Genomic DNA, 57,671 nt, shown 5'->3' with positions numbered 1-57,671 from the left:
CACACCAGTCACGCCTTGAGGTTCTAATGCTAACAAACTTAACAAATCGGTAACAGAACTTACCCCGCCAGAGGCAATTATCGGAATAGAAATTACTGCTGCAAGTTCTCGCAAAGCTTCTAAATTTGGGCCGATAAGTGTACCGTCACGGTGGATATCTGTGTAAATGATGGCGGCTGCACCCAATTCTTGCATTTGTACAGCTAGTTGGGTTGCTAAAACTTCTGAGGTTTCTAACCAACCGCGAGTTGCTACGCGGCCGTTACGGGCATCAATGCCAATAATAATCTGTCCAGGAAATTCTTCACACAGTTGTTGCACTAACTGGGGTTGTTCTACGGCGATGGTACCGAGAATTGCCCACTGGATGCCTAGATTGAATACTTGTTGCACGCTGGTGCGATCGCGCAATCCTCCACCAATTTCAATCGGCACTGACACTGCATGAGCGATCGCTTCAATTGCCCCCAAGTTTACTACTTTACCTGCTTTAGCACCATCTAAATCAACTATATGTAATCTGGTAGCACCTTGATCTACCCACTGTTTGGCAACATCAGCAGGATTATCGCTAAAAACTTGCGAGCGATCGTAGTCTCCTTGATACAGTCGCACACAGCGCCCTTCTAGTAAATCAATCGCTGGAATTACATCCATTTACTTCTTCCTCATAACTCAATACAATTAAAGCTCTAGCGATCGCTGGAGTTTCTAGTTTTCCTTGTTGATTTTTAATTGCCTTACAGCTTGCCCAAAACCTAGCACAAGCAAGATGTTAGAAAGGGTCAAAAATACTTCTGCACCTCCGTGCAACCAATCTACATCTGCCAAAGATTTGCCATAATGCAATACAGCATAAATTCCGGCTGGGATGGTGATGGCAACAAAGACGAGAGTACCGTAAAATCCATACAGCGCTAAACGCGGCATTTGCGGAGTGCGGCTGAGAAACCACAAGAAACCCAAATAGGGAAACAGTGAAAGTGCAAACAGGGTTTCTTTAGAAATCATTGCTCTAATTTAATAGGTTTTGGTTCAACAGTGTCAGAAGATTTGGTAGAACGCCAAATCAAATACGCTGCTGCCCAAAGCGTAAAATTACCAACTAAGGTCATGGTAGCTTGAAGCGTTACCAACCATTCTAGAGATTCGGCGTTGTCGAAATAATGCCAGGTACAGGCACACATGGCGCTAACTAAAGCTGGTAACATGGCAAGGGATAATCCCCACCAATTGCGATTACCAGTAAGTTCGCCGTAAGTCCAAATTAACCAAATGGCGACAATCCACTCTATAACGCTAGAAATATGAATAATCCAGGTGGGAATCGATAGGGCTTGCATAAGAAAGTTAGGAGTTGGGAGAGACGCGATTAATCGCGTCTGTACAAGAGTTAGGAGTTAGGAGTAGTGGTGTCAAGATGATATTTAGCTGGAATTTTATATTTGTTTAAACAAAATCTTTGCTTGTTCTTTTAGAATTTTAAAGATTCCGAGTTCAGATGCTCAACGTCCGAGTTCAGAGGCTCAACTTCCGAGTTCAGAGGCTCAACTTCCGAGTTCAAAGGCTCAACTTCCGAGTTCAGAGGCTCAACTTCCGAGTTCAAAGGCTCAACTTCCGAGTTCAGAGGCTCAACGTCCGAGTTTAGAGGTTCAACGTCCGAGTTCAGAGGCTCAACTTCCGAGTTCAGAGGCTCAACGTCCGAGTTCAGAGGCTCAACTTCCGAGTTCAAAGGCTCAACGTCCGAGTTTAGAGGTTCAACGTCCGAGTTCAGAGGTTCAACTTCCGAGTTCAGAGGGGGTTCTAACTATTTTCTGCACTATTCAAAGTAGAACTTAGGATTGAGTTTATCATCTGTATCGGGGACAAAAATTCATTTAATAATAACTATTAATCCAAAATCCAAAATATAAAATCCAAAATGGTCAAGATGCGGGCATTATTGTCTGGATATTACGGTAAAGGTAATGGTGGTGACGAAGCTTTGTTGGCAACGCTTTTGCAAATGTTACCATCTCATGTAACCCCTGTGGTACTTTCGGGTAATCCAGAGGAAACGCGCGATCGCTACAATGTAGAAACTTGCGATCGCATGGCTCCTTTACCTGTACTGCAAGCTTTACGCTCAAGTGATGCCTTGATTTGGGGCGGCGGGAGTCTCATTCAGGATGTTACTAGTACCATCAGCCCATTTTATTATGGCGGACTGATGGCATTGGCACAGAAAATGGGTTTGAAAACTGTAGCTTGGGCGCAGGGGATTGGCCCGTTAGTGCGTCCGCAAACTCGTTGGTTGGCACGGCAAACCTTTGGTAATTGTACCAAAATTAGTGTCCGCGATCGCGCCAGTGCTGCTTTATTATCTGATTGGCAAATTCCTTGTATTATAGCTCCTGACCCGGTTTGGGCATTGGAGTCGAAACCAGTACCGGGACTTTGGGATTTACCTGCGCCGAGAGTTGCACTAACGTTGCGATCGCATCCCCAACTTACAGAAACACGCCTAGCAAATTTAACTCGTGCTTTGGTTGACTTCCAAAAAGCTACGCAAACTTTTATTTTATTATTACCATTTCAAAAAAGTGAAGATTTAAGTATTGCCGAAGCTATTCAACCACACCTTAAAGATGTTAGCAAGATTTTATGTCTGGAAGATCCGCAACTTTTGAAAGGTGTGTTTCGCGGCGTGGAAATGGCAATTGGGATGCGCCTACACAGCTTGATTATGGCAGCTGCGGAAGGTTGTCGCTGCTTTGCTCTCAGTTACGATCCTAAAGTAAACCGTCTCATGGAAGACTTGGAAATGCCTGGATGGGATTTAGCTAGTTTACCAGATGACCCCAATTTGATTAGTCTGACTTGGATGGAGCATTACGCTAATGGCGATCCATTATCACCAGACCAAATACAATCTTTAGTAGATAGAGCATTAATGCACCGCGAGTTGTTGAGCGACGCTCTATGTAATAAGTAAAATTAAACAATGTAGAGCTAATAAAATGCAAAAATTATATAACTTATACCCTGTACAAAATAATCATGTTGTGTATCTACGTAAATACCTCTTTTCCGGTTTTTATTAATTATTATTTTGCCGGCAAGGAAATAATTTTAAAAATTTTATGAAAGAGTTATAAATATCTCAGCATTTATTATCTAGATGCACTTTAGCGATATTATTTACCAAATGCAAAAAGAATTATAATGATAAGCTTTGGTTTTTGGAACCTAATTATAGTAATTTTAGTTGCTTTAGTTCTCAAAAATAATTGGCGATTAGATGAAGAAAAAGCAGCCTGGAAAAATTCTTTATTCTTAAAATCTTCAGTGATGCAACGGTTGATACGATTTTTTAGTCAACCAATTATTAACTTCCTCCTCCAGGCAGGTGTTGTATTAGTCGTTACAAGATTCCTCTGTTATACAGGTTGGCTACTTTATTTCCTAAACCAGCCAAATCCACCTTTATGGGATTTTCAGTGGTATTATGTGGCGAGTAAATTGGCTCATCAGCATGTGAGTCCTTTTAATGTCGAGATTTTTAATCAGACTTTCTGTACCATAACTACGGTGTGTGGCTTTCTTCCACCGTTTGTCTATCCACCTAATATTATTCCTATCATCTGGTTTCTCGGTTATTTTTCGATGAATACTGCATTTAAAATCTCGATTTTAATGCATATATTAGCAATCGGTTTGGCCTTATGGGGAGCGAATATATTACTAGAGTCTAAATCACGATCTTTCAGAACTATTTGCACAATTTCGGTTGCCTTGATTTATGGCGTAGTTCGCGATCTTCAAGTTGGTAATGTTGCAATTTTTATTGTAGTTCTTATCTTATGGATGTTTATCTTCGCTAGAAAAAATCAGGATATTCTAGCAGGATTTTGCTTGGGAATTGCCCTTTTTAAACCAACATTAGCTGCATTATTCGTTCTGTATTTTCTACTGAAAAGACGGTTCTCTCTAGTTTTTGTATCTGTTATTACAGTAACTTGTTTAGCATTTTTAGGTCTAGCCTTGACAGGTAATTCTTTAACACAATTCGTGTCGGATGCATTTCGTGGATTTTCCCTCTGGCAAAACGATCCCGCAGTTAGCCCTTATATATCGATCAGTCGTCTCGATTTGATGGTTGTGGGGCCAAGATTACTTCCCAATAATCCATTCTTTGCCAAGCTTTTGTCAAACTTAATTGTTTTGATACTTCTTGGCTTGGCGGGTTGGTATTGGTATCTACAGCAATCTCTCACCGACTGGTCAAAAAAAATATATTTAACAGAAATGGCAATAGTTTCTTGCTTGAGTATTGGCATCACCTATTCGCAAGAAACTAGTTCTGTGATGTTAATACCTGCTGTTGTTTTTTTGCTAAATGATTTGCTATATCAGATCAGAAATTGTAAATTTTCTAGGAGAAGAATGTCTGTTTGGTTAGCAGGGGTTTGCTGTCTTGCAGTGCAAACAGCAGTTATTCATGGCTGGCTTATCCACTCTCTAGCAAACCGATGGAACGTGAAAGCAGGGGAATTGCCATACATTATGAAAATAACTATCTTCGCCCTACCAAGTTATGCGGTTTTAGGAATCACTCTAAGTATTTTAGTCTTAGCAATTACTTCCCTTCGTCAAAAACAGGTGATAAAATTTGAACCTTTGAATCGAGTTGAGATATAATTCGTAATTCGTAATTCATAGTTGCTAGGACTTAGGAATTACGAATTAGTAATTATTTGCTCATATTGATACTAAAGTTTAAAATCAGATTTATCTTTTACCGCTAACAATACCTGACCATTGAACTTTTTTCTCTTTCTCCCGGCGGTAAGAAAAGAAATGCTCTGGAGTTTGGAAAGTACAATGAGGTGCGATCGCAATTTGTTCTGCACTAATCCCCATATTTTCCAGTTGTAAGCTATTCACTCGCCGGACATCTAACCTTACCTTTCCTGGATTGGGGTCTTCCAGTAAGGGTGAATCTGGTAATTCATGTAATGCTTGAACAATTTTTTCTTCGTCGTTATATGGTACGATGCTAGCCCCAATTTCGGCAGCCACTTCGATAGAGACTTGATAAACCTCACCAGTGATCGCTGGCCCCATCGCAATGCGTAAATCATCTAATTTACTGCCTTGAGATTGTAATCGAGCGATCGCTAAGGGGACAATTTTCTTAGCAGTTCCTCGCCAGCCTGCGTGTAATGCCGCTACCTGTCCAGTTTGTACATCCCCAATCAACACGGGTGTACAATCTGCACTAGCTACCCAAACGGCTTGGAGAGGCTGTTCGCTAACTAAACCATCCGCCGATGCTAAATCCTCCCCAGCAGTGCTTAAGAAGCTCTCGACTTGTTGGGGGGTGAGAATAGTATTGCCATGAACCTGCTTTAAGCGATAGACTGATGCCTCTGGTTGCAATACTTCTGTGATAACTTGTGGCGATCGCGGCCAAAACTGCTGGGTAAAGAAGCCGTGATGCCAACGTTCCAGAATACTACAAGTTAGATAGGGCAGTCCTTCCCAATTGCGCCAGTGCCAAGTGTGCATCTTAAACCAAACCTAAACAGAAACCACTCATCAGCCAATCAATGCTAACTTGAACAACGGAATTTGGGTTAATTGCTGTGGGATTTAATTTGCAAAACTTGGAAGCAGCCTTGAAGGCAGGGCGTAAGTATACATATTTACCATTTTCCCTCCACTTTTTTGAAAGCGTCTCTTCAACAAATCAAACCCTCTGGAACTTACTCAACCAAGGGGCTGTTTCAGGAACAGTCGTAATCGCAACTGTTCAATCTGCTGGGCGGGGACAATGGGGACGCCAATGGATTTCTCCGGTTGGCGGATTATATATTTCTGTAGCGATTTCTTTCGACCACAAAATAGAGGCTACTGACAGCTATCAGCTAACTTTCGCTACTGCTTGGGGAATTGCGTCTCAATTGCGCCAATGCGGTGTTGATGTTGGGATAAAATGGCCCAACGATTTAGTTTTAAATGGTCGCAAACTAGGCGGCATTTTGACAGAAACCAAAGTAAACAAAGGACAAATTACTCAAGCAGTAATTGGTGTTGGTATTAACTGGACAAACTCAGTACCAGAAACTGGAATCAATCTGGAATCGTGGCAAGCTTCTCAAGATTTCAGACCAATTACTTGTCTGGAAATGCTCACCTCTAAAGTCTTGCTAGGAATAGAATCCGGTATCGAGTGTCTTTGCCAAGAAGGAGTAAAGGTACTCTTGTCTCGCTATTTAGATTTGCTTATAAATATGGGCGATCGCGTCTACATCAATAATCTTTCAGGTACAGTAGTTGGGGTGACATCGCAAGGAAATTTACGAGTTGATTTAGAAACACATGATACAAAGGAACTAATTACACCGGAAATTTATATTGAACCCGGTACAATCAGTTTGGGGTACCATAAATCTTCCGTTTAAATTTGAGGTTTGTTCAAATTTCGCTCTTTGGGCAAGACAAACCACTAGCATCATCTCTTTAGGCTAATTACACACAACTGAGAGAACAAATGACGCAGCGCAAAAATTCTGCCCCTCATCGTTTGCATTACTTATGGCAGCAAGGTCTAACAAAAAAACGTTTTGCTTCAACACTACCAGCTCAGAGCCTCTGTTGGCTGAGTAGCGTCAGCCTCCTTAGCGGCGGCTTTGTGTTTGCCCAAACGGAAACACAAATAGACAACATAGTTCCCACAGTTGAAAGTTCCCAGCCAACAGCAGTTACAAATCCAGTTAACACTTCGGCTTCTCTTCGAGACGCTACGCGTAGCTTGCTTCCCCGCAGGGGTACGCTCAGTGTTAAAAAGCAGGCTGTTACGCCCGAAGCCGCTCAAGCACAACCGGAATTTTCCCAACGGCGAACCAGACTCAGAAAGAGATTAGGCAAGCCAGAGGTTGCTCAATCAAAAGAGCCAGTTAGGCAGTCTACACCCAAAATCGAAGCTGTCCAACCTGTTGTGATTATCAGACAGTCAAAACCCAAGGTAGAAGCATCCCAAGTTACTCCGGCACGGGTAAGACAGGAAAAACCCAATACCTCTTTCCGCTCTTTACCTGAAAAACTTCCAGAAGTTGCTCAACCATCAAATAACTCCAACAGCCCTGTCAGTGCAACGGCAGAAAAAACCAAGGATTATAATAACGCCTATATTGATCCTAATAGTTATGACAGTGGTGCTACAGCTACTTATCAAGCACCAAATTCTGTAATTGTCACAGAACGCTCCAGTGGTTGTCGAGCCATTTTGCCTTCAGGGCAAAGTCTATTAGGCGGCGTTTGCGCCAAAGTACCGCAAAGGAGTGTAGCTGATTCTAATAGTAAACCAGCACCTACTTGGCTTAGAAGAAGTCAAAATGCACAATTAGCAGTAGTTCCACCTGTGCGGCAGATTGCATCTTCTACTGGCAATACCAGCAGATGGCGTACTACTCCAACTCAAACTGGTTCTAGCGGTGTCAGCAAGAGCGAATTTAGCCCTAATCGGTTTATACCAAGTCCTAGCGAGTTCAGCCCCACGAGAGTAAGTGCAACTCCCATTGCACCGAGCGGCGGAACTTTACCTCCACCAATGGCAGATGGTAACATTGCACCCCGCCCTAGCACCGTAGCTTATGACTTCTCACTGGCATCAGTATTGCCGCAAATCCCCTACGTAGGGAGAGTTGCCTATAGTGGTATGGGAATGATGTATCCCTTGTCTATACCCGCTCCTATTACTTCTTTGTTTGGTTGGCGAATTCATCCAATCACAGGTAATCAACGCTTTCATGCTGGTACAGACTTAGGTGCGCCTACCGGTACGCCTGTTTTGGCCGCTGCTGCTGGTCAAGTGGAAACTGCTAATTGGGTCGGTGGTTACGGTTTAACCGTTATTCTAAATCACAAATCTGCTGAACAAACTCTCTACGGTCACATGTCACAAATCCTTGTTCAACCCGGTCAATGGGTACAACCTGGAACTGTTATCGGGCTAGTTGGCAGCACCGGGAACTCCACAGGCCCTCACCTGCACTTTGAAGTCCGTCATCTGACACCGAACGGGTGGGTTGCTACTGACCCAGGCGTGGAATTACAAAGCGCCCTCAGCCAGTTAGTGCGAGGCTTACAAACTGCTCAGGTAAGTCAGGAACCAGGTAGTTGAAACTGGGGATTGGGGAGTGGGGAGTGGGAGATGAGGGGAATGAGGGGGATGAGGAAGAAACCAATGCCCAACGCCCAATGCCCCATTCTTAATACTCTACTCCCCATTCCCACAATTACAAATACCCGTGTTCTGCTAGGAATGCGGGTGTAATGCCATCCATACTAGTTTCATCAGTGGTGGTCTTTGAGTTTCCAGGGTAAAGGAATTTTTCGACGTATTTGCCGAGAATATCCCCTTCTAGATTCACCCAACTCCCAGGGAGCAAATAGCGAAGATTTGTCTCGGTGTATGTGAGGGGAATTACTGCCACCTTGAATTGAGAGAGTTCTGGCTGATATGCGGCTACTGTGAGACTGATGCCATTGACAGCTATGCTACCTTTGGGGACAATATACCGTGCGATCGCCTCGGATGCAATAAAGGTCATCTCCCAAGAACTAGCCGTTTGTTCTGCCACTAGTAATCGACCGATGCCGTCTACATGACCCATCACAAAATGACCGCCAACTTTACTCCCCACCTTTAGCGACGCTTCTAAATTTACATATCTCTGTTGCGTTTGCTCACCTCCCAACGTCGTGCGGCGTAGCGTTTCTGGTGAAGCCGTGGCAATAAAGCCATCTTTTAAAACTTTTTCAACTGTCAAGCAAACACCATCTACTGCAACACTGTCACCATAAGCCAAATCTTGCATAATTACTTCACACGAATGACTTACACAAGTAATTTGCCAAGAATCCCCCCCTAAGGGTTCCATCGTTCCTAATGCCTGGATTAATCCTGTAAACACGGCTTTTTTGTCAAACTAACTCTAGTTATTGCCTATTTTTGCTTGAAATCAATTGGTAATTCTCACAGAAATCTCCAACATCCAAGTATATTTTCTGACTTTTTTTCGTATAGGAATATTAACACATTAGCATCCTTCACAGGGCATACTTGGGTAAGAACGTTATTGTCTAAGAAGACCAATTTGACTTACTCTGGTTTTCACCACAAGTTCGGAGTTTAATAGAAGCAATTATAGAGAACGAATGCTTATGTTTATTACTGTCGCTCAACCGCCTAAAAAGGGGTACTATTTGTTACACAGCATCCAAGGCTCTCAAAGCATTGTAGAGGCTTAGGCAATGATTGAAATGAAAGTCGCTGGCATAGCATTAGATGCCATAACCCGCAGCCCGATCGTCCTTTTGAAAGATTCTTCAGATCGGCGGGCTTTGCCAATTTACATTGGTCAGGAACAGGCTAGGGCAATTATGGGTGCGCTGGAGAATCAGAAGCCTCCCAGACCCTTAACCCACGACCTGATTGTGAATCTTCTAGAGACTTGGAATATGACTCTAGAAAAGGTGATCATTCATTCCCTGCAAAAGGATACATTTTATGCAGCTTTAATCGTCCAGCAAGGCGAGGTCAAAAAAGAAATTGATGCGCGTCCTAGCGATGCGATCGCCATTGCCCTCCGTACAAATACCCCCATTTGGGTAATGGAAGAAGTGATTGCCGATGCTTCTATCCCTGTTGATCGTGATGCAGATGAAGCCGAACAGCAAGCCTTCCGTGAATTTATTTCCAATCTCCGTCCTGAAGATTTGATTAAGCGCTTTGGTAATGGCGACAGCTAAAAAAGTTATGAGTTATGAGTTATGAGTTAGCAGTTATGAATTATAAGTGATTTTGCTTCAACTCCTAACTCATAAGCAAAAAAAGCTAGGAGTTAAGAGTTATGAATTACTTCCTTTCCTAACTTTTAACTCCTAAGACCAATTCTCCAAAATGAGGCAACTGATGTAAATCAGGAAAGTCTTGCTGCTTCTAAGTTTTTTAATTGCGAATTGCGAATTGCGAATTGCGAATTGGTATAACTCCCTAACTCCTAACCTTTGTTAAAGATGCAATACCGACGCTTTGGGAAAACGAATCTGTGCCTCTCGGTTTTTTCTCTGGGAACAATGCGCTACCTGGCTGATTTTGAAAATGCTCACCAGACTATCGAACAAGCCTTAGCACTAGGAATTAATCATCTAGAAACCGCCAGAGGTTACGGCAAAAGTGAGGAGTATCTTGGTAGGGCGTTAAAAGCTGGGTTGTCAGTACCCCGAACGAAGCTTTATATCACTACCAAAATCTCAGCCACAGCAGATGCTGACACCATGCGTCGGTGCATCAACGAATCCCTAGAACGATTACAGCTAGATTATTTAGATTGCTTAGGCGTTCATGGCTTGAACACCTGGCAACATTTAGAGTGGGTGCAAGCCAAAAATAGCTGTATGCAAGCCGTAGAAGAAGCTGTTGCTGATGGACGAATCCGACACGTTGGTTTTTCTAGCCACGGGTCATTAGAAGTAATTCAAGCTGCAATAAATACAGATTGTTTTGAATTTGTCAATCTGCATTATTACTATTTTTTCCAACGGCACGCACCAGCGATTCAACTAGCTGCCGAAAAGGACATGGGCATTTTCATTATTTCCCCTGCTGATAAGGGCGGACGCCTCTACACACCACCCCAAACACTAAAAGACCTGTGTTATCCGTATTCACCCTTAGAGCTAAACTATCGCTTTTTACTTGCCGATAACCGTATTACTACTATGAGTATAGGGCCAGCAAACCCAGATGAATTAAGAGAACCTTTGCGAATGGCTGACGATGATGGAGAGTTAACATCAGCCGAAAATTCTGCTTTTGAACGGTTAGAAAATCACCAAAAAGTTGCTTTAGAAACTGATAAGTGTAGTCAATGTTATGCTTGTTTGCCCTGCCCAGAAAATATCAATATTCCAGAGGTGTTGCGGTTACGAAATCTTGCAGTGGCATACGATATGACTGACTATGGCCAATATCGTTACGGAATGTTTGAAAATGCCGGTCACTGGTTCCCTGGCATGAAAGCCAACCGTTGTACAGAATGCGGTGATTGTTTACCTCGGTGTCCAGAAAAATTAGATATTCCAGCTTTGTTAGAAGATGCTCACCAAAAATTAAGTGGGAAAGCAGGTAGGAGATTGTGGGGTTGAGGAAGAGGTAAGGGGGCTATATCCTTTCGATGATTCTGAAGAAAATTAACCCCAGATTTGTTATAACATCTGAAAAAGGTTATTTCTCCCACAGGTAAACATCCTTTCTGGTTTTCTGGTTGACTTTGTTAGATCGCATCTCGGCTTTGGTGCTGGGCGATCGCGCCCTCTGGAGCTATATATATAACGACGTATAACGGCACAAGTGAGCGGCGTCGAGTAGACTAGAACGTAGCGCGAAGCATCTGTTCCGTCCGCTCCACTGCGTTGTTAGCTGGCTTGTCGCAACGGGCTAGTTCAAAAAACTCTCATATTGATCATGATCACCGATCCAAATCCAATAATAATCGTCGCCCTTTTTCAAAGCTAATGCTCGATACCCACCACTGACACGGGCAGACCAAAGGTTTTTACCAACTTTTTTGAAATGCAACGAGGGATGAAGTGAATTTTCCTGCCAGAGTTGATAAGCTTTCCGCGCTTGCTCTTGCATCTCAGCTTACAACTCGGCATACGCTTTCCAAAAATCAGCAGTCGCAAAGGACTTCATCCAGATCCCTCACGTTGTTTGCTGCAATGTCCTCCTCTGCTTGAGCAATGAGACGATCTAATTTTCCTGATGCCAAGTCCACTTCGATTTTCCGATCCCACATCTCATCGAGATATTCTTGAAGCCATTTTGCCACATTGCGAACTTCATCCTCTGATAATTGCTTGATTGCTGATTCAACTTCTAGGCGAGTGTTCATCGGGTACTCCACATACTAAAAGTAGACATATATGCCCACTAATTATAGCTTAGAGGTCAACTAAAATGGTACAAAGTTAACACCCTAGTGCGTTAGCCTACGGAATAACACACCCTACAAAACTAGTTTTTAGGTTTCAACTTCGGGGTTTTCAGCCAACATTCTGATAAAAATGTAAAATTAATAAAGATTTAATAGAGTCAGGAAGCTCCGCCCAAGCTGGGCTATCTCGCGGCAATAAAGATGAAGATTAAAAAAAAAGAAATATCCTCCGCCAATCACTAACGGTTTTCCGCTACAGTGGACGGGCTGTAAGCCTAGTATGGACTACTAGCCGATCGCTTACTATTCTTCTGGCGAGTTTAACAATAGTTGCTGGTCTTTTACCGGCGGCGATATCCTACATTAGTAAGTTAATTGTGGATGCAGTGGTACTTGCCTCTCAAGTTAACTCACACAATGGTTTTGTCAATATTTATCCTTCCCTATATTATGTAGGATTAGAAGCGATCGCTGTAATTTTACTAGCAGGCAGCCAACGGGGAATCACCATTTGTCAGTCGTTATTACGGGCGCTAATGGGTCAGCGAGTGAATGTACTCATCTTAGAAAAGGCGCTGACACTCGATCTTAGGCAGTTTGAAGACTCAGAATTTTATGACAAATTGACTAATGCGCGACGAGAAGCATCAGTTCGTCCCCTTTCTTTAGTAAACCGCACCTTTGGGTTAGTGCAAAATGCTCTTTCCCTGTTCACCTACGGTATTTTGTTAGTAAATTTCTCAGGTTGGGCGGTGGTGGTGCTGATTTTGGCAGCTATGCCTGTATTTATTTCCGAAACAAAGTTTGCTGGAGAAGGCTTTCGCTTGTTTAGTTGGCGTGCGCCAGAAACTCGTCAACAGAACTACTTAGAAAATCTGCTAGCAAGAGAAGATTTTGTCACAGAAGTTAAACTCTACCAGCTAGGAGAGATGCTGCTAGGGCGTTACCGCAATCTGTTTGAGCAACTTTATGGGGAAGACCGCGATTTGACTCTCCGGCGAGGATTTTGGGGGTATCTCCTGGGTTTAGTCAGTACTGGTGCTTTTTACCTGGCTTATGCTTGGATTGTCCTGGAAACAGTGCTAGGTAAGATTTCCTTGGGAGATATGACAATGTATCTCACTGTGTTTCGCCAAGGACAGTCTACTTTCTCCAATGCCCTCACTTCTATTGGAGGGATGTATGAAGACAACCTATATCTCTCAAATCTCTACGATTTCCTGGAGGAGGAAGTACCAAAATCTTGGGGTAAAGCAACCATTGGTTTAAATTCCCAAGATGGCATCCGTTTTGAGAACGTATCATTTACTTATCCAGGGAGTTCCAAACCAGCGTTGACAAATATTTCGCTGCATTTGAAACCCAGAGAGAAACTGGCAATTGTCGGTGAAAACGGTTCCGGTAAGACTACCTTAATCAAACTACTTACCCGACTCTACACCCCTGACTCTGGGCGAATTTTCTTAGATGGCTTGGATTTGCAAGAATGGGATGTGGATGTGCTGCGGCGTCGGATAGGTGTGATTTTTCAAAACTTTGTCCGCTATCAGTTCACTGTAGGGGAAAATATTGGCGTTGGAGATGTAGAACATCTCGAAAACAAAACTCGTTGGCGAACTGCTGCTGAAAAAGGCATGTCCCAATCTTTTATCGACCAATTACCCCAAAGCTTCCAGACTCAACTTGGTCGTTGGTTTAAGGGAGGACAGGAACTTTCTGGGGGACAGTGGCAAAAAATTGCTCTCTCTCGTGCTTTTATGCGATCGCAAGCAGATATCTTGGTGTTAGATGAACCAACATCAGCAATAGATGCCCAAGCTGAGTTTGAGATTTTCAATCATTTTCGCGCTATTACTAAAAATCAGATGGTACTTTTGATTTCCCATCGCTTCTCAACAGTACGGATGGCTGACAAAATCCTAGTTATAGAAAATGGGGAAGTTATAGAACAAGGAACTCACGAAGAACTGTTACAGCTAGGAGGACGTTATGCTAAGTTGTTTCTGTTACAAGCAGCCGGTTATCAATAGGATGTGAGCTACTTTGTGAATTTAGATAGCGATGACTAGGTTGGGCTGCGCCTACGCTTATTTTGTAGAAAGCACATAACACCTCTAATCTAACCACGTTAAACTGTTCAGTAAACATGGGTCACTAGACCTCTGTATCGTTAAACATTGGATAAAATTATGCAAATAACAAAACAGCGATACTATACTCCAGAGGAATATTTAGAGCTAGAAGAAGCTGCTGAGTACAAAAGTGAATACATTGATGGGCAAATAATTCCTATGGCGGGTGGAACAGTAAATCACAATCAAATAGCACTCAACTTAAGTACTGAGTTAAATTTCGCTTTTAAAAAGCAGAACTACCGGGTTTTTATGGGTGATGTTCGTCTATGGATACTCGAAAAGCGTACCTATACCTATCCAGATGTGATGATTCTGGCAGATGAACCAGAGTTTTTTAACAACCGAAAGGATATAATTCTGAATCCCCAGGTTATTGTTGAGGTTTTATCAAAATCTACCAAAGGCTACGATAGCGAAGATAAATTTCAGGGTTACCGAACTATTTCTACTTTCCAAGAATATCTATTAATTGATCAAACTCGAATTCATGTAGATCAATTTTCCAAAACTGGGAAAAAGCAATGGACGCTTCGTGAATATGATGAAGAAGATGAAGCGATCGCACTTGTAACCGTACCCTTTGAGATTTCCTTACAGGATTTATATAACAAAGTTAAGTTTGAGCCTGTGGAGTCAGAAGGGGAAAGTGCTGATGGCGAAAAATTAAAATAAGGGAAATGGGTTATTTCTCTTTGCTAGAGTGAAAAGTATCAAGACTGCTTATAGTAATATCAGTCATTACCTCTTTGTTGTCTCCGGCTAGCAAAATTATGTTGAAGACGATAAAAATAGATAATTTCCGTAGTTTCCAATCTTTCGAGCTTCAGCAGCTTGGTAGAATCAACCTGCTCGTTGGTAAAAACAATATCGGTAAAACATCAATACTAGAAGCTATTCAACTTTTATGCTCACGCAATAATCTTGAGCCACTACGTCAGACAATGACTAACCGGAGTGAATATTTTTTTGATGATGAACGTAGTGAACGTAGATTAAGGTTAGGTCAAGCTCAAGACCTTGATGTTCGTCATCTTTTTTATGGTCACGAGATTGAACTGGGGAGCAAATTTTCAATAACAGGTACTAATGGCAATATTCAAGAGGAGCTTATTGTATCAATAGAAGTACGCAAAATTTCTTCAAAAGAGCTACCTAGCTCATTGCCTGAGTTTCTAGATGATGAAGTCCCAGATGCATTAAAGGAACTAGATTTCAATATTAAGTGGAATTATGGGCGAGAAGAAAAGCTTTGGAGACTACCGCTATCAGTTAATGGCGGGATTTTTGTAGAAGATTATACTCGGCAATTGCGTAGAGATACTAAAAATTCATCACCAAAAATACAATTTGTCACATCATCTTCTTTAGGAACCGAGAAGATGATTGAACTATTTGATCAGATAGTACTAACGCCTGAAGAAAAACTTGTAGAGCAGGCACTTCATAGAATAGACTCTAAAATTCAACGCATTGCTCCAGTTAGTTCTCGAAAGTCTAGGTATTCCTTAGATTCGCGGGGCGGTTTTTTTGTACTTCTTTCTGATAGTAATCAGCGTGTACCAATTGGCAGTATGGGTGATGGTATTTGGCGTATCTTAGGACTAGCACTAGCTACAGTGTGTGCTAAAGATGGATACTTATTTGTTGATGAGATTGATACCGGACTCCATTTTACGGCGATGTCTGATATGTGGGAACTGATTTGGGATACAGCCAAAAGATTAAATGTGCAAGTTTTCGCAACTACACACAATAGTGATTGTTGGACAAGTTTAGCTAGTATTGCAGAGCAAGAAGATACCACTGAGGATGGTATTAGAATTCACAGAATTGAAAAAGGCAAAGAAACAAGTGTAGTCTTCACGGAACCTCAAATTGTCATTGCTGCTCAAAGAGAAATTGAGGTACGTTAGTAATGACAAAAAGTTATGAACCCAAGAAGCTGTTAGTAGAAGGGCCGGAAGATTTACGAGTCATACCAGAATTAATAGAAAAAAACGGAATTCGTTGGGGTAATAACAAAAGGGAAGCAATTGTATCAATACAAGATTGTGGAGGTTACGAGAATATTGATGCAAACCTTATCTCTACTGAATTACAAGCATCAGGACTCACCAATTTAGGTGTGATAATAGACGCAGATGAAGATTTACCTGCACGTTGGATGAGTATAAGAAACGCTTGCTTGCCAAGTATACCTGACATTCCTAAAGAAATATCAGAGACAGGACTTATCCACGTTACAAAAAACGGAATTAAGTTTGGTATCTGGATTATGCCAGATAACCAAATGAGAGGTATGCTAGAGACGTTTTTAGCTTACATGATTAGAGATGAAGGCGAAACTATTTGGCAATATGCTCAGGAAGTAGCACAAGAAGCAAAAAACAAAGGAGCATCATTCAAAGATTCTTATCTTGATAAAGCTAAAATTTACACTTGGCTAGCATGGCAAGAAGAGCCAGGAAGACAACTTCATCAAGCTATAAAGTATGAATTTCTGAATCCTCAACATTCAAAGACGCAGACATTTTTAATATGGTTTAAAAATCTGTACAACTTATAATATTTTGCTATTTTAAAAAAGCGATATGTTCTCTGCGAAACGCTATGCATAGCTTGCTTCCCCGTAGGAGTAGGGTGGGCTATGCCTACGCCCCTCACCCAATAACTTCGATAAAATCACTATGGTGCTAGTTAACCCTCCCTAAATCTGATGAAAAGCGATCGCTCCCTTACCCAACTCTCCCTTCAACGCCCTGAACTACTCGCGCCAGCAGGTAATTGGGACTGTGCTAAAGCTGCTGTGGAAAATGGGGCAGATGCGATTTACTTCGGTTTGGATCGCTTCAACGCCAGAATGCGGGCACAAAACTTTACTGAGGCAGACTTACCCCAATTGATGGCATTCCTCCACCATCGTGGCGTAAAGGGTTATGTCACTGTCAACACACTAATATTTCCCAAAGAACTAGCAGAAGCACAGCAATATCTCCGCACAATTATTGCAGCAGGTGTGGATGCGGTGATTGTCCAGGATGTAGGAATATGCCGTCTCATCCGTCACCTTTCCCCTGATTTTCCCATCCATGCTTCCACCCAAATGACCATCACCAGTGCGGCTGGAGTGGAATTCGCCAAGTCCCTCGGTTGTCAATTGGTAGTGCTGGCGCGTGAATGTTCTCTTCAGGAAATCAATAAAATACAGCAGCAGATTGCCTTACAAGAAACTTCGCTGCCCTTGGAAGTCTTTGTTCACGGTGCTTTGTGCGTGGCGTATTCTGGTCAGTGTTTGACTAGCGAGGCTTTAGGCGGACGTTCTGCTAATCGAGGTGAATGTGCCCAAGCTTGCCGGATGCCCTACGATTTAATCGCTGATGGCGAAGTTGTAAATTTAAAAGAACGCAAATATTTACTTAGTCCTCAAGACCTAGCAGGGTTAGATGTTCTGCCAGATTTAGTCAAATCAGGAGTAACTTGTCTCAAGATTGAAGGTCGTTTGAAAGCCCCAGAGTATGTTGCTAATGTCACCCGTGTTTATCGGCAAGCTTTGGATGGTGTGATGACGGAATTGGAAAGACCCTTCCCTTGTAGGGAAGAGGGAATAAAAGCTCCCCTCTCCGCTTCGGAGAGGGGCTGGGGGAGAGGTCAATCAGATCGAGAACACTACAACCTAGAAATGGCATTTTCTCGCGGACTCTACACAGGTTGGTTTGGCGGGATTAATAATCAGGAACTAGTTCACGCCCGCTTTGGTAAAAAACGTGGGGTTTATTTAGGTGAAGTTAGCCGCATTCACAACGAACAGGTAACAGTCAAACTGGAAGCGCCTGTAAAACCGGGAGATGGAATTGTATTTGACTGCGGTCATCCAGAGGCGAAGGAAGAAGGCGGTCGGGTTTATGCTGTGGTGTCCAAAGGTAAAGAAACCATGCTGACATTTGGGCGAAATGACTTGAACCTGCGCCGAGTGCATATAGGCGATCGCATTTGGAAAACCAGCGATCCAGAACTCGATAAGCAACTACGTCAAAGTTTTGCTGGCGAGAATCCTCAATTTCAGCGTCCGATTGACTTGGAGGTTTATGGAGAAATCGGTCAGGCGTTGATTGCGATCGCCCGCGATCAACTCGGTAATATTGTCCAAATAGAGTCTGCAATTTCTCTGGTGGAGGCGCACACCAAACCTTTAGATACAGACCGTTTACAAGAACAATTCGGTCGTCTAGGTAACACACCTTTCTGTTTGGGAACGCTAACTAACCACCTCAGTGGTACTTTTATGCTACCCGTAAGTGAATTGAACCGGATGCGGCGGGAAATCGTAGCACAGTTGGAAGAATTGCGAAGTCAACCCAAACGCTGGCAATTACGTTCTGATGTCTCTTTCCAAGACCTACTACCCTCCTCATGTCCCTCATTCCCCACCCTGCAAGAAACTAAAGCTACATCTCCCTCACTCATCGTCTTAGTACGAAACCTCAAGCAACTCCAAGCTGCCCTGAAAGCTGGTATTGAAACCCTATACTGTGAATTTGAAGACCCCCGCGCCTACCGAGAAGGCGTGCAGCTAGTACATAAACAAAGGCAACAATCCCTACTCCCTACAATTTGGGTTGCACCTCCGCGAATTACCAAACCGGGGGAAAATTGGATTTTGCAGCAAGTACGTGCTTCAGAAGCAGATGGCTATCTAATACGCAACTATGACCAATTGCAATTCTTTGCTCAAGACCGTTGTATTGGAGATTTTTCGCTCAACGTTGCTAATCCTTTAACAGCAGACTACTTTCAGCAACACTTTGGTTTAGAAAGGCTGACGGCATCCTACGATCTGAATATTACCCAACTACAAGACCTGCTCGTTAGTTGTCCACCCCAGTGGTTTGAGGTGACAATCCATCAACACATGCCGATGTTTCACATGGAACATTGTGTATTTTGTGCCTTTCTATCGACAGGTACAGACTACACTAACTGTGGACGACCTTGTGAAAAGCAGGAAGTAAAATTGCGCGATCGCGTTGGTAGCGAACATGTCCTCAAAGCAGATGTAGGTTGTCGCAATACTGTATTTAACGGCACTGCTCAAACTGGAGCCGAGTACGTACAGCGCCTCATACAACTGGGATTACGTCAGTTTCGCATCGAGTTTGTCAATGAAACACCAGAACAAGTGAGTAAAACAATACATTTTTATACTCAACTACTGCAAGGCAAGATTACAGGTTCTCAACTCTGGCGCGAGTTGAAACTGCAAAATCAATTGGGTGTAACTCGTGGCCCTATGGGAGTATCTGCATTGCGATAATAATTATTGCAAGCTGCCCTATTCACCACTGCTGGGCAGCTTGTTTAACTATCTCCACAAGCCGCAACACAGTTGGAGATGTCTCGTTTTTTCGCCAAATTATTGCGATGGCTACTTTTTGGCTAGGTTCTTCTAAAGTTTTATAAATTACCCCAATCCGTTGCAGGTTTTGCAAAGATGCTGGCACGATCGCCACACCCATCTCGGCTGCTACTAAGCTGACAATAGTTTGCATCTGGATAGCTTCTTGAGCAACCTTGGGACTAAAGCCTGCTTGCTGGCAGAGACTAATGATTAAGTCGTAAAGTCCTGGTGCTAATATCCTGGGAAATAAAATAAACGGTTCATTGGCAAGGGATGTCAAACACACATTAGATTGATTCGCTAGCAAATGCGCTTCCGGTAGTGCCACCATCAGCGACTCTTGAAAAATCGTTTCGCAACTAAATCTATTTTCTTCAACAGGTGGACGCAATAATCCTACATCCATTCGACCTTCTCGTAACCACTCTAACTGCTGATCTGTAGTCAGTTCATGCAACTCGATGCTCACACCAGGAACGCAACTACGAAAAGTTCGCAGAATAGTTGGCAAAATATTATACGCCGCAGAACTAACAAAGCCGACCACCAACTGTCCAATTTCGCCACGACTGGTTTGCCGCCCAACTTGGATTGCCTGTTGTAATTGCCTCATAATTTGCTGCACTTCATCCAGAAACACTTGCCCCGCTTCTGTTAACTGTACTTTTCGTTTCGTGCGGTAAAACAGTTCAAAACCCAATTCTCCCTCTAGCTGCCGAATTTGTTGACTTAGGGGAGGTTGGGCAATGTGCAATCGTTCCGCCGCCCGTCCAAAGTGCAATTCTTCGGCCAAGGTGAGAAAGTAGCGCAAGTGTCGTAATTCCATCTGTTACCTAAACTCATATCTTTAAAATATTAGTTAAGGTAAAAATATATATTGGACATAATTAAAAATCTTTTTTATTGTGATGATCAGGCGGTGATGAATCGGCAAATCAACACACTATAATTTCACTACTTATGAATAATCTTTCAATACCTAAAAATTCTTGGGATGCTGCTCTTTACCAAGATAAACACGCCTTTGTCTGGCAGTATGGTGAGGACTTACTAAAATTCCTCAACCCTCAGCCAGGAGAATCCATTTTGGATCTTGGCTGTGGTACGGGACAACTCACAGAAAAAATTGCCCAAGCTGGTGCTGAAGTCATGGGAGTTGATTTTGCACCCGCGATGATCGAAAAGGCCAGACAAAATTATCCTCATATCCGTTTTAATGTTGCTGATGCTAGCAACTTTCAAGTAGACAAGCCATTAGATGCTGTGTTTTCCAACGCTGTATTACATTGGGTGAAAGAAGCAGATAGTGCGATCGCTTCCATCCATCAATCCCTAAAACCCGGAGGCCGTTTTGTGGCAGAATTCGGTGGTAAGGGAAATGTGCAAGCGATCGCCACAGCTTTAGAAAGCGCCTTAGAAGCAATTAATATCCCCATACAAGCCCTAAATCCCTGGTACTTCCCTAGTATTGGTGAATACGCCACCTTACTAGAACAGCAAGGCTTTGATGTTATTCATGCCATGCTTTTTGCTCGTCCAACTCCTTTAGCAGAAGGAGAAGCAGGTATGGCAAACTGGATTGGGATGTTCGCTTGCACTTTTTTAGCAGGACTTTCTAGTGAGCAACAAATACAAGTAATTCGCGTCGTTGAGGAATATCTTAAGCCAAGACTGTATCAACAAGGAACTTGGATAGCAGACTATCGAAGAATTCGCATCGTTGCCATTAAACTTTAATTAAAATGTGCGAATTTTTACTATTGCCTTAATTACGAATTACGAATTAGTATCAGCTATGCATATACCTAAATTGTGCGATCGCCCTACAGCCCTTTGGGCATCCTACGGCAGGCGTTGGCGCAGCCAACGCCTGAGATCACTTTCATTATTACTAACCATTAGCCTCACCACTTTACTAGTTCCGCCCTCGCTAGCGCAAACCCCCCCAATCCCATCACCTTCTAATGCGCCTCTGGAACTAGACTTATTGACTAAGCCGAAAGACTATGTAATCACAGCTAACACCATAAATCCAGAACGATTAACCGTTCCTAGTTTATGGTGGGCACAACAAAACTCTGAAAGAAAGCTATTAGATAATTGGATAGCATATCCACCTTCTGAAAAAGAACCTGCAAGAGTAGACTTGATTGTGAATCAGCAAATTTGGAGCTTACTAGACTATGTAGAACGTTACGACTTCGTAAATCGCTTGGGTAGCACTGCACGGAACTTTGGTTACAACGTCCGGGTATTTAATTATCAAAAAGAACCCCTGGGAACCTATACTTGTAACTTTAGTACAAGTCCAGCTTTATGCAGTATTCAAACGACTGTTAAGAACAAGATAGGGTTAGAGCGTTCACTCTAATAATTTAGGGAGAGTAAAAATTTTAGATTTTAGATTTTGGATTAAATTTCAATCTAAAATTGTCAATCCAAAATCTAAAATTGAATTGCCCAATTCCTAATTAAACCTTAATTTTGGCGAATAAAGACTCGTATTGTTTTATTGCTAATGGGGGTAAGGGAAGCAAAAATTCGCTTTTGTCAAAAACTTGGCGTAGGCCTAGCCCGTCGTAGACATCGCTCTGTAAAATGCTCCGTAATGCTTCTTGGATATCGGGAGCGACCAGATTTGTAGAAATTGGCGAATTACTTTTGGTCAACACCGAAATTTGTTTAGCTGTACTTGGTTGCCAACAAAAGTCAATCCATTGATCTGATAAACTACTCTTAGTAGTAATACCTGCGGGACGTACCCACAAGTCTGCCCAGATTGCTGTTCCTGACTGGGGAATAACTGCACCAAGTTGCGGATAACGTCCCAGAATTGGCAATACATCGCTTGACCAACCAACTGCGAGCCAAGTGTCTCCCATAATTAGAGGTTCTAAGTAGTTATTGGAACTGTAGAACTTTACCTGTTGGTTTAATGTCTGTAATTCCTTTTCCAAGTCTGGTACTTGGTCAATATTCTCTGTATTATAAGATTTTCCTAGCTTCTTTAAGACTAAACCAATAACTTCTCGTGGTTGATTGAGTAGCGAAATGTGCTGCTGCAATCCATCTCGCCACAAATCACTCCAATCTTTCGGCGTCCATCCCAATTTCTGCAACTTGTCACGGTTATAAATAATCACTGTGCTACCCCACCGATAAGGCGCACCCCACACCTTCCCTTGAGTATCCAAGTTACCTTGGTCGTTGCGTGTTACCAGTTGTTTCCACCTTTCATCTAAAGCAGACCACTGCTTTAATTGGTTTCCCTGCACCTCTTGGAGTGGTTGAATCAGTTTCTGCTCAATAGCTGCTTTTAGCCAGTAATCTCCCAATGTCACTAGGTCTGCATCAGCTGTTTTTTGACCTTGCATAAAGGGTATAAACCGTCTCCATCCCTTCTCATCAGTGGTTTTTGGTTTCTGCTGCCAATTTTGTAATTGCTGAAATAAACCTTGTATCTGCTCAACTGGAGCAAACTTTAACTGTACCTGTTGCTGCAAACTTTTGTGGAATTGATTAACTACCTGACCAGGTATAGAACCTTTTAATAACTGTACTTTTAGTTGCATCTGCTTGTTTCCACCACAGCCAAAAAGCAGTTGTGAAAGTGCCAGTGTGCTTGTACCTAGCAAAAACGACCGTCGATCCATTGATTTTGGATTTTGAGATTTTTGATTATACCTAATATTAAACAGAGATTCACCAGAGGCTGACTAACTGAAAAACTGTAGTTAGTAAATTAGCGGTATTTTTTGTTGTTAATAACGATAATTTAAACTAATTGACTCAAAATAACGATTTTTCGGCATACATACACCTAAATATTAGTTTTTCTCCATAATTTTCCTTATTAGTACTTATAGTCAAGTTTTACTTAATATTTAGAATTAATGATTTAAATGTCACTTTTGCACCAAAAATTATCAATACTTAAATAATCCATAAGTATAGTTAAGGTTGAGAGTAAATTGAATAACATATAGAAAATGTACGGATGAGGGTATTAAATGGAGCCATTACAGAAGCAAATCCTGACTTTAAGCGAAAAATTGGATGCGCTCTGCCAAGTGATTGGGCAGCTTGACGTTAAAGTAGCTCAAGCTTTCTCAGAGTGTTCTTTAGCGAATACACAAGCAAAGCATAATGAGCAGGAAAATGGCGCAACTGGTGGCTACCAGTTCAAAGGACGTAACAATTTAAATCCAGAAATGGAACACAAGGATGTTTTGATAGATGGCATTTATCTAGATATGCATCGTCAAGGTGGAGATAATATAACACCAGAAATTCAAATACAACGACTGACAGCGCAATTAACAGCAGCATACAATCGCATTGCTGCCTTGGAAGAACAATTACTTAGAGAGAGAATTCATTAAATTTAGCCTGAGTTAAACGAATAACAAAAATGGCTGGAGGTAGAGAAAGCAAGCCTTTAGGTTCAATGTCGAGTGATGGCTTTGTTAGCATATATATAAATATAAGCAACTAATCCACCTATCAAATTGATAAAAAACTTAAACATACTATTATATATATTTACGTAATAGTATGATATATCTACGTATAGGCTTTTAGTCCATACCTCAGCTGATAAAGCAAGATGGCAATTTCTAATTTCAGTTCATCCTCAGTCATGTTTGATGCTTGGAGATGTCATCGGGAATTATGAGGCTCATAAATAAGGGAAAACTCTAATTCATAGTTTATTCTAATTCTTCTGTCATGCTGGGCAAGATTTTTAAACGCACAGAGAAGTAGCATCGGAGGAAACCTCCGTTTATAAGTTTGGTGGGGCGCAGAGTCTTGCCGAATTTAATTCGCTATAAATTAATAAGATGCTGTACTTAGCCGTTCAAGTTGGGCTTCAATGGCTGCCAAAAGCTGGTGTTGCTGCCAATTTTGGCTAAGATGAGCGGCTATGCAAGCTGCTCCAGCACCCATACCTTCTTTCACAAAGCCCTGCTCATAAGCTCTGAGTTGGGGATAACGAGAATCAGCAAAGCTTAGATGAGTTGCTAATAGGGGAGGGGTTCTTCCACTCTGAGTTAAGCTGGCTTTTTCTAAGCTGAGGGCTAAGTCAACTGTAGCGCCAGTAGGATCTTCTGCCACCCAGCGAGTTGTGCCTACAACTACTTCTTCTGGTTGCCATAATAAGGCGTAAGTTTGAGCGATCGCACTGATCAGCGCATAAACCGCCAGCATTTGCGTCCCACCAGCGAGCATTACACCACAACTCCGACTAGCAGCGATCGCCATCCCAGCTACCACCACTTGCATCGGATCGCCCACAGCAGCGACGAGTTGCAAGGGGTTAACTGGGGAAGATGAGGAAGATGAGGACAAAGTAAAATTTTCTCCCCCTGCTCCCTCATCTCCCCCTGCGCCCTGCTCCCTGCTCCCCCTCATCTTCTCCAGCCCAGCTTGCACTAGCGCCCACTTTTGCGCGTGGTTACAAATAGGGTGGCTGCTGTTAACTTTTCCAGCAGCATCTATACCCAAACCAGTCAAGATTGCCAAGGCAGTTGTAGTGCCTCCAACGACGCACTCACCGAGAATTACATACTTATGTTGGTTATTGGCAGCAAGGCGTTCGCCCCAAAGTAGCCCTTGTTTAAACAAGTGATGTACCGTTGTGATTTCCATAGCAGCACCACTACTTAAACACCGAGCAGCCGTACCGCCCAAATCAATTACTGGCACAGCTGGAGGCTGAGGTAAACCAGCATTAAACAAATGAACTGGTATCTTTAGTGACTCAAAGACAGCGCGAGAAATCAGCACAGGTGAAGCCCCTGCCGCTAATGGTGGTAAGGGATATTGGGCTTTATATTCTGGGCCATAGTACAAAAACTCGGCATCGGCACAAGCAGTATATTTCCGATCCTCTGGAGTGCGACCGGCTGCTGAAATCTCCGGAATTAAACCAGTTTCAGTAAATCCTAAAACACAGGCAAATAGGGGCAAACAGCCACGATACCGTCGTAGCCATTCTTCACCCTGTTCTTTTTGAGTATAAATACTAATCATTTGGAAAGTTAAAAGTTAGGAGTTAGGAGTTTAATTCATAACTATTAACTCACAACTCCTCACTATCCTTCATAATCCATGAGCACTTGTACCCAACGTGGTGGAGGGGGAATGGGGTTACCCAAACGATCAAAAAGCAACCATGCTGCCAGGTGTACCACAAAAAGGTAGATAAAGTTGTTGAGTACAATTAAAGCGATCGCTCCCACTTGAATCAAAAACACACTGGGACTCGTCAATAAACTTAAGTTAAAAAATACCCACTCTATGAACTCAGTTACCTGGGTAATTACATAAATCCATAGGTCTTCACCTGACAAAACAGACAGCAACCACAGTCGAAAAAAGACTCCCAAAGTACCCAACAGCGTACCCAAGGTGATGGAAGTAATCCAAGGAACACGACGACGATACCACGTTGCTCCTAAAAGCACGCCCATAAACCCGTAGGGCATGACAAACAGCAAACTGCGGGCTGGCCCCATCAGTACCGTCAGCAGTAACCCGGAGGTGAGTGCTGCCATCCATGCCGCACGCCTGCCCCAACGCAGATAAACTAAAGCGATCGGTACCGGAAAAAATATCCGCAAAACTGGCCCCAAGGGAAAGTAAAAATTTATAAACCAAATTAAGCTAGCGGCACTTGCTAAAAACGCCGTTTCCACCATTCTTAAGGGCGCATCAGCTTTGAGTTGAGGAGGCATTAACTGCTGTTCTTTGTCTAACCAATGATTATGGGGAGTTAGAGGCTCAGGCGATGGATCTTCCTCTGGCTCATCTGGCAAAGAATCTAAAATACTCATATCTGACAAGTTTTTAAACGATCATTCTTTCTAAGGCTGACAAATCGGGAATACAAATAGTGTCTTGATCCCGTTTAATCAAGCCTTTTTTTTCTAGCCTTGTCAAGACTCTTGTCACAGTTTCCCGCGCCAGTCCGCTCAAACTACTCAATTCTCGATGAGGTAAATTGGGGATTTCGGTTCCTGTTTGCCCTTTTTTTCCCTGTCCTTCTGCCAAAAATACCAACGTATCTGCTACCCGTGACTGGCTATCAGATTCCCGCAACCGCAATCGGCGATTTACTTGCCGCAAACGTCGTGCCATTAGTTGCGCCAATCGAACTCCCGCTAAGGGTTCTATCTGAAGTAACTTGACAAAATCCTGAGCAGGCATACTCCCAATTATCGTTGGGGCCAAGGTAATCACATCTGTAGATCGAGGCACTTCATCTAGCGCCGCCATTTCACCAAACAATTCCCCTTTACCAAGAATATTCAGCGTTACCTCTTTTCCCTCCAGATTGTAGGTGCGAATTTTTACCCATCCGTCCAGAATAAAATACACAGAACCGCCCCAGTCATTTTCTAGCAGAATTACCTGATTGGCTGGGTGAGTGCGGGTAACAAGATGGATGAGAGCTGATTCTACAGCAGTTTCTGACAACCCTTGAAAAAAGGGAGCCGAGGTGATCATCCAGGAATTAGCCTGTGCTTGCAAGCTATATCGGTCTTCCATTACGACATCTTTATTCAAGCGGCTATATATACACACAACAAACAGGAGCGCCATTTTCAGCCTAAGCTATCATTGCACAGCTCCCTTTCAAAAAGAAAACTAAACTATGCTACATAAGAAAGCGACAAGAACGTTTTTCTAAATAATCTTTACCTATAAGTTTAAACGGGGTAAAAGTTTTGCAAAAAGTAGTTTATGTCCGACGGTTGTATTGCTTAGGGGCTAGCTGCACTGCAAACTTGATTAGTTCACAATATAGGCAAACAACATTAATGATACTAAAGGGAGTAAATTATTGCTCAGGTATTTTAGCGATTTTCAAAAATAGGCAATTAATGATCTATAAAACTAAGCTTCCACACAAAAGCTGACTGAAGATTGCCACGAGTCGCAGTAATCCATAACATAATGACAGTCACAAGTCCAGGCAGGGGCTTTTGCCACTCAAAACTTCTCTTATGACCGACGTTGCGCGTAGAAAGATCCCATAGGGTACGGTGATTGTAAAGTAATTGTTACATTAGTTGACATATATCTCTAAGTAAGGTGATAAAAGTGACTTCCAGTGCAGACGAAATTCAAAAGCTGATCGCAGACATTGACAACTTACTTGCCAGTGGTGGCAAGCGTATGTCTAGATTTCTGTCTGGTCAGGCGCAAGAGCCTAAAGAGGTTTTAGAACGAATTCGCAACTTCTTGGTGAGGGTAGAAGAAAAAGAAGCATCAAAGAATGGCATCCCAAATCAGTCTTCTAAAGAATCGCGATCGCCTTTATTAACAAAATTTATTGAGCAAGGTTATAATCAGTATCCACTACCCCGGCCCGAACCGAATCAGGAACAGAGTACTATTGGGGCAGGAAAATTAAAAAGTGAATTTTCGAGCTTGATCCAGCCATTGCGATCGGAATTAGAATTGCTCTTGCAAGAGCGAGCCGCTCTTATACAGGAAATTAGGCAGCTAGAGCAAAAACGATTGCAAAATTACTCCTTAGCGCAGCAGTTGACAAACCAGGAGCAGATGATTACCGAGTTTTTACAGGTACTCATGAGTCGTCTTGTGCCAACTTTAACGCCATTGCTAACACAGACGCGGCAGAATTCTACCAGTTCTTCAGGAGCAAATAGTGCAAGCTCAGAACCAGGAATCTCTGCAACTCAACCGTTATTAGAATCACTAGACCCTGCGGAGCGTTTAACTCACCTGGCCAGGGAGTTGGATCAACGTTTATTATCACTAGATGGGACTGTAAATGTAGTATTTGAAGCACTACAGCGTAACATTAATACTTATCACGATTCTCTGTCGCAAGCATTGGCAAGAATGCATAGTCAGGGGATGCAAGGCGAACAGTTGATGGCCAGCTTTCTCAACAATTTGACCCAGCATTTGCAGCAGCAATCCCCTAGTTCCCAACCATCTTTCCTTGAGGTCGAATCTGATACACCAGCATCATTAACTGACCCCGCCGAGATTTCTGCTGGAGTTGCACCCCAACTCTTAGAGCTTATACAGCCAGAAACATCTTCACTCACATTTGATCCTAAGCAACAGAATACTAACATTACAAACGTTACAGAAGATTTAGATGCAGCACTGTTGCAGCTTGGGATAGATTCGTCTCAATCTTCTCAGCAGACCGAATTATCGCAAGATATTTCTGCGTTAATTGGTGATGAAGCAGACCAACTTTACACCAGCTTGTTTGGTACTGGTGATGTTAATAATCCAAGTCTTGAGGTTTCCACAGCCTCAGAATCAACGTTGAACATCGCGGAGGGCGCATTTGTCCCTTCAACTGTGTATTCTGAGGCTGGAACAGCAGATACGGATCTATTCGATCTGGGCAACGTTAACCCAGAAACAACCCAACAGACTCCCGTAGAAACTACAGCATTATCAGATTTACAGGAAGAACTATTTTTTGAAGATGATACAGATATAGAGCTTGTTAGTTTCTCTACTCCACAAGCAGTTTCCGCAATAGACAGCTTGCAGACCCGCAATCAGCCAGCTAGCGCTGATACAATTAATACTCTAACTGAGCTATTGCCTGATACAGGTAATGAGCAGGAACTGCTGGAAGTGTCATTTTTTGAGGATAATGGCACAACTACAGCAGCAGTTACTCCAGAAGTAACGGAAATTGCGGAAATTGCGTTGGCAAAGCCTATTGAAAGTATCGCCAAACCGGAAGTATTAATTAACGATGATCAGCCAGAGCTGTCTTCAGATGACTACATTGCTGCCTCGCCACAAGAAAACTTGCTTTGTGTTGAGTCAAACCAGGCTCCAGCCGTACTTGATATTTCTTTAGATGAAGAACAGTTGCAGCAATTAGATCGGGATTTAGCTAATTTTGATCTACAGCTAAATTCTGAGTCGCAGCCAGCTACCAACTTGGATATTTTCTCAGAATTACTTGATGAAAATCAAGACATAATTCCCATAACTTCTCCTGAGCCGTCAACAGAAAATCTCCAAATAGTAGAAAATACCTCAACTGCTACTTTCTCTAGTTTGGCAGTTCCCCAGGTAGAAACTGAACAAGAAAAGGAAGTCACTACCCCTGTTGAAGAAAGTTCTTTACCTCCAAATTCCAACTCCATCAACAATCCAGAAGTTTCGCTCAATGTTCTACAATCAGTTTGGTATTTAGGAATTGATTTAGGTACAACAGGAATTTCTGCGGCATTATTAAATCGCTCTACTTTTGTTGTACATCCTATCTACTGGTCAGCAGAAAATCCGCCAGGAACAACTTCCTTCCAGGAATCATTTCGTTTACCAACAGAGGTTTATCTGCCTACAGCTTCTGTACCCCACGGAGAAAACGAAAGTATCGAAGTACATGAGCGGACAGTACCTGCGGCTGTTGACCAAGATAAAGTGCCCGATCGCTCCGCCAACACTCCTGCAACACGGACAACAACAGATGCGACGAAAAATAATCTTTACTCGGCACAGTTGAAGCCTTATTTACAAGTAGCCATTCCCTACAAGAGTGAACGGCAGAAATGGGAACCTGTTTTGCAATTAAATGAATTTTCCGCAGGCCCTTTGATTTGGGTTGTGCGATCGCTCTCTAAGCTACTATTAACCCTCAAATCTGAAAAAACTTCTACCACCCCTAGTTTAATGGCTGCTGCTATGGGGATCAGCGAACAAGATTTCCCCAAAATTATCAATAATATTGCTGGTGTAATTTGCACCTGTCCATCTAGTTGGTCGGAACAATACCGCTTTAACGTGCGGTCAGCTTTACTTACCAGTAAACTCGTCCAACATCCGCAGCAAGTCTTTTTTGTAGAAGAAGCGATCGCTAGTTTACTCCCAGAACTCGATGCTGCTAACGGTGAGCAAATAAAATTAAGCCAACATCAAGGTTCTCATCCAGCAAAAACCAGCGAACATCCCATTGTTGGCAATACCCTTGTGATTAACATTGGGGCAACTGCCACAGAAATGCTGCTGGTTAATCTCCCAGAAACATTGCAGCAATTGACATACAATGATTTCATGATCCACAGCTTTGCTTATGCTGGTAAGGGAATTGAACAAGATATAATCTGCCAGTTGCTATTGCCACCGAAATCTCGGCAATCACGCCAAGAAGCACAAAGCGATGCCTGCGGCGAGCTACGCCTACCCAAAACTACCACCAATAATCCTTGGCAATGGCAACCGTCAATTCCTGGTTTAGACCAAATGCGTTGGCAGAGTTTAGGGTTGGAAGAATTAGAATTACCCAGAGTCGGAGAACCAGATATCACCACTCGGATTCGCCTCCAGCAGCGTCTAGAAAGTTCTCTACTGGGACAGGGAGTATTAGATGCCGCACTAGCTCTAAAGCTGATTTTGCAACACCAAGAGTCTTTTACCTTAGAATTAGCCGATCAGCAGTGGATTTTGCAGCGACGAGATTTAGAAAGCCAGGTGTTTATCCCCTTTGTGCGTCGCCTGAACCGAGAACTCAACAAGTTATTGGTAGCTCGTGGCATCCCCACAGAATCCATTAATCAAGCTATCCTGACTGGTGGGGTGGCTTGTATCGGGACGGTGAATCGCTGGCTACGGCAAAAACTCCCCAGCACTAAGATTATTCAAGATTTATATCTCGGCGAGAACGGCGCTCCTAATTGCAGTCGCGTTGCTTATGGTTTGGCGATGCTGCCTTTGCATCCCCAGATATTAGATATACCCAGACAACAATACACTGATTATTTCCTATTTACAGAATTGCTGCGGCTGCTACCAGACCGATCTTTGTCTTTCGGTGAAGTTATCCAGTTATTTGAGGGTCGTGGGATTAATACTCGCACTTGTCAGCAACGCCTGCTGGCTTTTTTAGAAGGTGAACTGCCTTCCGGTTTGATACCTTCAGTTACAGATTCGGCTTGGCTGACTCAAAGTTCGCAAGAAAATCCTGATTATCAGGCGATCGCTACAGCACCACTTTTTGAAAAACAAGGGAGTCTCACATATCGTCCCAATTCCCAACAACTGCTGTCTTTGCGTCGCTATCTAGATGCAATTAAGGCTAGTAATCAGCAATCATTGGAGGAAGCATACTTAGTGAATTTTGCTTTAGAGGTTAATCATTGAGATTAGTAAGTAAGTCGGTGCGAATAAATTGAACTATTTTAAATAATGTAAAATTATTGTCATCGATTTCGTAGTAAGAGCTTCAGCCCTTCTTTTAGGACTAAATTTCTTACTAGAAACCTTTAATTATTTACACCGTTTTACTTACATCACGGATGAACCTATCCCACTAATAAATAATATATGGGCTACAAAGCTTAAGCTTATTGATAATTTAAAACGAAAAATCAAGGTTTTTAAGCACGTTTTACGAAAAGAAGTAAAGATTATTACAAGAGTGGAATAGGTTCATTTGTCTTTCTGAGTCGGTCACATCCTGATGAGCTTTCAACTTTCAACAATGTAATGCTTTGTATGTATATCCATAACACTAGCTTTTTTAGCTTATGGGATGAGACACTGTAATTTTACAAATTCCTACCTTAATTAAAAGATTCTGTAAACTTTAGATTTTCTGTTTTTATATTGCTTAATTTTTATGTATGTTAACACTCAGTAGTACTGACAAAATCAATAAAAATCACTTAATTAATAATTATCTTCATGTCTACACTACTGATTCAAAAAATCCTGTTGTAGATAAGTTAGTCGTTGTGAATCATCTTTATCTTTATTCAGTTAATTGCTCGCAACAGCCTTTCCACCCGTCAACCTTAAGCGTGAGAAAACGATTAATTGACATTGTTGGAGCGATTGTGGGGCTGATAATTACATTTTTTATAGCAATTCCTGTAGCAATTGTTACTTTTATAGATGCTCCAAGCCCAATATTTTATTCCCAAATTCGCTGTGGTTTAAACGGAAAAACTTTCCGCATCTGGAAATTCCGTTCAATGATCGTCGATGCCGATAAACTCAAGCATTTGGTGAAAAACCAAGCCAAAGGTCACATCTTTAAATCTTTTGACGATCCTCGCATTACTCCTGTGGGTAAACTTTTACGGCGTACTAGTTTAGATGAGTTTCCCCAATTTTGGAATGTTCTGTTAGGGGACATGAGTTTAGTTGGTACTCGTCCACCCACTCCTGATGAAGTCAGCAATTACGATCCACATCACTGGGATAGATTACGAGTCAAACCAGGTATTACTGGAGAATGGCAGGCTAATGGGCGTTCCAGCATTACAGACTTTGAAACCATTGTCAAAATGGATATAGAATATCAACGTAAGTGGTCTGTAACTTATGACCTGAGTCTGATTATTAAAACTATTGGGGTAGTCTTGAAAAAGACTGGGGCTTATTAAATTGGGGCATTAATTATTTCTCTCTCATCTCCCTCATCTACCACTTTCTTGTTCTGACTTCTGACTTTTTAATTCTTCAACCCTTAACCCCGCTACCAGTTTCTGTGGGTACGATGTAACGTTGTAAAAACAAAAATAGTAATAATACTGGGGCGATCGCAATTACTGAACCAGCAGCTACTAACCGCCAGTCAAGAGAAAATGTACCTGCTAGCTTTGCGACTCCCAAGGGAAGAGTGTATAAATTTTCGTCTTGGATGACAATTAAAGGCCACAAAAAGTCACTCCAAGCACCAATGAATACAAAAATAGCTAAAGTTACCAATGCTGGGCGAACTGCTGGTAACATAATATGCCACCACAAACCTAACTCCGAACTGCCATCCATTCGAGCGGCTTCTTCTATCTCTTTGGGGACACTCATGAAAGCTTGGCGCAACAGAAAAATGCCAAAGGCAGAAGCTAAACTCGGAAAAATCATCCCTAAATAACTATTTCTCAAACCCAACTGGACTGTCAAAATATAAAGGGGAATCATCACGATTTGGAAGGGAATCATAATCGTAGAGACGATGGCCACAAAAATCCAGTCTCGCCCGACAAATGACAATCTTGCCAACGGATAGGCAGCTAAAGCGCAAAACAGCAGATTTAAGCCTACAGTCAGCACTGACACCAAAGTACTGTTATACAGATATTGTCCAAAAGGTAAAGAGTTCCACACACTAAAGAAGTTATCTAGTGTAGGTGAGGCAGGCAATAACTGTGGCGGCGACTGCAAAATATTTTCTGTAGGCGATTTCAAGGCTGTACTAACTAGCCACAGTAAAGGAAAGAGCATCACCAGTGCGATCGCTCCCAATAGCGCATACATTAGCAGAATTTGCGATCGTGATTTTTTCCAGTTCAGCATTTGATTGATAAAATAAATTATCTTTTGTAAAATATTTTTACACAGTAATTATAAAAATTAGCAAAATAATTGCTAATTTTATTTTAAAATTTAACCCTAATCTACGCTCACAAATCGAGTGCTTAGATAATACTTGGAATTCTGGCTCATGTCTACCTGACTCAATAAACATATAAATATATTTTGATATCTTATGCTACCTCTTACTGTTGGCGATCCGATTCCCTGGTTCATTCTTCCCTCAACTTCAAATCCAGCCTTTCACTTTAATTCAATTGGTGGATACCGTAGCATTTTGTTTTTTTTTGGAAGTTCTAAAAACAACCATATTCGGCAAACTCTTGATGATTTATGTGAGCGACAGCAACAGTTAGCTGCATATAAAGTGCCATTTTTTGGTGTGAGTATAGACCCAGACGACACTTTCCTAGAACAGTTAATACGGAATAAAACTTATTTCAAATTTCTTTGGGATTTTGAACGAAAAGTCAGTTTCCAATATGGGGTTTGTCAACCAAACGATCAGGTAGGCAACCAGGGCAAACGCATCTAAATTACTCTTGATCACAACGAAGGTTAAGAACCAACGAAAAAATCAGGATTTCGCGTTTAATTATTTTTTAAGCCCCAAAGCGATCGCCTAATCTTTTCGCAATAAGCAAGAGTTAATGACATTACTTTTAACTCTATTGATAATAGACCTTACTTATTGACATGATGCGGCCGCCCTGGGTAGGCAACGAGCTGCAATACAAACCAATAATCTTTATTTTGGATGAAAATTTACGAGTTATAAAGGTTTTGCCAATCTTATCTATTACTCAACCTTGGGAGCAAGTATTTGAGTTTCTCAATAGCTTACCTGCAATCTCACAAAATATTCCAGCAGCCAGACAAGCACCTGTTTTATTTATACCCAATGTGCTGAATCAAAGCTTTTGTCAACATTTAATCCACTTGTACGAAGCAGATGGTGGTCAGGATTCTGGCTTCATGCAACAAATCGACGGCAAGACTATTGGAGTCTATGACTATGAATTTAAAAAACGCCGAGACTATTTAATTTCTGATCCTCAACTATTAAAGCAAATCAATGAAATAATTATGCGACGGGTTAAGCCAGAAATTGAGAAGGTGTTCCAGTTTAGCATCACTCGCTTTGAACGCTACCTGGTATCGTGTTACGAATCAACTGATAAAGGCTTTTTTAATCGTCATCGTGATAATACTACCAAAGGTACAGCGCACCGAAGATTTGCTATGTCGCTGAATCTCAATACTGGTGCTTACGAAGGCGGAGAACTAAGATTTCCAGAGTATGGACTCCAGCTTTATAGTCCCAATGTGGGAGAAGGGGTAATTTTTTCTTGCTCTCTACTGCATGAAGCTACTCGTGTCACCAGTGGACGGCGTTTTGTTCTGCTGTCGTTCTTTTACAATGAGCAAGATGCCAGATTACGAGAAGAAAATAGCAAGTACGTTGTACTCGATAATACTGATGGTGATTAAAAGTAAAAAAACTTTGTAAACAGATACATTTTTCTATTCAAAACTATTAGAGATCCTTTTAGCCAATGCTTCATAATAGATAGGAAAAAGTAGGGTGCGTTAAGGATGTGTAACGCACTCTCTCCTGTTGATTTAGAGACGTAAAGTTTTACATATCTATAAATTTTTGGTTGCACAACTAATAACTTTCACACATCAAATCAGCAACGCCGAAAATCGTATCTAACCAAGTAGGTTTATAAGCGATCATCCTACAGTTTTAAGTCAGATTATAGTGGTTAATCTTCAACCGCTACATAAGGTTGTGGTTCCCGCAATCGTTGGGCAATTTGTTCTCGTCGATATTTTGCAAGTTCGCTATAAAGTCTCTTGCGAGAGAGATTCACGCTGCCAACAGGCTCATGTTCTAGCAATGTATGCCACGGGGAAAACAATATACCCTCATCTAAACGTTTACGCTCTTCAAAGTTAAATTTCTGACTAGGAATGCGGACAGTTGCAACTTTAACAAAGGGTGAATCTGCTTCTTGCCATTCTCTAACGTGGTCTTCAATCGGCGTTTTTTCATCATCTACATAAAACTGAATGAAGAAGTCAAAAGACGCTTCTTGACTTTCTTCAGTCAAATATTTGACCATCGTTTCTCGAAGGTAATTTTCTGATTCTGGAAGTGTTTCTGGTGGTTGTTCAGACTGTTGAGATTTGACAGACAATTTTACAATGCGACTACCAAACTTAAAGGGAGCCATGCTCCAATATTGAATCAAAAGCGGATTTCCTACCTTCTGACTACCAATTTTTTGCAAGATAGCAAAAACGTAAGCAAGTTCCTGCATCCGTTCTGGGCTGAGTTGTCCACTACCTGCTTTTGAAAGATCAGCGTAATCACGAACGTCTTTGGCCAAAAAAGTAGGATAATTGTTGAGTATAAAATCTTGAGTTTTTTCTTCATCATCCAGCACTTTTTGCCCGTCCACATTCATCACTTTGATGGCGATACCGCGAACATCAGGCTGGCTATCGGAGTGAAATTTACCACGTTTTTCAGGCGAACCACCACTAGAGAACCGAATCCATGCAGGATAGGTTTGAGGCGTTTTGAACAAACCTACTTTCAGGTCTTCAGGAAGATTGGGTTCAATAATAAACTCTCCCGAAAGCAGTCCATGACTTTTGCTATGAATTTGGCGGAGGTCTGGGCCGGTTTTTTGTTGAGCTTGCAGGCTAGTTGCGATAATCTCGTCGATTGTTGCTTCCTGCTCAGTGGTAGATGACGTTGGGTTAGTCATAAAACATTTGATGATGTGTCTTCATCATCCTGAATCCTTTAGCCTTTCTGAGTCAATCCGGTTTCCGTAGAAACAGCTTGTAGTGGTTTATCCCAAGGTTCATTAGGTATTTCGGACAAATAGGCAAACTCAAAGACAATTCCGATAGTCGGCTTTGTCTGCCACTGCGGTAAACTGAGCAAGCGATCGTAATATCCGCCGCCATAGCCCAGGCGATATCCTTGATAGTCGCAAGCGACACTGGGGACAAGAATCAAATCCACTTCAGCCGGATTTAAGATTGGAGCGTCGGGGTGTGGTTCAGTAATGCCATAAGCGCCGCTTTGGATAGAATCACTCGGTGTCCAAAGATGCCAAGATAGGGATTTTTTATCAATGCAGCGAGGAAATCCCCAACGGTATTTGGTGTTTGCAAATAGTGGACTGAGATCGGGTTCTTGGCGAAAGCTGAAATAAGCGAGGATTGTTTTTGCTTGGGTAAACAAAGTAAAGTTTTGTAAATGAAAGCATAAGCGATCGCTTTTTTCTCTCCACTCTCGACCGGACATTGATTGACGTGTTTTAAGTAGAGTCCGGCGTAGTTCTGCTTTATTTAGTTGATAATTAACTTTGTCCATGAAAATTTATAGCTTCAAACAAATAAGCTGGGCGATGCCCAGCTTATATCAGCCTACACTTACCGATAGATTGTTATACAGCGTGTTGACGATACCACTCAATGGTATTCTTTAACCCTTGCTCAAAGCCCACCTGAGCCGTGAAATTAAAGGCAAGATTTGCCCGTTCAGTATCTAAACAACGGCGGGGTTGACCATTCGGCTTGTCAGTTTGCCAAACAATTTCACCCTTAAACTCCATCAATTCGCAGATTAGAGTTACCAAATCAAGGATGGAGATTTCATAACCCGTTCCCAAGTTAACTGGTTCCGATTCACTATAGAATTGAGTTCCCATAACAATCCCCCGCGCTGCATCTTCTGAATACAGAAATTCACGGGTGGGACTGCCATCACCCCAAACTGGGAGTTGCTTTTCTGCCTTAATTTGGGCTTCGTGAACTTTACGAACTAATGCTGGAATAACGTGAGAACTTCCTGTGTCAAAGTTATCTTCTGGGCCATATAAATTCACTGGCAGTAGATAAATTCCATTAAAACCGTACTGCTGGCGGTAAGATTGCAATTGCACTAAAAGGGCTTTTTTAGCAATTCCGTAGGGGGCGTTGGTTTCCTCTGGGTAGCCATTCCAAAGATCATCTTCTTTGAATGGCACGGGGGTAAATTTAGGATAGGCGCAGATTGTGCCAACACAAACAAACTTTTCTACTCCAGCTTGATAGGCAGCGTGAATTAGCTGCGTTCCCATGATCAAGTTATCGTAGAACAACTCAGCAGGTTTTTCACGGTTCAGACCGATACCCCCAACATGAGCTGCTAGGTGGATAATTACATCTTGCTGGTCAACTGCGCGTTGGCTATTTTCCCAAACACGCAAATCACAATCGCGCGATCGCGTTACTGTAATCTTCTCACGTTCAGCCCCTGCTTTACACAGTTGATCTATCACCTGACGACCTAGAAACCCCGACCCACCAGTGACAAGAATGCGTTTATTTTTTAATTCTAAGGCGGTCATATTTTTATCCTCTGTGGTGCAAATCAGAAGTGCAAAGCGCCCAGTTGCTGACGAATAGTCGCAATATCTAATGGAAATTGCGAACCATTTCCATTGGGTGAAGTGTGACCCAATGCTTGTAAATCTGCTTCTACCATTAAGGAAACTAGTTCTTCAAAGGTTACTGATGTTTTCCAGCCCAACTTCTGGCGTGCTTTGGTAGAATCGCCAATCAACAACTCTACCTCAGATGGACGGAGGTAACGCTCATCAAACTCTACATAATCTTCCCAATTGAGATTTACGTAACTAAATGCCAGTTTCAAAAACTCGCGCACCGAGTGGGTTTCACCAGTAGAAATTACGTAATCGTCTGGCTGGTCTTTCTGCAACATCAACCACATTGCTTTGACGTAATCCTTCGCATAACCCCAATCTCGCTTGGCATCTAGATTACCCATGTAAATCTTTTTCTGCTTACCAGCAACTATACCAGCCACTGCTCTGGTAATTTTGCGAGTTACAAAGGTTTCACCCCGCCGTGGTGACTCATGGTTAAAAAGTATGCCATTACAAGCAAACAAATCATAAGACTCACGATAATTTACAGTTTGCCAGTGGGCGTAAACTTTCGCACAGGCATAGGGGCTGCGGGGATAAAAGGGCGTTGTCTCAGTTTGAGGTACTGCTTGTACTAAACCGTACATTTCTGAAGAACCCGCCTGGTAAAATCGCACCTGAATTCCGGTACGATGTTGATAGTCCCGAATTGCCTCTAACAGACGCAACGTTCCCATTCCGACAGCATCCACCGTATATTCTGGTGAATCAAAGCTTACTCTGACATGGGATTGAGCGCCCAGATTGTAAATCTCTACTGGCTGGACTTCTTCTAAAATGCGTCGCAGCGTCGTACCATCTGTCAAGTCACCATAGTGAAGAAACAACCGCACTCCCTCTTTATGGGGGTCTTCATAAATATGATCGATGCGGTCTGTGTTAAAGGTAGAAGTCCGGCGAATAATGCCATGAACCTCATAACCTTGTTCCAATAAAAATTCACTTAGATATGAACCATCTTGACCAGTAATACCAGTAATCAACGCTCGCTTCTGTTGCGTCATGCTTAATTATCCCTTATTGTCTTTGATTAAAAATTTACAGTCAATCTGATACAACCTAGCAGTTAATTGCTCAATTGCCTAATGGGAAACCTACGAGTTCTTGTTGTTAAGAGACTTTCTCCCTAAATAAATATACTTAATAAAAAGTAATTTAACACGTAAGTTCAACCTAGATATATCAAGATTGTTTAAATATATATATCTTTTCCTATATAGTTCAAGATTTTTTTGTATACGTTCTTTGTTTGTGAAAACTTTATAATGTAATAGGTTTTGTGAAGACTGAAATAAATATTTTAAATTAGACTTTTGCCAAAAATTAGAATAACAGCAAAGTAAACCAAAGATACACAATCAAAGAAGTCTAAGTTAAGTAGAAACGTATAAATTATAGATAACTTTATAAATAAAGAAGAACAATCTTTTAATTTTAGAGAAAAATTGGTATTTAGGGGCATTAAATGCCCCACAGAATTGGCCCTTAATTAGTTACTCAGTATGCCCCGTTATTTTTGGGTAGAATGACCACATCAACAGTTTTCAAGATGATCCATAAATCAAGCCAGAGATTCCTAAACCTAGCATAATGCAGGTCTATTTGGACTCGCCGAGGGTAGGGAATATCATTACGCCCAGACACCTGCCACAAACCTGTAATTCCTGGACGGATTGTTAAAATCTCATCAATGTAAGAACCGTATTTTGATAGTTCTTCTGCTACCAAAGGTCGGGGGCCGACTACACTCATGTCCCCTTTTAAAACGTTCCAGAACTGGGGAAATTCGTCTAAGCTAGTAATTCGCAAAAATCGACCAATTTTGGTAATCCGGGGGTCTTGTTTCAGCTTAAAACTGCTTTCAAATTCTTGTCGCAATTCGGGCGATGTTTCCATCATTTGCATGAGGATTTCGTCCGCATTGCTTACCATTGTTCGGAATTTAATACAATTAAACGTTTTGTAATTTTTCCCTACCCGTTCTTGGACATAAAAAATTGGGCCTTCTGAGCTGAAAGCAATCAGCAAGGCCAAAATTAAGTAGACGGGCAAGAATAAAATTAACACTGACAGCGAAAACACTATATCGAACAGTCGTTTGGCAAACTCTCCGTTTAAACCCTGAAAAGATAAACCTTTTGGTTTAACTTTTGGTGTTTTCGTTTTTTGACCGCGTTTTAAGAAACGCGTAGACGTTCTGGTGTCTTGCCTTACGCCTCGTTTGCCGGAGAGGAGTGAGCTCTGGGCAGTCATCATACTCCTTAATAATCCACACCACACATAGTCCCAATATTAAAGCCAAAATGAGGTGCTTCTGGGGAAAATTGCCAAAAGCCTAAAAAAATAAGACGTTATTCAAGACCATCATTGCAAAAATGGTCTTTTTTCGTTACATTTGTTTACAAAATCTAGATAACGATCTGCAAAAATTTGCGGTGAGAACTGCGCGGCGTGCGATCGCATATACTCAGAACTGAACGAACCCTCACACACTTCAAACTTTTCTACTGCCTCCACCAAAGCCGCCTCTGTTTGCGTCCTAAAGAATATACCTGTCCCTGTATCCGCACCAGAGCGAATATCTCGCACTGTTTCTAAAGCACCCCCTGCACCGTAGGCAATCACTGGCGTGCCACAGGCTTGTGCTTCCACTAGGGCAATACCAAAATCTTCACAAGCTGCATATACAAACGCCTTAGCCCTAGACATATATTTTTTTACCACATTATCAGGTTGCCATCCCAGTATTTGGATATTAGAGTTTGCCATCTCACGAATCTTGTTCATTTCATCTCCTGTACCAATGACTACTAATGGTCGTTTTAGTTGATTAAAAGCTTTGACAATCAACGATATTTGCTTGTAGCTTACTAACCGAGAAACTGTCAGGTAAAAGTCCTCTTTCTCAGACAGAAATGGAAATTCCGCAATATTCACTGGTGGGTAAATGACTGTTGCTTCTCGTCGATAGCAACGCCAAATCCGCCGAGCTGTATGCTGCGAGTTGGCAATGAAGTAATCCACGCGATTGGCACTCAATACATCCCACTGCCGCAAACGATGTAATAAATATCGCGTCACCCACCCAGGGAAACCACTACCCATCTTGCTGTGGCGCAAATAATCAAAAGTCAAGTCCCAGGCATAGCGCATAGGGCTGTGACAGTAGCAAATATGCATCTGTTCCGGAGTGGTAAGGATTCCTTTGGCAACAGCATGGGATGAAGACAGAATTACGTCATAATGTCGCAAATCAAGTTGTTCAATTGCCAAAGGCCACAAAGGCAAGTATTTTTGTATACCGTTGCGGGCAGATGGAAAGTTCTGGAGAAACGTCTTGCCAATTTGACGCTTATATAAATAACTTTCAGGATTACTGGATTCAAAATCGATGAGGGCATACAAATCAGCATCAATGTGATTCAAAATTTCTCGGACAACGAGTTCTGAACCACCGGTGGCTTTGGGTGTCAGCCACTCATGAACCAGAGCATATTTCAAGGGCACAGCTAACTTGAATAAATGGAAACTACAAAGGCCAACTTGATGACGTTAACTGAAAAGTCTTTCCTTGTGATTAATTAACGGGAAGCGGCCCAGATTAGCACATAAGACGCAATTTTACCTTAGAGGTTCCAGATGGATGCTGCAACCTGATAATCTCAGAGTGGGAATGGGGAATGGAAAATGGGAAATACCAATAGTTTTCTTCCCCTGCCTTTGCTGCTTTTCCCCTATTCCCCACTCCCTAGTGCCTTAACGACAACTGATATAAAAATGGTGAATTTATGCGAATTCTAATTATGGGTGGTACTCGGTTCATTGGTGTCTATTTGACTCAATTATTAGTGGAACAAGGACATGAGGTGGTGCTGTTCAATCGGGGAAATCGGCCAGCACCTTCTTTAGAGGGAGTAGGACAAATTATAGGCGATCGCACTGATGCTACTCAATTAAAGGCAAAGTTATCACAAGAAAACTTTGATGTCATTTTTGACAATAACGGGCGAGAACTTACTGATACTCAACCACTAACAGAGATTTTTCAAGACCGAGTGCAACATTTTGTCTATATGAGTTCTGCGGGAGTGTATCTCAAATCTGACCAATTGCCCCATGTAGAAGGCGATTCAGTAGATCCTAAAAGTCGCCACAAGGGTAAACATGAAACAGAAGCTTATCTGACTCAATTGGGATTACCTTTTACTTCCATTCGTCCTACTTATATTTACGGGCCTCGTAATTATAATGAGTTGGAAGGCTGGTTTTTTGACAGAATTGTGCGCGATCGCCCCATTCCCATCCCCGGAAATGGCTTGCATATCACCCAGCTAGGTCATGTAAAAGACTTGGCACTAGCAATGACTAAGGTTTTGGGTAATAAACAAGCCATAGGACAGATTTATAATATATCTGGCGATCGCTTTGTTACTTTTGATGGTTTAGCCCGTGCTAGCGCTATAGCGGCTGGTAAATCACCCGATGCTGTAAAAATCGTTCATTACGACCCGAAAAAGTTTGATTTCGGCAAGCGCAAAGCTTTTCCGATGCGAGTGCAGCATTTCTTTGCTTCGGTGAATAAAGCGCAAACAGAATTAAACTGGCATCCTGAATATGATTTAATTTCTGGGTTACAAGATTCCCTGGAAAATGATTATTTAGCTAATGCAAAAGATAAGGCTGATGTTGATTTTTCTGTAGATGAGGAGATTTTACAAGCTGTGTGAGTAAAGATGTTTAGGGGCACATTGCTGTGTGCTCCTACTGATGCGATCGCATTTTCATAACTCATCAGGGTTAACGCCTAACTCTCGCAGTTGTGCTGCTAATTTGTTAGCACGTTGACTTTCTCGTTCGAGAGGTGTGAAAAGCCAATTCCCGGATGCATCATACCAACGTAGCCACAATCGCTCAATTCGTTGGTAAGAACCTTGCCAAAGTCCTAAGCCCAATTCCAAACCCGGCATCCACACCCGTGGGGTACTTAAGTCCAATTCACTGTAGCGGTCTGCAACTAATTGGAATGCTTGGAGTTTGTCAGTGTAGCGGTCAAACACAATGTAGTAAGGAACTCGCAAAATCCGCTCATAAACTTCCCATTTGGTCGGCGGTTGGCTAATCTCCCGCAAAGTTTGTCCTAAGTCTTCTTTTTCAGTGCCAGGAGAAAGCAATTCTACCACTACAAAAGGAGCAACCCCTTCTTGCCAGATAACATAACTGAGACGCAAGTTTTGCTGTTCGTAGAGACGCGAAACTCCCACAGCAGCAAACCAGTCCGGGCGTTTGTACCACAGTGTATGCCGCAGGTCATAGTAAAGGTTTAAGTCGGTGGCAACAAAAACCTCCTCTGCTGGATAGTTAGGTGGACAGAAGGTTTCGCGCAGAAGTTGGGGTTGAAAAAGGTGAAATTCGTCAGGCAAACCAGAGTCCTCCGGGTATTCACTGGGAAGATCATACATTGTAGGTAGGACTTCTTTGGGGGAGAGAGGCGGGTCTGTTTGGTACATAAGGGAAATCTTGACCGACTAATTTTAAGTTAACGGATCGCGGTAAAGGTTTGGCAAAAATCAAAAGAAAATATTTTTTCTTATACCTGGGAAAGACGCGATTAATTGATTTTTAGTTTTTACGAGAACAGGAATAAAGATTTTCTCTTTTTATTTATTTTCAAGTTCAAGTTAGTAATGCACACTTTTGTGGTTCTACCGCATATTTTATGCTAAAAAAAGCAAATAACGAATTAAACGGAACAAAATTAACTAATAATAAAGCTCAAAATCGAAGCTGGATATTGACAAACCCAACAATGAGAGCTTAGGACTGTACCCCTGATTTAATTAGTTTCCCAATCACTAAACAACAGATATGAATAAAGTGGAGTATCTTATTCTCAAGTCTGCTTTATATTTTCATGAAACTCTCAAAAATGTTGCAAAAGATCACAAAATCTCTCATGCTGAGGTAGCTTATTCAGCAAATTGTCTATTTCAGAATGGAGATATCTTGGCAGAGGTAAACCCTAATGAAGATGAAATTCGAGATTATGTCGCAGTTCATCAAGTTAGATCCGATCTAGATCGATATGAGGGATACCCTTCACCCCTAGCCCCTTTTCCAGAAGGAGGTGAAGACGATAACGATCAAATTTCACTAATCCATAAGTGGCTAATTCCTAACTATCAACCTAGAAGACCAGTAGTATTAACCCTCTCACAAATTGAGGCTTCTTTAGAAGGGAAACTTGGAGCTTTTTACTACTTAACTCCTCAAGGAGGAACTCGTTGGGAATTGATAACTCATCCAGATTGGAATCGTTATTATACGCACCGTCTTGGTTGTAGTCCTGGTGAAATATCTGTATCATAAATAGTAAGTGGCGATCGCCAATTTATAGAAAAATTTCTTAACGTCGATTGTTATGTGTGTGCCATGGTTCATATTTCCGGGACAGAGGTTTGGGATATGCTGGAACCTTGGCAAGCAACTTACTGGAAGATTTTACCTAGAGGTTACATAGTTCGCTACCAAAGTAGGCAAAGTGATTGGCATATTGATTCAGATACTTCACCAGAGTGGATTGAAGCAAATGACCAAGCTAATGAATGGGAATTTATGAAATGGTATACAGACCCTGAACTTGAATAAAAAGGATGATGAAAATATAAAATCCAGGTGTTATAAGTTAAACCAAGAATTTAATATAGGACTAGTATTTGATTTTGAAATGCACGTAGTGAACCCTCCAGGCTAAAATAGTGCAGTGCATTAGACGTAGACGTAGGTTGGGTGGAGCGGAGCGCAACCCAACATATATCAGGATGTTGGGTTACGCAAAGCCTCCACCCAACCTACAATTTTTTTGCAACATTTTAGCCAAGAGGGTTCACTACAAGACTACCGAGATTTTTTCAGAAATCAAATATGATTCCTATAGTAGAGATTGAGTTGACATTGGGTAAAGATGTATACTTTATTTAATATTTCAATTAACTGCTTATGGGACAATATCCACTCCACAATGTTCTAGAAGCCCGTGCCCGTTTAGGTGAAGGCCCCATCTGGGATTCTACCCAAAACCTACTGTACTGGGTCGATATTTATAACCATCGGGTGCATCAGTTCAATCCTACTACGGGGGAAAACTGCTTTTTTGATGTAGGAGATGTCGTCGGTGCGATCGCAACAGCAGGTGCAGATAGATTAATCATGGCACTGCGTCATCACTTGGCATTCCTCAATACCCAGACAGGTGAAGTTACGCCAATTTTGGAAATTGAAGGAAATTTACCAGATAATCGTTTTAATGATGGTAAATGTGACTCTCAAGGACGTTTTTGGTTTGGCTCAATGTGTTCTTTGGAAAAACCCTACGCTAGCCTTTATCGCTATGACAATGATGGTTTATTGCATGTGATGGAAACGGGATTGACTATCTCTAATGGTTTAGGGTGGAGTCCAGATCAAAAGACATTTTACTTAACAGATTCTCCTCAGCAAAAAATATATGCTTATGACTTTAATTCAATAACAGGAGACATTAGTAATCGTCGAACTTTTATTGATTTAACTCATGAATCCTTCCATCCAGATGGGTTGACAATAGACAGTGAAGGACATATCTGGTCAGCTATGTGGGGTGGATGGTGTGTGATTCGTTTCAATCCCAAGGGTGAAGAGATATTGCGGATAAAGCTACCCGTGCAAGTGCCAACTAGCTGTACTTTTGGGGGCGAAGATTTGCAAACACTCTACATAACTACTGCTTCAGTTGGATTAAGCCAAACAGAAATCGAAAAAAGTTTCTACTCTGGTGATTTTTTTGCCCTCCAAACTGATGTTACTGGATTACCTAATTATGATTTTTATCAACTATAGAAACCTTCAGGTAATTAAATTATTGTGCTATATTTTCTTCTCTCCAAAGTGCCACTTGTTGTTTAAGTTCTTTCATATCTAAAGAATCGCTAGCAAAAGCTTTTCGTAAAAGTGAATGAGGAATAAATTGATCGTATTTTTGAATTTCCGGTGCTTCTGAAGTACTGAGTAAATCTTCTGAGGTAATTCTTTGTTCACACAATGAATCAATTTCGTGATAAAGATATTTAAATTTATCCTTACCTAATTTAATTGTTAAATAATAAGGATTTAGTCCGCCAATACTTGTAATTTCCAAAGATTCTCGACAGTAAGAGTTGAGTAATCTTTCTAAAGTGCGATAAGCAACCGTACCCATCCAGGGAAAAATGCAGCATTTACCCTTTTCTAATTGCAATATATTTTGTTTATCTAATCCTACCTGCTGTACCAATTGGTGAACTTTAAATAAACGTTGCAAAGCATTTTTTTGCAAATAGCTGTACTCGACATTCTCAAATAGAACTTGTTGCATTCGTTGTAAAACTTTGGTGTGAATAGTGCCACCACTACCACGCCAATAAATACTAGCTTTTCCCTCGGACTGTTTAACAAAAATAGCTTTCTTTTTAAAGTCAACTTCTATAACTTCCCAAGTTCTCCCAGCTAAAGCAAATTGATTTCCAACAGCAGGCGGCGTTACGATACTGCCAATTTGCGTTGCACCTTGCTTAACAATATATTCTTGCTGTTCAGCAAAGACAGCATAAAACTGAAATTTTCTCACAATCTTTTCTCCTGCCAAACCCAGGATTAATTTACCTTGCTCAGTATGCTGAATATGACCAATATCAATTAAATAGCGGAGCAATAATTGAAAATCTTCTTTGAAAATAGCAACAAAGGGCGGCAAGCTAAAAATTTGTTTAGCTAAGGCATTAGGTGAAATTTCCCCTGCTGCTGTTAAAATACTCATTGTTTGGTGATAAAGCAAACTCAAAGGATATTTAATCGGTCTGATTGGTTCAATCCATTGCTCCTCTAAATAAAGTTGAATGATAGCAATAGACTGCAAAAGTTGCCAGGGTATTTGCTCTGGTAAAGAAGCTTCTGATAATGGTTTCTCTTCAGCACAGATAAAGCGCATATCGGCAGCTTCACCTCTTCTGCCACTACGTCCTAAGCGCTGTAAAAAGCTAGCTACAGACAAGGGTGATTCTAACTGAATAACTCGCTCTAAATGACCGATATCTATGCCTAATTCTAAAGTCAGAGTGGCGGCAGTAACTGCTGGATTGTTGGGTTCACGCATCGCATTTTCAGCAGCTTGCCGCAAGCTAGCAGATATACTCCCATGATGCACATGATATATATCTGGTAGCCTTTGTTCTGTGGCAATTTGCCGCAAAGATGCTATTACAGATTCAGTTTGCGTGCGATTATTAGCAAATATCAAGCATTTCCTAGATTGGCTAAGGTTAAAAATATATTTTTCATAGACTGTTGCCTCTGATTCATCTACTTCATCAGTAATATAAAAATGTTCTACAGCTAGTTTAATTTGGCGTTTTATGCCGTCAGTTTGCGGTGTAATTACTGGCTTATCTGTTCCTGAACGCAACCACTCTTCAGCTATTGAGTAATCGCCAAGAGTTGCCGACAAACCAATCCGGCGCGGTTGCTTTTGCGTCAACTTTGCTAAACGTTGTAATTGGCAAATAATTTGACAACCGCGTTCGGAACCCATAAAGGCGTGAATCTCGTCAATGATGACAAATCTTAAATCACCAAATAAGCGAAGGAGGTCGTTATGTTTGTTGATTAACAAGCTTTCTAGGGATTCTGGTGTAATTTGTAGAATACCTTGGGGATTTTTTAAAAGTTTGTTTTTTCGAGTTTGAGAAACATCCCCGTGCCAGTGCCAAACTGGAATATCTGCTTCTTTAAGTAAGTTGTTGAGGCGCTCAAATTGATCGTTAATTAAAGCTTTGATTGGACTAATATATAATACCCCTATAGTTGCAGCAGGGTTAGCATGTAATAAAGTCAAAACTGGTAGAAAGGCTGCTTCTGTTTTACCCGCAGCAGTTGCAGCAGTAACTAGCAAGTGAGCGTCAGTGTCAAATATAACTTGACAAGCGGCAATTTGAACTGGTCGTAATTCAGTCCACTGGTGATGATAAATATATTCTTGGATGAAGGGTGCAAGTCGGTTAAACGCATCACTCATATTTTTTATGAATAATAATTAGTAATAGGTAGTTATACCAATCCTAAATCAGATATGAAAACTTCTCGTTTTTTCTTGGCGCTCTTCTCTGCGAGACGCTACGCGTTGGCGAAGCCTCTCGCAGAGAAGGCGATTCGTTAATTTTCACCAATAATTTAGAACTGTTATAGATAAATCTCTGAATTAAATAGGTTTTAAAAAATTTTGCCGATTTTTCCTCCTGTTGACTCAAGACAGATGAACATCTATAACTCAAACTGAAGTAATAGGAACAAGTATATAAATCAGGCAAAACCTATGAATAAATATAAGGAAATATTACGAGTCATCCTTGCTATATGCATCATTGTGGTTGGAGTGACACACTTTCTTGTCCCAGGAGAATATGTCAAAATTGTGCCGCCGCAACTACCTTACCCTTTAGGATTAGTTTATCTCAGTGGCTTCTATGAAATTTTAGGTGGTATCGGTTTATTAGTCCCGCCTGTAAGTCAAGCTGCTGCTTGGGGACTTCTTGCTCTTTTTATCGCTGTTTACCCTGCGAATATTAATATGGCGCTTAACCTTATTAAGATTGAACATATACCAAATTCACCTTGGGTACACGTAGTCAGGCTGCCCTTTCAAGCAGTTTTAATTGCTTGGGCTTGGTGGTACACGAAATCTTATGATGGGGAAAAACAAGCTTCTATTATTCCCAAGTCGCTCATTCCTAAAGAACTAAAATTGAAGTAAGTGCGTTTTTTATATTTGAATTATGCGCGTTGCAACTTTGTTTGGGATAACACTCTTGTTAGCAATAAGTATTGGAGGAGTTACTGTTCCGGTGACTCAAGCAGTGCAGCTCAGAGATGGCACAGTCTACTTTGTCGAACCGCCAAAACTTGTTAAAGCTACAACTACTTACAAAGAAGTGAATGTTTGGGGCGGGACTTATTATTTTATTATTAACGTGCCGGAGAATGCTGGAGAATCGCTCCAGAAGGTAACGATCGCCCAGAAGGAGGGAGCAGAAAACATCGACTACAAGCTTAATGATACCCGCGCATTTGTCGGAACGAGCGATCGCCAAGAATCTCGGCTAACACTAGGCCCAGTCACAGCAGAACGCAAGACACGAACTGTTACTGTGAACTTTGATCCACCTGTGACTCCGGGACAGACAGTTACAATCGCCCTCCGCCCTGTGAGTAATCCCAGCTTTTCTGGTGTCTACTTATTGGGTGTGACAGCGTTCCCAGCAGGTGAAAAATCCCACGGACAATTTCTCGGCTTTGGACGGTTTCAGTTTTACAGCAATAGAAGTAGCTCGTGGTTTCCATAACTATTACAGCAGCTTGTTGTGAAATTGCGTAGGCGCAGCCCGCCGCAGGCATCGCAAATATTTATTTCCAGATGATTTGTAAATTTAAAATAAATCCTGGTAAAACATCTTCTCCTGATAATTCTTGTGGAGATGCTAGTATTTCGATTGGTTTACCAATACGATAAATTTCTAGCTGACGCATTTTCGGATTAATTAACCAGCCTAATTTAACTCCGTTATCGATATATTCCTGCATTTTTGCTTGCGTTTCTCGCAAACTATCGCTTGGTGACATTAACTCTAAAACAAAATCTGGTGCGATCGGCAGGGCAAACGCATCTAAATTACTCTTGATCACAACGAAGGTTAAGAACCAACGAAAAAATAGGGATTTCGCGTTTGATTATTTTTTAAGCCCCAAAACAATCGCCTAATTTTTTCGCAATAAGTAAGACCTAATGACATTAACTTTAACTCTATTAAGAATATAGGCTGCTTATTGACATGATGCGGCCGCCCTGGTGCGATCGGCGGAAACTTTTCTTGTTCTTCGGGTGTGAGTGCATTCCATCTCTCTTTTCTTATCCAACCTACATCAGGAGAACGTTTTGCACCATTGGGAAGCTTAAAGCAGGTGGAAGAATCAAAGCAAATTCCTAGTTGAGTTTGGCGATTCCAAATTCCAAACTCAACAGAAATTTCAAAATTATTATTTCCAGTTTCTTTGCCTGTCGCTGGCATTATTAGTAGTTTTCCCTCTGCATTCCGTTCAAATTTGACTTCTGGGTTTTCCCGACAGAGTTGATAAAATTGGTTGTCGGTGAGTTGAATAATGGGGTTCAAGTTGACGGTAATAGCTGTCATGGGGATTATCTTGAAGATGACATTTTTAAACCAGTAGAGTGGCTTTTTCTTAAATTCTACTAACCAAGTCAAATAACCTGCTTTAATACAAAATAGCCACTGTATCGCATACCTGCTATGTCCGCAGACTATCTGACACCAGAACAACGTGCATTCATACCCCGATATCGAGAAAAATGGCAACACATTGGGCTATCCACTGAACGCATCAACCAACAACACGCTACCGATGCAGTTCGAGCAATATATACTGCACTAGAACTTACGGAACCTGAAATAATTATTGTTGATAGCCCTAACGCTGTGTTGGACTACATCTGGAATTTGTTTAAAGTTAATTCCTATACAATTCTGGGTGATGCCATAGATAGTTCCTATTGGAGCAGAATCTACAGTAATTTACAATCAGATTTGCTCGTGCGACTAGCCGTTGATTTACAAACAAATTTACATCCATTGTTTGACAATTATTTGGCACAAGAGTATGCCAATTTACTTCAAAACCAGCTAGAGAAACAGTGGCGAGGTGTTTTTGAAAAACACTTTGGTAAAGGTGATCGCCACTTTCTTAAAAATATATTTTCTTCCTGCCTAAAACCTGAAACTTTAATTGCAGGAGGTAGTTATTTTGATTTTTGTATTTATAGTTTAAACTATGACAAATTTAAAAACAAATTATTAATTTTAGAAGAGTTGGTTAAGAATTGCGGCTGGACTTTCCTTTTTAAGAATATTGCGATTATCTCCAACCATTCGACCACAATTAGTATTGATAGCAACAACCATCTCCACGCCGAAGATACACCTGCTATAGCGTTTGCAGATGGATATAACTTGTATGCACACCACGGTAAACTACAGCTAGAACACACGCGTAAACTCGATGATATTGGCTGGGTAAACTTATTAGAAAAAATGAACACAGTCGAAATTGACTCCTGGGAAGAATACAAGTTGTTACGTATCGTTAGAGAGCGAGTTAATGTCCAGCCTATGCAGTTCCTCAAAGCTACAAATCCCAATACAGGGGAAGTGCGCGTTTCTAGGGTGTCTATGCGGTTTGCATCTGCTATTGAGGCGGTACGTTGGGTAAACCAAGGCAGAACTAAATCAGAGTCATGAGTCAAAATATTGACGCAGCTAGGATTTCTATTATTATTCCGACTCTTAATGAAGCAGAGAATATCAAAGAGGCAATTGCAACTACTCAACTCGGTATAAATATAGAAGTCATTGTTGTAGATGGTGGCTCTAATGATGATACTGTAGCGATCGCTCAGTCTTTAGGTGTCAAAATTATCTCATCGTCTCCCGGTCGTGCTGTGCAAATGAATAGGGGTGCTGTAGCTGCTACCGGCGAGATTCTGCTGTTTCTCCATGCAGATACCTGTTTACCGACTGGGTTTGATGACATGGTTCGCACAGCCCTACAACAGCCTGGGACTTTAGCTGGTGCATTTAAGTTGCGGATTGATGCATCACTTTTAAGTTTACGATGGGTGGAGTTGGGTGTAAATTTGCGATCGCATTTTTACCAAATGCCTTATGGCGACCAAGCAATTTTTTTAACAAAAGCAGTATTTCAGCAAATTGGCGGTTTTCCTGAATTGCCTATCATGGAAGACTTTGAACTCATGCGTCGGTTAAAACCCATCGGACAAATTGTAATTATTCCTACACCAATTGTTACCTCAGCCCGTAGATGGTTACAAAAGGGAGTGTTTAAAACTACGCTACTCAATCAAATAGTAATTATTGCTTATTTACTCGGCATTTCACCTAAGCGAATTTGTCGCTGGTATCGCCAAGAAAAGTTTAAGAGAATTTAAGCTGTTTCTCATATAAGTAGTATATTTTAGGGGCAGTAGATTCAAGGTGTAAGTTTCAACATTGAGCCTCAGAAGGTCAAAGTTATAAAAATGAAGAGGTTAACTCAGAAACTTGCATCAGTCTCGACGACCGCCTCAGAATGAATTCTGAGGCTTATAGCTAAAGTCTTCTAAAGAAGACTGAGTAAGAGTTGTAGTCCACGTTTAGTGGACTTGGGCTATAAGAAAAGAGAATTTATTCTCAGGCGGGATAGGCAGGTGCAATAAAGTGTGGCATTAGAAGAAATAATAACCAATGACAAAACTAATAATTATTCAGATATTTAAAAGTATTGATGCCAGAAACTTGCAGAAGTTTTTTAGCCTAAGTGGATTAATATTACTAATATTGGCGATGTCTACGACAGGCTACGCCTACGCTTTCGCATTAAACACAGACCCAGCTTTAGCACAAGAATCTACAAATCCAAATTCTTTCAATCCTCAAGCCATCTTACGGGACTCGTTGCAGTGGATTGATAGCCTGAGTGCGCTGGGAGCCATAGCTTTTATTGCTCTTTACATTATCGCTAGCGTCGCTTTTTTCCCAGGTTCTATTCTCACCTTAGGGGCTGGTGTGATTTTTGGTGCAGTTTGGGGTTCTCTCTACGTGTTTATCGGTGCAACCCTTGGCGCTACTGCTGCTTTCTTAGTGGGACGTTATTTAGCAAGGGGCTGGGTTGCTCGGAAAATCGCAGATAACAAAAAATTTGCCGCCATTGACCAAGCGGTTGGTAGAGAAGGATTGAAAATTGTCTTGTTAACGCGACTATCCCCAATATTTCCTTTCAATTTATTAAACTATGCCTTTGGCATCACAGGAGTTTCACTTAAAGATTACTTCATCGGCTCTGTAGGCATGATTCCCGGAACCATTATGTACGTTTATATTGGTTCCCTTGCAGGTAATCTTGCCATGATTGGTACTGAAGCTCAACCTAACAACCCAACTTTACAATGGGCAATTCGGATTTTGGGTTTGATTGCTACAGTAGCTGTGACAGTTTATGTCACCCGGATTGCACGCAAAGCTTTAGAAGAGGAATTATAAGGACGCACAAATTGTACATTTTTACTGTAGTCTATTCAACTGCAAATTGCTCTGAATTATCAATTGTTGAACTGCTTATACAGGAAAGCTTCAATTGTATCTGTCAATTCCCAAACGGACAAAACAATTCAAAGGCTGTATTCCTTATTAAACAAGCATAAAAAATAAAAGACTGAGCCGCCTAAATTCATCAGGATTCTTAATTTTGAATTTTGAATACCCCCAAAAGGCAGTTGAATTTAGTATTTTCAATTCTTAAAAAAGGTTTTGCTAATGACCAATTCAGATTTAGAGAGAGTTACTGTTCGCCCAACGGATGAGTATAACCAAAAGTTGGTGTCTTACGTTCATCCGCCAAATTGGGTTAATCCTCAACCCGCAGATATTTACGATTTGGTAGTAATTGGTGCTGGTACGGCGGGGTTAGTAGTGGCTGCGGGTGCGGCGGGTCTGGATTTGGGTTTAAAAGTGGCGATAATTGAAAAGCATCTCATGGGTGGAGATTGCTTAAATGTTGGTTGCGTACCATCTAAAACTATTATTCGGTCTGCTCGCGTTGTTGGCGAAATTTGGGATGCTCAAAACTTGGGTGTTAATATTCCCCAACATAATATTGATGTTGATTTTCCCAAAGTCATGGCAAGGATGCGGCGGATAAGGGCTGGTATCAGCCCTAATGACTCGGCGGAACGGTTTCAAAACTTGGGTGTCGATGTCTTTTTGGGTAGCGGTCGATTTGCAACTAAAAATACTGTGGAAGTTGGCGACAAAACCCTCCGGTTTAAAAAAGCTGTAATTGCTACTGGCGCAAGAGCTGCACAATTGGCGATTCCGGGAATTGAAAAGGCGGGTTATCTAACTAATGAGACGGTTTTTTCCCTGATTCAACGACCGGAACGTTTAGCGGTGATTGGTGGTGGCCCCATTGGTTGCGAATTAGCGCAAGCTTTCCGGCGTTTGGGTTCTGAGGTGATACTTTTCCATAGCGGTTCTCATCTTCTAAATAAAGAAGATGCTGAGGCTGCTGAAATTCTCCAAAAGGTTTTAATTAGCGAAGGAATTCGCGTGGTATTGAATTCTAAGTTGGAAGAAGTGGTAACTGTTACCGAGGGGAAACGGCTTTACTTTTCCTCCAATGGTCATCGAGATTCGGTGACAGTAGATGAAATTTTAGTCGGTGCGGGGCGATCGCCAAATGTTGAAGGTCTGAATTTAGAAGCAGTTGGTGTAGAATATGACAAGCGCCAAGGTGTGAAGGTAAATGATTATCTCCAGACGACGAATCCCAAAATTTATGCAGCTGGCGATATCTGCATGAACTGGAAGTTTACCCATGCTGCTGATGCTGCGGCGCGAATTGTGATTAAAAATACGCTGTTTTCTCCCTTTGGCATAGGACGCTCGAAACTCAGTAGTCTGGTGATGCCGTGGGTAACTTATACTGATCCAGAAATTGCCCATGTAGGCTTATACGAACACGAGGCGCAGAAATTGGGTATTGAGGTGACGACAATTAATATACCTTTTAGTAGTGTAGACCGAGCGATCGCAGATGGCGAAGAATCAGGATTTCTCAAAATCCACCATAAAAAGGGGTCTGATGAAATTATCGGTGCAACTATTGTCGCCAGTCACGCCGGTGAGATGATTTCAGAAGTAACTACGGCAATGGTGAATAAAATCGGTTTGAGTAAGTTAAGCAGTGTAATTCATCCTTACCCCACTCAAGCCGAAGCGATTAAAAAAGCTGCTGATGCTTATCGTCGAACCCTCTTGACATCAAATACTAAAAAATTGTTGGGATTTTTAACAAAGTTATCTTGAAGAAGTATTCAGAAGTCAGTCAAAATTCATTCTGAATTCTGACTCCTGAATTCTGTTCGCTAACTAATAATTGTTATCTAAACAGCTCGGAAGCGATCAATCTCACCCCCGGTCAAGTTTGCATAGTAGAGATTACCATCCTTTCCAGTGGTGATTTGTGTAGGGACTCCTAAATTTGGTCTGTCTGCTTGAGAAGCAAACCGCTTAACTGAGACAAGTTTCCCCTGACTATCTAATGTCAAAGCGTCGATAGTTCCTTGACTGAAATCACCAACGAATAATGCACCTTGATAGATTGAGGGAAAAGTATTGCCTGTGTAAAAGTCACCCAAGACGATGGAATTAGAACTAAAATGCTTATAAGTGTAAGCTGGTGCTGTAACAGCTTTGCCACTATTATAGAAGGCTTTCGCTGCATCTAAATTAGAATACTTTGGTTGTTTCAGATTGACGATATTGCCATTTGTATCAAGACCACCTTCATAGAATGGCCAGCCAAAGTTAGCTCCTGGTTTTCCGATATTGACCTCTTCGTAAGAATCAAAGCCAACATCACCAATTACGGGGGTATTGGTGTTTTTATCAATTGTGAAACGGAAGGGGTTACGCAAACCTAAGTTATAAACTTTGGAACTATTGCTATTAGGATCGCCGTTATAAAAAGGATTACTTGATAAACCTTGACCAGTAATTGCATCAATCCGCAGGATTTTGCCGGACAGATTATTGACATCCTGAACACGAATTACTCGCGGATCTATGCCATTGTAAGAAGTACCATCTCCTAAGCTTACAAACAGAGAACCATCGGTGCCAAAGCGCACAGAACCAACTGAGTGAGATTCACTATCGTTAGCTATAAAATTTTGGACATTTTGGACTTTATCGAGATTATTGAGATAATCCTGTAAGCTGGTAAACGCCTTACCAGTATCTTTGTTGATAATTCCTGATGGTGCGTAGCCAAGTGAGACATTTGTACTATTTCCATCTGGGTGGCTAATATTCTCCCAAGTGCCATTAGTACCTAGCAGCACAACTTCACTGCCAGCAATAGCAGTAGTGTAATTAGTCTTGGGGTCAGCTTCTACCCTAATTAGCCGTGCAGTCCGATTCCCATTCTGATCGGGATTGTCTAATGTACTATTGGGATTGTTTTTAGAGTTGCTTGGATTGGTTTCTGGTGGATCGTAGGTATACAACAGGTAAACGTAGTTTTTGGGGTTTGTGGCTTTGCCAAAATCTGGATGTACGGCTATTCCTAAAAGACCGCGATCGCGCGTATCATTAACCTGTCCAGAGATATCGATAAATGGTGTTGATAATAAAGTGCCGTTGTTCAAGACTCGCACTACCCCATTTTTCTGGGCAATGAACATGCGGTTACCGTCAGATGTCCAGTCAAAAGCTGTAGGTTCATTCAAACCAGAAGCTACTGTCTCTAAAGCAAAGTTACCAGCGTCATCATCAATAATAGTGATAGTTGTCTGTTGAGTATTTAACTGTACTCCAACTGCGTTACTGAACTTCAAAGTAAATGTTTCATTTACCTCGCCAATGGTGTCATTCTTAAGGGCGATAGAAATAGTTTTACTGGCTTGTCCTGCTGCAAAGGTCAAGGTTCCAGATCCATCGTGGTAGTCAGATCCAGCTTTAGCAGTCCCATCCACGGTTATGTAGTCTAGGCTAGCAGTCCCCGAAGTGTTACCCCGTGTAACTGTCACCGTAGCAGTACCGTCACCCTCATTAACTACTGGCTGAGTGAAATCAAGGCTAGAGTGATCGTTATCTTGAATCGTAATTCCGAGAGTTCTTTGAAGTCCTAATGTTGCTCCCTCTGTCTGATCGATGACAAAACTAAAGGTTTCATCTGCTTCTGCGAAGGAATCGTCATTGATTGGAATGGATATCTGTCTACTGCTTTGTCCTGGTGCAAAAATAAGTGTTCCAGCGCTTTCGGTACCTTCACTTCCGTAGTCAACTCCTGCTGTGGCAGTACCAGCTAAGGTTGCATACTTGATTGAAGATGTGCTGCTTAAATCACCAGTTCTCAACAACGTTATGGTCACATTATCAGCACCTTCGTTGACAGTCATGGAAGATGATCCTAATGTGATAGCGGTTTGAATATTTGGTAAATTTGGTGAATACAGTTGTGACTGAGGAATAATTTGTTTGGTCTGAGAGGAACTTGACCAAGACAGGTGAGAAACTGCATCGTATTTATTTTCGTAGTACTCAAGTTTAATATCGTACTTCTGTCCTGCAACCAGTGCGATCGCACCACTGTATTCTGTAGCAGATTGATT

General features: G+C 41.6%; 52 protein-coding genes and 1 pseudogene (1 of these 53 running past the window's edge). 28 read left to right on the top strand and 25 right to left on the bottom strand.

The genetic code is table 11. The annotated features are described in order from the left end of the window. The 4 genes from hisA to V7K25_RS28005 form a co-directional block, all read right to left on the bottom strand. On the bottom strand, positions 1-657 hold the 5' portion of the coding sequence (gene hisA, locus V7K25_RS28020) for a 1-(5-phosphoribosyl)-5-[(5-phosphoribosylamino)methylideneamino]imidazole-4-carboxamide isomerase (protein WP_335162676.1). Its footprint begins 117 nt before the window's first position; only the first 657 of its 774 coding nucleotides appear in the window; the start codon lies at positions 655-657; its stop codon lies off the left edge, out of view. A gap of 54 nt (positions 658-711) precedes the next feature. Then, entirely contained in the window at positions 712-1,011 is a 300-nt protein-coding gene (locus tag V7K25_RS28015; RefSeq protein WP_335162674.1) for a DUF3593 domain-containing protein, read from the bottom strand. After that, positions 1,008-1,343 carry a DUF2499 domain-containing protein gene (locus tag V7K25_RS28010; protein WP_335162673.1) on the bottom strand — a complete coding sequence of 112 codons (336 nt, stop codon included), beginning with the start codon at positions 1,341-1,343 and terminating at the stop codon, positions 1,008-1,010. The genes V7K25_RS28015 and V7K25_RS28010 overlap by 4 nt, the downstream gene beginning before the upstream one ends. Positions 1,344-1,474: 131 nt before the next feature. Beyond that, positions 1,475-1,732: a hypothetical protein gene (locus V7K25_RS28005; RefSeq protein ID WP_335162671.1), complete on the bottom strand. Its 258-nt coding sequence runs from the start codon at positions 1,730-1,732 to the stop codon at positions 1,475-1,477. A 198-nt stretch (positions 1,733-1,930) separates the two neighbouring features. On the opposite strand from V7K25_RS28005, the gene csaB reads away from it, so the two are divergent. Beyond that, positions 1,931-2,974, top strand: coding sequence for a polysaccharide pyruvyl transferase CsaB (gene csaB, locus V7K25_RS28000; protein ID WP_335162695.1), 1,044 nt, complete (start codon positions 1,931-1,933; stop codon positions 2,972-2,974). 230 nt (positions 2,975-3,204) lie between these two features. Beyond that, on the top strand, positions 3,205-4,680 hold the full coding sequence (locus V7K25_RS27995) for a glycosyltransferase family 87 protein (protein ID WP_335162669.1): 1,476 nt from the start codon (positions 3,205-3,207) through the stop codon (positions 4,678-4,680). A 90-nt stretch (positions 4,681-4,770) separates the two neighbouring features. Here V7K25_RS27995 and pgeF read toward each other — a convergent pair whose 3' ends face one another. Then, positions 4,771-5,550, bottom strand: coding sequence for a peptidoglycan editing factor PgeF (gene pgeF / locus V7K25_RS27990; protein WP_335162667.1), 780 nt, complete (start codon positions 5,548-5,550; stop codon positions 4,771-4,773). A gap of 77 nt (positions 5,551-5,627) precedes the next feature. Here pgeF and V7K25_RS27985 point away from each other — a divergent pair, with 77 nt between their 5' ends. Further along, a complete protein-coding gene (locus tag V7K25_RS27985; RefSeq protein ID WP_335162665.1) occupies positions 5,628-6,446 on the top strand; it encodes a biotin--[acetyl-CoA-carboxylase] ligase in 819 nt (272 codons plus the stop codon). A gap of 89 nt (positions 6,447-6,535) precedes the next feature. Beyond that, positions 6,536-8,167 (top strand): peptidoglycan DD-metalloendopeptidase family protein, encoded by a 1,632-nt coding sequence (locus tag V7K25_RS27980; RefSeq protein ID WP_335162664.1) that lies wholly within the window; start codon positions 6,536-6,538, stop codon positions 8,165-8,167. A gap of 115 nt (positions 8,168-8,282) precedes the next feature. On the opposite strand, the gene V7K25_RS27975 is transcribed toward V7K25_RS27980, so the two are convergent. Further along, the gene (locus tag V7K25_RS27975; RefSeq protein WP_335162662.1) at positions 8,283-8,960 is read right to left on the bottom strand and encodes a riboflavin synthase; all 678 of its coding nucleotides are present in this window, start codon (positions 8,958-8,960) and stop codon (positions 8,283-8,285) included. A gap of 340 nt (positions 8,961-9,300) precedes the next feature. Here V7K25_RS27975 and V7K25_RS27970 point away from each other — a divergent pair, with 340 nt between their 5' ends. Further along, positions 9,301-9,798, top strand: a complete 498-nt coding sequence (locus V7K25_RS27970; RefSeq protein ID WP_012406891.1) for a bifunctional nuclease family protein — start codon at positions 9,301-9,303, stop codon at positions 9,796-9,798. A gap of 267 nt (positions 9,799-10,065) precedes the next feature. Further along, positions 10,066-11,196 carry an aldo/keto reductase gene (locus V7K25_RS27965; protein ID WP_335162660.1) on the top strand — a complete coding sequence of 377 codons (1,131 nt, stop codon included), beginning with the start codon at positions 10,066-10,068 and terminating at the stop codon, positions 11,194-11,196. 292 nt (positions 11,197-11,488) lie between these two features. On the opposite strand, the gene V7K25_RS27960 is transcribed toward V7K25_RS27965, so the two are convergent. Together V7K25_RS27960 and V7K25_RS27955 are read right to left on the bottom strand one after the other, a co-directional pair. Continuing rightward, positions 11,489-11,689, bottom strand: a complete 201-nt coding sequence (locus V7K25_RS27960) for a ParE family toxin-like protein (RefSeq protein ID WP_335162658.1) — start codon at positions 11,687-11,689, stop codon at positions 11,489-11,491. A gap of 34 nt (positions 11,690-11,723) precedes the next feature. Next, entirely contained in the window at positions 11,724-11,945 is a 222-nt protein-coding gene (locus V7K25_RS27955) for a hypothetical protein (protein WP_335162656.1), read from the bottom strand. Positions 11,946-12,211: 266 nt separating this feature from the next. Between V7K25_RS27955 and V7K25_RS27950 the strand changes: the two genes are divergently transcribed. The 5 genes from V7K25_RS27950 to V7K25_RS27930 all read left to right on the top strand — a co-directional run bounded on the left by V7K25_RS27950 (position 12,212) and on the right by V7K25_RS27930 (position 19,433). After that, the gene (locus tag V7K25_RS27950; RefSeq protein ID WP_335162693.1) at positions 12,212-14,017 is read left to right on the top strand and encodes an ABC transporter ATP-binding protein; all 1,806 of its coding nucleotides are present in this window, start codon (positions 12,212-12,214) and stop codon (positions 14,015-14,017) included. Positions 14,018-14,176: 159 nt separating this feature from the next. Beyond that, complete coding sequence (locus tag V7K25_RS27945) at positions 14,177-14,794, top strand: Uma2 family endonuclease (protein ID WP_335162654.1); 618 nt, start codon at positions 14,177-14,179, stop codon at positions 14,792-14,794. A gap of 98 nt (positions 14,795-14,892) precedes the next feature. Further along, positions 14,893-16,035: an AAA family ATPase gene (locus tag V7K25_RS27940; RefSeq protein WP_335162652.1), complete on the top strand. Its 1,143-nt coding sequence runs from the start codon at positions 14,893-14,895 to the stop codon at positions 16,033-16,035. A gap of 2 nt (positions 16,036-16,037) precedes the next feature. Further along, positions 16,038-16,688: a DUF3226 domain-containing protein gene (locus V7K25_RS27935; protein WP_335162650.1), complete on the top strand. Its 651-nt coding sequence runs from the start codon at positions 16,038-16,040 to the stop codon at positions 16,686-16,688. Positions 16,689-16,838: 150 nt separating this feature from the next. Then, positions 16,839-19,433: a U32 family peptidase gene (locus V7K25_RS27930; RefSeq protein ID WP_335162648.1), complete on the top strand. Its 2,595-nt coding sequence runs from the start codon at positions 16,839-16,841 to the stop codon at positions 19,431-19,433. A gap of 22 nt (positions 19,434-19,455) precedes the next feature. Here V7K25_RS27930 and V7K25_RS27925 read toward each other — a convergent pair whose 3' ends face one another. Continuing rightward, positions 19,456-20,343: a LysR family transcriptional regulator gene (locus V7K25_RS27925; protein ID WP_335162646.1), complete on the bottom strand. Its 888-nt coding sequence runs from the start codon at positions 20,341-20,343 to the stop codon at positions 19,456-19,458. Positions 20,344-20,477: 134 nt separating this feature from the next. Between V7K25_RS27925 and V7K25_RS27920 the strand changes: the two genes are divergently transcribed. Both V7K25_RS27920 and V7K25_RS27915 read left to right on the top strand, forming a co-directional pair. Further along, on the top strand, positions 20,478-21,254 hold the full coding sequence (locus tag V7K25_RS27920; protein ID WP_335162645.1) for a class I SAM-dependent methyltransferase: 777 nt from the start codon (positions 20,478-20,480) through the stop codon (positions 21,252-21,254). A 133-nt stretch (positions 21,255-21,387) separates the two neighbouring features. Further along, positions 21,388-21,888, top strand: a complete 501-nt coding sequence (locus V7K25_RS27915; protein WP_335162691.1) for a hypothetical protein — start codon at positions 21,388-21,390, stop codon at positions 21,886-21,888. A gap of 100 nt (positions 21,889-21,988) precedes the next feature. Here V7K25_RS27915 and V7K25_RS27910 read toward each other — a convergent pair whose 3' ends face one another. Continuing rightward, a complete protein-coding gene (locus V7K25_RS27910; RefSeq protein ID WP_335162643.1) occupies positions 21,989-23,170 on the bottom strand; it encodes an extracellular solute-binding protein in 1,182 nt (393 codons plus the stop codon). A 357-nt stretch (positions 23,171-23,527) separates the two neighbouring features. Here V7K25_RS27910 and V7K25_RS27905 point away from each other — a divergent pair, with 357 nt between their 5' ends. Then, positions 23,528-23,899 carry a hypothetical protein gene (locus V7K25_RS27905; RefSeq protein ID WP_335162641.1) on the top strand — a complete coding sequence of 124 codons (372 nt, stop codon included), beginning with the start codon at positions 23,528-23,530 and terminating at the stop codon, positions 23,897-23,899. 451 nt (positions 23,900-24,350) lie between these two features. On the opposite strand, the gene V7K25_RS27900 is transcribed toward V7K25_RS27905, so the two are convergent. The 3 genes from V7K25_RS27900 to V7K25_RS27890 all read right to left on the bottom strand — a co-directional run bounded on the left by V7K25_RS27900 (position 24,351) and on the right by V7K25_RS27890 (position 27,068). Next, positions 24,351-25,550 (bottom strand): nicotinate-nucleotide--dimethylbenzimidazole phosphoribosyltransferase, encoded by a 1,200-nt coding sequence (locus V7K25_RS27900; protein ID WP_335162639.1) that lies wholly within the window; start codon positions 25,548-25,550, stop codon positions 24,351-24,353. A gap of 62 nt (positions 25,551-25,612) precedes the next feature. Beyond that, positions 25,613-26,353: a DUF2232 domain-containing protein gene (locus V7K25_RS27895; protein ID WP_335162637.1), complete on the bottom strand. Its 741-nt coding sequence runs from the start codon at positions 26,351-26,353 to the stop codon at positions 25,613-25,615. A gap of 13 nt (positions 26,354-26,366) precedes the next feature. After that, a complete protein-coding gene (locus tag V7K25_RS27890; RefSeq protein ID WP_335162689.1) occupies positions 26,367-27,068 on the bottom strand; it encodes a Crp/Fnr family transcriptional regulator in 702 nt (233 codons plus the stop codon). Positions 27,069-27,623: 555 nt separating this feature from the next. On the opposite strand from V7K25_RS27890, the gene V7K25_RS27885 reads away from it, so the two are divergent. Both V7K25_RS27885 and V7K25_RS27880 read left to right on the top strand, forming a co-directional pair. After that, positions 27,624-31,673, top strand: coding sequence for a hypothetical protein (locus V7K25_RS27885; RefSeq protein WP_335162635.1), 4,050 nt, complete (start codon positions 27,624-27,626; stop codon positions 31,671-31,673). 593 nt (positions 31,674-32,266) lie between these two features. Then, on the top strand, positions 32,267-32,920 hold the full coding sequence (locus tag V7K25_RS27880) for a sugar transferase (protein WP_442948123.1): 654 nt from the start codon (positions 32,267-32,269) through the stop codon (positions 32,918-32,920). 76 nt (positions 32,921-32,996) lie between these two features. On the opposite strand, the gene V7K25_RS27875 is transcribed toward V7K25_RS27880, so the two are convergent. Then, positions 32,997-33,833, bottom strand: coding sequence for a carbohydrate ABC transporter permease (locus tag V7K25_RS27875; RefSeq protein ID WP_109012087.1), 837 nt, complete (start codon positions 33,831-33,833; stop codon positions 32,997-32,999). 193 nt (positions 33,834-34,026) lie between these two features. Here V7K25_RS27875 and V7K25_RS27870 point away from each other — a divergent pair, with 193 nt between their 5' ends. Both V7K25_RS27870 and V7K25_RS27865 read left to right on the top strand, forming a co-directional pair. Next, positions 34,027-34,386: a redoxin domain-containing protein gene (locus tag V7K25_RS27870; RefSeq protein WP_335162631.1), complete on the top strand. Its 360-nt coding sequence runs from the start codon at positions 34,027-34,029 to the stop codon at positions 34,384-34,386. Positions 34,387-34,634: 248 nt separating this feature from the next. Beyond that, on the top strand, positions 34,635-35,342 hold the full coding sequence (locus V7K25_RS27865; RefSeq protein WP_335162629.1) for a 2OG-Fe(II) oxygenase: 708 nt from the start codon (positions 34,635-34,637) through the stop codon (positions 35,340-35,342). A 278-nt stretch (positions 35,343-35,620) separates the two neighbouring features. On the opposite strand, the gene V7K25_RS27860 is transcribed toward V7K25_RS27865, so the two are convergent. From V7K25_RS27860 to V7K25_RS27835, 6 genes are all read right to left on the bottom strand, one after another. Beyond that, a complete protein-coding gene (locus V7K25_RS27860; protein ID WP_335162627.1) occupies positions 35,621-36,631 on the bottom strand; it encodes a catalase family protein in 1,011 nt (336 codons plus the stop codon). A 38-nt stretch (positions 36,632-36,669) separates the two neighbouring features. Continuing rightward, positions 36,670-37,248: a 5-formyltetrahydrofolate cyclo-ligase gene (locus tag V7K25_RS27855; protein WP_335162625.1), complete on the bottom strand. Its 579-nt coding sequence runs from the start codon at positions 37,246-37,248 to the stop codon at positions 36,670-36,672. Between the two features lie 73 nt (positions 37,249-37,321). Further along, positions 37,322-38,266: a GDP-L-fucose synthase family protein gene (locus V7K25_RS27850; protein ID WP_335162623.1), complete on the bottom strand. Its 945-nt coding sequence runs from the start codon at positions 38,264-38,266 to the stop codon at positions 37,322-37,324. A 23-nt stretch (positions 38,267-38,289) separates the two neighbouring features. Beyond that, on the bottom strand, positions 38,290-39,369 hold the full coding sequence (gmd, locus tag V7K25_RS27845; protein WP_335162621.1) for a GDP-mannose 4,6-dehydratase: 1,080 nt from the start codon (positions 39,367-39,369) through the stop codon (positions 38,290-38,292). 493 nt (positions 39,370-39,862) lie between these two features. Beyond that, on the bottom strand, positions 39,863-40,618 hold the full coding sequence (locus V7K25_RS27840) for a sugar transferase (RefSeq protein WP_335162687.1): 756 nt from the start codon (positions 40,616-40,618) through the stop codon (positions 39,863-39,865). 111 nt (positions 40,619-40,729) lie between these two features. Further along, entirely contained in the window at positions 40,730-41,872 is a 1,143-nt protein-coding gene (locus tag V7K25_RS27835; protein WP_335162619.1) for a glycosyltransferase, read from the bottom strand. 281 nt (positions 41,873-42,153) lie between these two features. Between V7K25_RS27835 and V7K25_RS27830 the strand changes: the two genes are divergently transcribed. Then, the gene (locus V7K25_RS27830) at positions 42,154-43,092 is read left to right on the top strand and encodes an NAD-dependent epimerase/dehydratase family protein (RefSeq protein WP_335162617.1); all 939 of its coding nucleotides are present in this window, start codon (positions 42,154-42,156) and stop codon (positions 43,090-43,092) included. Between the two features lie 54 nt (positions 43,093-43,146). Here V7K25_RS27830 and V7K25_RS27825 read toward each other — a convergent pair whose 3' ends face one another. Then, positions 43,147-43,872, bottom strand: a complete 726-nt coding sequence (locus V7K25_RS27825; protein WP_335162615.1) for a Uma2 family endonuclease — start codon at positions 43,870-43,872, stop codon at positions 43,147-43,149. 358 nt (positions 43,873-44,230) lie between these two features. On the opposite strand from V7K25_RS27825, the gene V7K25_RS27820 reads away from it, so the two are divergent. From V7K25_RS27820 to V7K25_RS27810, 3 genes are all read left to right on the top strand, one after another. Further along, positions 44,231-44,731, top strand: coding sequence for a hypothetical protein (locus V7K25_RS27820; protein WP_335162613.1), 501 nt, complete (start codon positions 44,231-44,233; stop codon positions 44,729-44,731). 63 nt (positions 44,732-44,794) lie between these two features. Beyond that, positions 44,795-45,010 (top strand): hypothetical protein, encoded by a 216-nt coding sequence (locus V7K25_RS27815; RefSeq protein ID WP_335162611.1) that lies wholly within the window; start codon positions 44,795-44,797, stop codon positions 45,008-45,010. A gap of 351 nt (positions 45,011-45,361) precedes the next feature. Further along, the gene (locus V7K25_RS27810; protein WP_335162609.1) at positions 45,362-46,240 is read left to right on the top strand and encodes an SMP-30/gluconolactonase/LRE family protein; all 879 of its coding nucleotides are present in this window, start codon (positions 45,362-45,364) and stop codon (positions 46,238-46,240) included. A gap of 19 nt (positions 46,241-46,259) precedes the next feature. Here V7K25_RS27810 and V7K25_RS27805 read toward each other — a convergent pair whose 3' ends face one another. Continuing rightward, a complete protein-coding gene (locus V7K25_RS27805; protein ID WP_335162608.1) occupies positions 46,260-48,449 on the bottom strand; it encodes a DEAD/DEAH box helicase in 2,190 nt (729 codons plus the stop codon). Positions 48,450-48,746: 297 nt separating this feature from the next. Between V7K25_RS27805 and V7K25_RS27800 the strand changes: the two genes are divergently transcribed. Both V7K25_RS27800 and V7K25_RS27795 read left to right on the top strand, forming a co-directional pair. After that, on the top strand, positions 48,747-49,184 hold the full coding sequence (locus V7K25_RS27800; RefSeq protein ID WP_335162606.1) for a DoxX family protein: 438 nt from the start codon (positions 48,747-48,749) through the stop codon (positions 49,182-49,184). A gap of 22 nt (positions 49,185-49,206) precedes the next feature. Then, a complete protein-coding gene (locus tag V7K25_RS27795; protein ID WP_335162604.1) occupies positions 49,207-49,773 on the top strand; it encodes a DUF2808 domain-containing protein in 567 nt (188 codons plus the stop codon). 61 nt (positions 49,774-49,834) lie between these two features. Here the strand turns inward: V7K25_RS27795 and V7K25_RS27790 are convergent. Together V7K25_RS27790 and V7K25_RS27785 are read right to left on the bottom strand one after the other, a co-directional pair. Further along, positions 49,835-50,080 (bottom strand): annotated as a pseudogene (locus tag V7K25_RS27790) (Uma2 family endonuclease); the annotation flags it as partial. A gap of 41 nt (positions 50,081-50,121) precedes the next feature. Beyond that, positions 50,122-50,619: a Uma2 family endonuclease gene (locus tag V7K25_RS27785; RefSeq protein ID WP_335162602.1), complete on the bottom strand. Its 498-nt coding sequence runs from the start codon at positions 50,617-50,619 to the stop codon at positions 50,122-50,124. Between the two features lie 117 nt (positions 50,620-50,736). On the opposite strand from V7K25_RS27785, the gene V7K25_RS27780 reads away from it, so the two are divergent. The 4 genes from V7K25_RS27780 (at position 50,737) to V7K25_RS27765 (ending at position 55,362) form a co-directional block, all read left to right on the top strand. After that, entirely contained in the window at positions 50,737-51,741 is a 1,005-nt protein-coding gene (locus tag V7K25_RS27780; RefSeq protein WP_335162600.1) for a DUF6745 domain-containing protein, read from the top strand. Next, entirely contained in the window at positions 51,738-52,448 is a 711-nt protein-coding gene (locus V7K25_RS27775; RefSeq protein ID WP_335162598.1) for a TIGR04283 family arsenosugar biosynthesis glycosyltransferase, read from the top strand. Before V7K25_RS27780 ends, V7K25_RS27775 begins: the two co-directional genes overlap by 4 nt. 394 nt (positions 52,449-52,842) lie before the next feature. Then, positions 52,843-53,538, top strand: a complete 696-nt coding sequence (locus V7K25_RS27770) for a TVP38/TMEM64 family protein (RefSeq protein WP_335162685.1) — start codon at positions 52,843-52,845, stop codon at positions 53,536-53,538. A 273-nt stretch (positions 53,539-53,811) separates the two neighbouring features. Beyond that, positions 53,812-55,362: a mercuric reductase gene (locus tag V7K25_RS27765; RefSeq protein ID WP_335162596.1), complete on the top strand. Its 1,551-nt coding sequence runs from the start codon at positions 53,812-53,814 to the stop codon at positions 55,360-55,362. Positions 55,363-55,439: 77 nt separating this feature from the next. On the opposite strand, the gene V7K25_RS27760 is transcribed toward V7K25_RS27765, so the two are convergent. Next, the coding region (locus V7K25_RS27760) for a Calx-beta domain-containing protein (RefSeq protein ID WP_335162594.1) at positions 55,440-57,671 on the bottom strand (2,232 nt) is incomplete at its 5' end.

It is taken from the genome of Nostoc sp., assembly GCF_036919495.1.
Lineage (GTDB): Bacteria > Cyanobacteriota > Cyanobacteriia > Cyanobacteriales > Nostocaceae > Nostoc.
Note: the sequence above shows the minus strand (reverse complement) of the source record. Positions and strands in the feature narration are given on the sequence as shown.

Excerpts from the sequence above, each read along its gene's own strand:
- V7K25_RS27935 (WP_335162650.1), top strand. The coding sequence starts at position 16,038 with ATGACAAAAAGTTATGAACCCAAGAAGCTGTTAGTAGAAGGGCCGGAA.
- csaB (WP_335162695.1), top strand. The coding sequence starts at position 1,931 with ATGCGGGCATTATTGTCTGGATATTACGGTAAAGGTAATGGTGGTGAC.
- V7K25_RS27825 (WP_335162615.1), bottom strand. The coding sequence starts at position 43,872 with ATGTACCAAACAGACCCGCCTCTCTCCCCCAAAGAAGTCCTACCTACA.
- gmd (WP_335162621.1), bottom strand. The coding sequence starts at position 39,369 with ATGACGCAACAGAAGCGAGCGTTGATTACTGGTATTACTGGTCAAGAT.
- V7K25_RS27900 (WP_335162639.1), bottom strand. The coding sequence starts at position 25,550 with ATGATTAGTATTTATACTCAAAAAGAACAGGGTGAAGAATGGCTACGA.
- V7K25_RS27870 (WP_335162631.1), top strand. The coding sequence starts at position 34,027 with ATGCTACCTCTTACTGTTGGCGATCCGATTCCCTGGTTCATTCTTCCC.
- V7K25_RS27905 (WP_335162641.1), top strand. The coding sequence starts at position 23,528 with ATGGAGCCATTACAGAAGCAAATCCTGACTTTAAGCGAAAAATTGGAT.
- V7K25_RS27920 (WP_335162645.1), top strand. The coding sequence starts at position 20,478 with ATGAATAATCTTTCAATACCTAAAAATTCTTGGGATGCTGCTCTTTAC.
- V7K25_RS27820 (WP_335162613.1), top strand. The coding sequence starts at position 44,231 with ATGAATAAAGTGGAGTATCTTATTCTCAAGTCTGCTTTATATTTTCAT.
- V7K25_RS27895 (WP_335162637.1), bottom strand. The coding sequence starts at position 26,353 with ATGAGTATTTTAGATTCTTTGCCAGATGAGCCAGAGGAAGATCCATCG.
- V7K25_RS27925 (WP_335162646.1), bottom strand. The coding sequence starts at position 20,343 with ATGGAATTACGACACTTGCGCTACTTTCTCACCTTGGCCGAAGAATTG.
- V7K25_RS27940 (WP_335162652.1), top strand. The coding sequence starts at position 14,893 with ATGTTGAAGACGATAAAAATAGATAATTTCCGTAGTTTCCAATCTTTC.
- V7K25_RS27770 (WP_335162685.1), top strand. The coding sequence starts at position 52,843 with ATGTCTACGACAGGCTACGCCTACGCTTTCGCATTAAACACAGACCCA.
- V7K25_RS27855 (WP_335162625.1), bottom strand. The coding sequence starts at position 37,248 with ATGGACAAAGTTAATTATCAACTAAATAAAGCAGAACTACGCCGGACT.
- V7K25_RS27765 (WP_335162596.1), top strand. The coding sequence starts at position 53,812 with ATGACCAATTCAGATTTAGAGAGAGTTACTGTTCGCCCAACGGATGAG.
- V7K25_RS27810 (WP_335162609.1), top strand. The coding sequence starts at position 45,362 with ATGGGACAATATCCACTCCACAATGTTCTAGAAGCCCGTGCCCGTTTA.
- V7K25_RS27965 (WP_335162660.1), top strand. The coding sequence starts at position 10,066 with ATGCAATACCGACGCTTTGGGAAAACGAATCTGTGCCTCTCGGTTTTT.
- V7K25_RS28010 (WP_335162673.1), bottom strand. The coding sequence starts at position 1,343 with ATGCAAGCCCTATCGATTCCCACCTGGATTATTCATATTTCTAGCGTT.
- V7K25_RS27970 (WP_012406891.1), top strand. The coding sequence starts at position 9,301 with ATGATTGAAATGAAAGTCGCTGGCATAGCATTAGATGCCATAACCCGC.
- V7K25_RS27780 (WP_335162600.1), top strand. The coding sequence starts at position 50,737 with ATGTCCGCAGACTATCTGACACCAGAACAACGTGCATTCATACCCCGA.
- V7K25_RS27830 (WP_335162617.1), top strand. The coding sequence starts at position 42,154 with ATGCGAATTCTAATTATGGGTGGTACTCGGTTCATTGGTGTCTATTTG.
- V7K25_RS27840 (WP_335162687.1), bottom strand. The coding sequence starts at position 40,618 with ATGACTGCCCAGAGCTCACTCCTCTCCGGCAAACGAGGCGTAAGGCAA.
- pgeF (WP_335162667.1), bottom strand. The coding sequence starts at position 5,550 with ATGCACACTTGGCACTGGCGCAATTGGGAAGGACTGCCCTATCTAACT.
- V7K25_RS27795 (WP_335162604.1), top strand. The coding sequence starts at position 49,207 with ATGCGCGTTGCAACTTTGTTTGGGATAACACTCTTGTTAGCAATAAGT.
- V7K25_RS27860 (WP_335162627.1), bottom strand. The coding sequence starts at position 36,631 with ATGACTAACCCAACGTCATCTACCACTGAGCAGGAAGCAACAATCGAC.
- V7K25_RS27960 (WP_335162658.1), bottom strand. The coding sequence starts at position 11,689 with ATGCAAGAGCAAGCGCGGAAAGCTTATCAACTCTGGCAGGAAAATTCA.
- V7K25_RS27785 (WP_335162602.1), bottom strand. The coding sequence starts at position 50,619 with ATGACAGCTATTACCGTCAACTTGAACCCCATTATTCAACTCACCGAC.
- V7K25_RS27930 (WP_335162648.1), top strand. The coding sequence starts at position 16,839 with ATGAAAAGCGATCGCTCCCTTACCCAACTCTCCCTTCAACGCCCTGAA.
- V7K25_RS27980 (WP_335162664.1), top strand. The coding sequence starts at position 6,536 with ATGACGCAGCGCAAAAATTCTGCCCCTCATCGTTTGCATTACTTATGG.
- V7K25_RS27775 (WP_335162598.1), top strand. The coding sequence starts at position 51,738 with ATGAGTCAAAATATTGACGCAGCTAGGATTTCTATTATTATTCCGACT.
- V7K25_RS27955 (WP_335162656.1), bottom strand. The coding sequence starts at position 11,945 with ATGAACACTCGCCTAGAAGTTGAATCAGCAATCAAGCAATTATCAGAG.
- V7K25_RS27875 (WP_109012087.1), bottom strand. The coding sequence starts at position 33,833 with ATGCTGAACTGGAAAAAATCACGATCGCAAATTCTGCTAATGTATGCG.
- V7K25_RS28015 (WP_335162674.1), bottom strand. The coding sequence starts at position 1,011 with ATGATTTCTAAAGAAACCCTGTTTGCACTTTCACTGTTTCCCTATTTG.
- V7K25_RS27850 (WP_335162623.1), bottom strand. The coding sequence starts at position 38,266 with ATGACCGCCTTAGAATTAAAAAATAAACGCATTCTTGTCACTGGTGGG.
- V7K25_RS27910 (WP_335162643.1), bottom strand. The coding sequence starts at position 23,170 with ATGGATCGACGGTCGTTTTTGCTAGGTACAAGCACACTGGCACTTTCA.
- V7K25_RS27890 (WP_335162689.1), bottom strand. The coding sequence starts at position 27,068 with ATGGAAGACCGATATAGCTTGCAAGCACAGGCTAATTCCTGGATGATC.
- V7K25_RS27815 (WP_335162611.1), top strand. The coding sequence starts at position 44,795 with ATGGTTCATATTTCCGGGACAGAGGTTTGGGATATGCTGGAACCTTGG.
- V7K25_RS27800 (WP_335162606.1), top strand. The coding sequence starts at position 48,747 with ATGAATAAATATAAGGAAATATTACGAGTCATCCTTGCTATATGCATC.
- V7K25_RS27995 (WP_335162669.1), top strand. The coding sequence starts at position 3,205 with ATGATAAGCTTTGGTTTTTGGAACCTAATTATAGTAATTTTAGTTGCT.
- V7K25_RS27945 (WP_335162654.1), top strand. The coding sequence starts at position 14,177 with ATGCAAATAACAAAACAGCGATACTATACTCCAGAGGAATATTTAGAG.
- V7K25_RS27805 (WP_335162608.1), bottom strand. The coding sequence starts at position 48,449 with ATGAGTGATGCGTTTAACCGACTTGCACCCTTCATCCAAGAATATATT.